At 39.2% G+C, this 57,671-nt stretch carries 50 protein-coding genes (1 of these 50 running past the window's edge); 20 read left to right on the top strand and 30 right to left on the bottom strand.

Features of this window, described 5'->3' with window-relative positions; translation table 11 throughout:
• The 4 genes from ACZZZK_RS00250 to ACZZZK_RS00235 all read right to left on the bottom strand — a co-directional run.
• Positions 1-2,016, bottom strand: partial view of a triple tyrosine motif-containing protein gene (locus ACZZZK_RS00250; protein ID WP_463482303.1) — the 5' portion only. Its footprint begins 897 nt before the window's first position; 2,016 of the gene's 2,913 nt are visible here — the first part of the coding sequence; it begins with the start codon at positions 2,014-2,016; its stop codon lies beyond the left edge, outside the window.
• A gap of 246 nt (positions 2,017-2,262) precedes the next feature.
• Positions 2,263-2,886 (bottom strand): class I SAM-dependent methyltransferase, encoded by a 624-nt coding sequence (locus tag ACZZZK_RS00245; protein WP_463482302.1) that lies wholly within the window; start codon positions 2,884-2,886, stop codon positions 2,263-2,265.
• Positions 2,887-3,063: 177 nt separating this feature from the next.
• The gene (locus tag ACZZZK_RS00240) at positions 3,064-4,146 is read right to left on the bottom strand and encodes an AI-2E family transporter (RefSeq protein ID WP_463482301.1); all 1,083 of its coding nucleotides are present in this window, start codon (positions 4,144-4,146) and stop codon (positions 3,064-3,066) included.
• A gap of 102 nt (positions 4,147-4,248) precedes the next feature.
• Positions 4,249-5,604 (bottom strand): alpha-amylase family glycosyl hydrolase, encoded by a 1,356-nt coding sequence (locus tag ACZZZK_RS00235; RefSeq protein ID WP_463482300.1) that lies wholly within the window; start codon positions 5,602-5,604, stop codon positions 4,249-4,251.
• Between the two features lie 299 nt (positions 5,605-5,903).
• Here ACZZZK_RS00235 and ACZZZK_RS00230 point away from each other — a divergent pair, with 299 nt between their 5' ends.
• Together ACZZZK_RS00230 and ACZZZK_RS00225 are read left to right on the top strand one after the other, a co-directional pair.
• Positions 5,904-6,617, top strand: a complete 714-nt coding sequence (locus ACZZZK_RS00230; protein ID WP_463482299.1) for a DUF3891 family protein — start codon at positions 5,904-5,906, stop codon at positions 6,615-6,617.
• Between the two features lie 109 nt (positions 6,618-6,726).
• Positions 6,727-7,443, top strand: coding sequence for a class I SAM-dependent methyltransferase (locus tag ACZZZK_RS00225; protein WP_463482298.1), 717 nt, complete (start codon positions 6,727-6,729; stop codon positions 7,441-7,443).
• Between the two features lie 155 nt (positions 7,444-7,598).
• Here ACZZZK_RS00225 and ACZZZK_RS00220 read toward each other — a convergent pair whose 3' ends face one another.
• Both ACZZZK_RS00220 and ACZZZK_RS00215 read right to left on the bottom strand, forming a co-directional pair.
• Positions 7,599-8,231 (bottom strand): alpha-ketoglutarate-dependent dioxygenase AlkB, encoded by a 633-nt coding sequence (locus ACZZZK_RS00220; protein ID WP_463482297.1) that lies wholly within the window; start codon positions 8,229-8,231, stop codon positions 7,599-7,601.
• 188 nt (positions 8,232-8,419) lie between these two features.
• Positions 8,420-8,632 (bottom strand): hypothetical protein, encoded by a 213-nt coding sequence (locus ACZZZK_RS00215; protein ID WP_463482296.1) that lies wholly within the window; start codon positions 8,630-8,632, stop codon positions 8,420-8,422.
• 281 nt (positions 8,633-8,913) lie between these two features.
• Between ACZZZK_RS00215 and ACZZZK_RS00210 the strand changes: the two genes are divergently transcribed.
• A complete protein-coding gene (locus ACZZZK_RS00210) occupies positions 8,914-9,516 on the top strand; it encodes a DUF4142 domain-containing protein (RefSeq protein WP_463482295.1) in 603 nt (200 codons plus the stop codon).
• Positions 9,517-9,633: 117 nt separating this feature from the next.
• Here the strand turns inward: ACZZZK_RS00210 and ACZZZK_RS00205 are convergent, their stop codons facing one another.
• Together ACZZZK_RS00205 and ACZZZK_RS00200 are read right to left on the bottom strand one after the other, a co-directional pair.
• Complete coding sequence (locus tag ACZZZK_RS00205; RefSeq protein ID WP_463482294.1) at positions 9,634-9,888, bottom strand: hypothetical protein; 255 nt, start codon at positions 9,886-9,888, stop codon at positions 9,634-9,636.
• A gap of 73 nt (positions 9,889-9,961) precedes the next feature.
• Positions 9,962-10,795, bottom strand: coding sequence for an MBL fold metallo-hydrolase (locus ACZZZK_RS00200; RefSeq protein WP_463482293.1), 834 nt, complete (start codon positions 10,793-10,795; stop codon positions 9,962-9,964).
• Positions 10,796-11,262: 467 nt separating this feature from the next.
• Here ACZZZK_RS00200 and ACZZZK_RS00195 point away from each other — a divergent pair, with 467 nt between their 5' ends.
• Both ACZZZK_RS00195 and ACZZZK_RS00190 read left to right on the top strand, forming a co-directional pair.
• On the top strand, positions 11,263-12,405 hold the full coding sequence (locus ACZZZK_RS00195; RefSeq protein WP_463482292.1) for a zinc-dependent alcohol dehydrogenase: 1,143 nt from the start codon (positions 11,263-11,265) through the stop codon (positions 12,403-12,405).
• Between the two features lie 5 nt (positions 12,406-12,410).
• Complete coding sequence (locus tag ACZZZK_RS00190; protein ID WP_463482291.1) at positions 12,411-12,893, top strand: hypothetical protein; 483 nt, start codon at positions 12,411-12,413, stop codon at positions 12,891-12,893.
• 121 nt (positions 12,894-13,014) lie between these two features.
• On the opposite strand, the gene ACZZZK_RS00185 is transcribed toward ACZZZK_RS00190, so the two are convergent.
• The 3 genes from ACZZZK_RS00185 to ACZZZK_RS00175 all read right to left on the bottom strand — a co-directional run bounded on the left by ACZZZK_RS00185 (position 13,015) and on the right by ACZZZK_RS00175 (position 15,287).
• Positions 13,015-13,974: a TIGR03885 family FMN-dependent LLM class oxidoreductase gene (locus ACZZZK_RS00185; RefSeq protein ID WP_463482290.1), complete on the bottom strand. Its 960-nt coding sequence runs from the start codon at positions 13,972-13,974 to the stop codon at positions 13,015-13,017.
• Between the two features lie 48 nt (positions 13,975-14,022).
• Entirely contained in the window at positions 14,023-14,277 is a 255-nt protein-coding gene (locus ACZZZK_RS00180) for a SemiSWEET family sugar transporter (protein ID WP_265798677.1), read from the bottom strand.
• 266 nt (positions 14,278-14,543) lie between these two features.
• Positions 14,544-15,287, bottom strand: coding sequence for a DUF92 domain-containing protein (locus ACZZZK_RS00175; protein ID WP_463482289.1), 744 nt, complete (start codon positions 15,285-15,287; stop codon positions 14,544-14,546).
• 269 nt (positions 15,288-15,556) lie between these two features.
• Between ACZZZK_RS00175 and ACZZZK_RS00170 the strand changes: the two genes are divergently transcribed.
• On the top strand, positions 15,557-17,737 hold the full coding sequence (locus tag ACZZZK_RS00170; RefSeq protein ID WP_463482288.1) for a hypothetical protein: 2,181 nt from the start codon (positions 15,557-15,559) through the stop codon (positions 17,735-17,737).
• A gap of 52 nt (positions 17,738-17,789) precedes the next feature.
• Here the strand turns inward: ACZZZK_RS00170 and ACZZZK_RS00165 are convergent, their stop codons facing one another.
• The 6 genes from ACZZZK_RS00165 to ACZZZK_RS00140 all read right to left on the bottom strand — a co-directional run bounded on the left by ACZZZK_RS00165 (position 17,790) and on the right by ACZZZK_RS00140 (position 23,243).
• Positions 17,790-18,857 (bottom strand): zinc-dependent alcohol dehydrogenase, encoded by a 1,068-nt coding sequence (locus ACZZZK_RS00165; RefSeq protein WP_463482287.1) that lies wholly within the window; start codon positions 18,855-18,857, stop codon positions 17,790-17,792.
• 30 nt (positions 18,858-18,887) lie between these two features.
• A complete protein-coding gene (locus tag ACZZZK_RS00160) occupies positions 18,888-19,643 on the bottom strand; it encodes an SDR family oxidoreductase (protein ID WP_463482286.1) in 756 nt (251 codons plus the stop codon).
• A 412-nt stretch (positions 19,644-20,055) separates the two neighbouring features.
• Positions 20,056-21,174 (bottom strand): Gfo/Idh/MocA family protein, encoded by a 1,119-nt coding sequence (locus ACZZZK_RS00155; RefSeq protein ID WP_463482285.1) that lies wholly within the window; start codon positions 21,172-21,174, stop codon positions 20,056-20,058.
• A 272-nt stretch (positions 21,175-21,446) separates the two neighbouring features.
• On the bottom strand, positions 21,447-21,872 hold the full coding sequence (locus ACZZZK_RS00150) for a helix-turn-helix domain-containing protein (protein ID WP_463482284.1): 426 nt from the start codon (positions 21,870-21,872) through the stop codon (positions 21,447-21,449).
• Positions 21,873-22,046: 174 nt separating this feature from the next.
• Complete coding sequence (locus ACZZZK_RS00145; RefSeq protein ID WP_056848848.1) at positions 22,047-22,439, bottom strand: response regulator transcription factor; 393 nt, start codon at positions 22,437-22,439, stop codon at positions 22,047-22,049.
• 39 nt (positions 22,440-22,478) lie between these two features.
• Positions 22,479-23,243 (bottom strand): DeoR/GlpR family DNA-binding transcription regulator, encoded by a 765-nt coding sequence (locus tag ACZZZK_RS00140; protein WP_463482283.1) that lies wholly within the window; start codon positions 23,241-23,243, stop codon positions 22,479-22,481.
• Positions 23,244-23,401: 158 nt separating this feature from the next.
• On the opposite strand from ACZZZK_RS00140, the gene ACZZZK_RS00135 reads away from it, so the two are divergent.
• The 5 genes from ACZZZK_RS00135 (at position 23,402) to ACZZZK_RS00115 (ending at position 30,056) form a co-directional block, all read left to right on the top strand.
• Positions 23,402-24,994 carry a glycerol-3-phosphate dehydrogenase/oxidase gene (locus ACZZZK_RS00135; RefSeq protein ID WP_463482282.1) on the top strand — a complete coding sequence of 531 codons (1,593 nt, stop codon included), beginning with the start codon at positions 23,402-23,404 and terminating at the stop codon, positions 24,992-24,994.
• A gap of 22 nt (positions 24,995-25,016) precedes the next feature.
• The gene (gene glpK / locus ACZZZK_RS00130) at positions 25,017-26,507 is read left to right on the top strand and encodes a glycerol kinase GlpK (protein WP_463482281.1); all 1,491 of its coding nucleotides are present in this window, start codon (positions 25,017-25,019) and stop codon (positions 26,505-26,507) included.
• A 38-nt stretch (positions 26,508-26,545) separates the two neighbouring features.
• Positions 26,546-27,277, top strand: coding sequence for an MIP/aquaporin family protein (locus ACZZZK_RS00125; protein ID WP_463482280.1), 732 nt, complete (start codon positions 26,546-26,548; stop codon positions 27,275-27,277).
• A gap of 196 nt (positions 27,278-27,473) precedes the next feature.
• On the top strand, positions 27,474-28,145 hold the full coding sequence (locus ACZZZK_RS00120) for a 3'-5' exonuclease (RefSeq protein ID WP_463482279.1): 672 nt from the start codon (positions 27,474-27,476) through the stop codon (positions 28,143-28,145).
• A 3-nt stretch (positions 28,146-28,148) separates the two neighbouring features.
• Positions 28,149-30,056, top strand: coding sequence for a DUF294 nucleotidyltransferase-like domain-containing protein (locus ACZZZK_RS00115; protein ID WP_463482278.1), 1,908 nt, complete (start codon positions 28,149-28,151; stop codon positions 30,054-30,056).
• Positions 30,057-30,119: 63 nt separating this feature from the next.
• On the opposite strand, the gene rplT is transcribed toward ACZZZK_RS00115, so the two are convergent.
• From rplT to ACZZZK_RS00075, 8 genes are all read right to left on the bottom strand, one after another.
• Positions 30,120-30,464 carry a 50S ribosomal protein L20 gene (gene rplT, locus ACZZZK_RS00110; RefSeq protein ID WP_029285460.1) on the bottom strand — a complete coding sequence of 115 codons (345 nt, stop codon included), beginning with the start codon at positions 30,462-30,464 and terminating at the stop codon, positions 30,120-30,122.
• A 72-nt stretch (positions 30,465-30,536) separates the two neighbouring features.
• Complete coding sequence (gene rpmI, locus ACZZZK_RS00105; RefSeq protein WP_010600880.1) at positions 30,537-30,737, bottom strand: 50S ribosomal protein L35; 201 nt, start codon at positions 30,735-30,737, stop codon at positions 30,537-30,539.
• A gap of 29 nt (positions 30,738-30,766) precedes the next feature.
• Positions 30,767-31,336 (bottom strand): translation initiation factor IF-3, encoded by a 570-nt coding sequence (gene infC, locus ACZZZK_RS00100; protein WP_463482277.1) that lies wholly within the window; start codon positions 31,334-31,336, stop codon positions 30,767-30,769.
• 17 nt (positions 31,337-31,353) lie between these two features.
• The gene (thrS, locus tag ACZZZK_RS00095) at positions 31,354-33,279 is read right to left on the bottom strand and encodes a threonine--tRNA ligase (protein ID WP_463482276.1); all 1,926 of its coding nucleotides are present in this window, start codon (positions 33,277-33,279) and stop codon (positions 31,354-31,356) included.
• Between the two features lie 246 nt (positions 33,280-33,525).
• On the bottom strand, positions 33,526-34,425 hold the full coding sequence (locus ACZZZK_RS00090; protein ID WP_463482275.1) for a hypothetical protein: 900 nt from the start codon (positions 34,423-34,425) through the stop codon (positions 33,526-33,528).
• A gap of 122 nt (positions 34,426-34,547) precedes the next feature.
• Entirely contained in the window at positions 34,548-35,285 is a 738-nt protein-coding gene (locus ACZZZK_RS00085; protein ID WP_056848838.1) for a (Fe-S)-binding protein, read from the bottom strand.
• A gap of 26 nt (positions 35,286-35,311) precedes the next feature.
• Positions 35,312-36,619 (bottom strand): MFS transporter, encoded by a 1,308-nt coding sequence (locus tag ACZZZK_RS00080; protein ID WP_463482274.1) that lies wholly within the window; start codon positions 36,617-36,619, stop codon positions 35,312-35,314.
• Between the two features lie 118 nt (positions 36,620-36,737).
• A complete protein-coding gene (locus ACZZZK_RS00075; RefSeq protein WP_463482273.1) occupies positions 36,738-38,630 on the bottom strand; it encodes a RecQ family ATP-dependent DNA helicase in 1,893 nt (630 codons plus the stop codon).
• A gap of 74 nt (positions 38,631-38,704) precedes the next feature.
• Here ACZZZK_RS00075 and ACZZZK_RS00070 point away from each other — a divergent pair, with 74 nt between their 5' ends.
• Positions 38,705-41,932, top strand: a complete 3,228-nt coding sequence (locus ACZZZK_RS00070; protein WP_463482272.1) for an amidohydrolase family protein — start codon at positions 38,705-38,707, stop codon at positions 41,930-41,932.
• 85 nt (positions 41,933-42,017) lie between these two features.
• Here the strand turns inward: ACZZZK_RS00070 and ACZZZK_RS00065 are convergent, their stop codons facing one another.
• Positions 42,018-44,213 carry a B12-binding domain-containing radical SAM protein gene (locus tag ACZZZK_RS00065; protein WP_463482271.1) on the bottom strand — a complete coding sequence of 732 codons (2,196 nt, stop codon included), beginning with the start codon at positions 44,211-44,213 and terminating at the stop codon, positions 42,018-42,020.
• A gap of 245 nt (positions 44,214-44,458) precedes the next feature.
• On the opposite strand from ACZZZK_RS00065, the gene ACZZZK_RS00060 reads away from it, so the two are divergent.
• Positions 44,459-45,175, top strand: a complete 717-nt coding sequence (locus tag ACZZZK_RS00060; RefSeq protein WP_463482270.1) for a hypothetical protein — start codon at positions 44,459-44,461, stop codon at positions 45,173-45,175.
• 150 nt (positions 45,176-45,325) lie between these two features.
• On the opposite strand, the gene ACZZZK_RS00055 is transcribed toward ACZZZK_RS00060, so the two are convergent.
• Positions 45,326-46,516: a BaiN/RdsA family NAD(P)/FAD-dependent oxidoreductase gene (locus ACZZZK_RS00055; RefSeq protein ID WP_463482269.1), complete on the bottom strand. Its 1,191-nt coding sequence runs from the start codon at positions 46,514-46,516 to the stop codon at positions 45,326-45,328.
• A gap of 263 nt (positions 46,517-46,779) precedes the next feature.
• Between ACZZZK_RS00055 and ACZZZK_RS00050 the strand changes: the two genes are divergently transcribed.
• Together ACZZZK_RS00050 and purE are read left to right on the top strand one after the other, a co-directional pair.
• Positions 46,780-47,919 (top strand): 5-(carboxyamino)imidazole ribonucleotide synthase, encoded by a 1,140-nt coding sequence (locus tag ACZZZK_RS00050; protein ID WP_265798652.1) that lies wholly within the window; start codon positions 46,780-46,782, stop codon positions 47,917-47,919.
• Positions 47,920-47,972: 53 nt separating this feature from the next.
• A complete protein-coding gene (purE, locus tag ACZZZK_RS00045) occupies positions 47,973-48,464 on the top strand; it encodes a 5-(carboxyamino)imidazole ribonucleotide mutase (protein ID WP_463482268.1) in 492 nt (163 codons plus the stop codon).
• A gap of 49 nt (positions 48,465-48,513) precedes the next feature.
• On the opposite strand, the gene ACZZZK_RS00040 is transcribed toward purE, so the two are convergent.
• Entirely contained in the window at positions 48,514-49,077 is a 564-nt protein-coding gene (locus ACZZZK_RS00040) for a YqgE/AlgH family protein (protein ID WP_463482267.1), read from the bottom strand.
• 46 nt (positions 49,078-49,123) lie between these two features.
• Between ACZZZK_RS00040 and pdxH the strand changes: the two genes are divergently transcribed.
• From pdxH to ACZZZK_RS00020, 4 genes are all read left to right on the top strand, one after another.
• Positions 49,124-49,774: a pyridoxamine 5'-phosphate oxidase gene (gene pdxH / locus ACZZZK_RS00035; protein ID WP_463482266.1), complete on the top strand. Its 651-nt coding sequence runs from the start codon at positions 49,124-49,126 to the stop codon at positions 49,772-49,774.
• 316 nt (positions 49,775-50,090) lie between these two features.
• Positions 50,091-50,981, top strand: coding sequence for a 3-hydroxyacyl-CoA dehydrogenase family protein (locus tag ACZZZK_RS00030; RefSeq protein WP_463482265.1), 891 nt, complete (start codon positions 50,091-50,093; stop codon positions 50,979-50,981).
• Positions 50,982-51,018: 37 nt separating this feature from the next.
• Positions 51,019-52,041, top strand: a complete 1,023-nt coding sequence (gene ruvB, locus ACZZZK_RS00025; RefSeq protein ID WP_056848828.1) for a Holliday junction branch migration DNA helicase RuvB — start codon at positions 51,019-51,021, stop codon at positions 52,039-52,041.
• Positions 52,042-52,428: 387 nt separating this feature from the next.
• Positions 52,429-53,937, top strand: a complete 1,509-nt coding sequence (locus ACZZZK_RS00020; RefSeq protein ID WP_265798647.1) for a carbon-nitrogen hydrolase family protein — start codon at positions 52,429-52,431, stop codon at positions 53,935-53,937.
• A 198-nt stretch (positions 53,938-54,135) separates the two neighbouring features.
• Here the strand turns inward: ACZZZK_RS00020 and ACZZZK_RS00015 are convergent, their stop codons facing one another.
• Positions 54,136-54,342, bottom strand: a complete 207-nt coding sequence (locus ACZZZK_RS00015; RefSeq protein WP_056848826.1) for a hypothetical protein — start codon at positions 54,340-54,342, stop codon at positions 54,136-54,138.
• Between the two features lie 137 nt (positions 54,343-54,479).
• Here ACZZZK_RS00015 and queG point away from each other — a divergent pair, with 137 nt between their 5' ends.
• On the top strand, positions 54,480-55,412 hold the full coding sequence (gene queG / locus ACZZZK_RS00010; protein WP_463482264.1) for a tRNA epoxyqueuosine(34) reductase QueG: 933 nt from the start codon (positions 54,480-54,482) through the stop codon (positions 55,410-55,412).
• A 103-nt stretch (positions 55,413-55,515) separates the two neighbouring features.
• On the opposite strand, the gene alaS is transcribed toward queG, so the two are convergent.
• A partial coding sequence (gene alaS, locus ACZZZK_RS00005) for an alanine--tRNA ligase (protein ID WP_463482263.1) occupies positions 55,516-57,671 on the bottom strand: 2,156 nt, incomplete at its 5' end.

Here is a 57,671-nt window from a genome sequence, read left to right as displayed (position 1 = left end):
GTCCTGCCGCTCGGCAATCGCATTGTTCTTTACAAAGTATCCCCCAAAAACCAGGCTATCGCTTTTGCCTTGTAGCTTTACAGCTCCGAGCACAATATTTGGTCTGGTTATATTTCGGATATATTTGCTGTAATTAATATGATAAGCTCCCTTGTTTGCCCCAATAAAAATATTTTTGTCATCCAGGGCATAGATCGATTCAAATCCTCCCACCACTTTCCCATCAAGTTCAGGCATGTAAAAAATGCTGAAATTACTTTTACCAGAAGGTCTGCTAAAATCAATAACCCCAACCCTTTTATTACTTACAAACCAAACATTTCCGTCGTTATCTTCTTTCAGATACTGAATCGGTGTATCATCCAACAACTTTCCAAACAAGCTGACACGGACAAACCGATTTTTGTTTGAATCGAACTCATAAACTCCTTTAGTGGTTGCGACCACTACCCTGTTCTTGATCCGATAAACATAGTTGTAGAGTTTGAAAGGTAGCCCATCTACATCAGTAAACATTTTAATATTTAAAATGCTTTTATGATCAGGTTTCAGCAAAATTCTATAAACGCCATGGTATGGATGCGAGGCCCAAATTAGGTCAGGATTATTATTATCTGCCACGATGAACCTAAGGGTCTCTTTGATACCTTCAACCTTGCCCATATTGCTAAATCTTCCATTGCTGTAGGCAAGCTTCTGAAGTCCGGTATAAGTTCCGGCAATCACATCTGTAACGGGAAAGATGTTTTCGAGAGACTCGAACATCCACGTGCCTGGCAAACTAAACATGGGCACCGCTACATTATTATTGATCAGAAATGTCCCTTCTTCATGGGCCATAAGCAATTGGTTGTTGAATTCATTGAGTCCCCAAACCTGGCCTTTGGTGTTTTTCACTTCCTGAAAGTTAGAAACAGAATAGCTTATATCAGCAGAATTGCCGGTGATTGCGGAACGGTAAAGTCCGTTGGATGTACCGATGTAAATAGATTGATTGTGCTTCCGGAAAGCATAACTGGTGATCTGCTTAGTTCTGTCCGGAAAGATATTTTTGATCGCACTGTTAATGGCTATATATGAAATTCCATCATCAAGGGCGAGCCACACATTCTTATGCTTGTCTAGCAAAATACCCCGGACATTGTTATTCTGTAAACCTTCTCGATAATTGTATTTTTGAACCACCTGACCCACCCTGTTCATGATGTAAATTCCTCCCGAAGTGGTACCTATTGCGTATTGACCTGAACTGATTTGGCTAGCAAAAAAAATCCTGTCATTGAACAGTACTGGATCAAACCCAGTTTTAAATGAGGTTAGCTTTCCTTTTGAAATGATAAACAACCCCCTTTTCAACGTAGATACGAGAATAGAATCCCTTCCGTATGGTATGATGGAGGTAACACTGGCTTGCTTTAGCACAGTGTCTGCACAATATGGAGTCCAGATACCTTTGTCGAACAGGAGCAACCCTTTTTCTCTCACCTGAGCAAAAATCTTTCCGTTCGCCTCTCCCAGGTGAAGCCAGGTGGTAGCGGTTTTGTAATATTTGACCACATCATTCTTGTAGTGCAGCACAGCATTGTTTGAGCGAAAGAAAACTTCATCCTTTACGATTGAAATATCCCAGATGTCCGCTAGTTTCCTCAAGTCCTCTGGTAGTAAATATAAAAGCGAGTGGTAGCGGAGAATTCCTTGCGCATCAGGAAAAAAATAACCAAATTCATCCTGGCCGCCTACATAAATCCTGCTTCTGGAATCAATCCCTAGAGATCGTACAGCGGTAAAATTAGGCAAACGATGCAGATTCCAGTGTCTGCCGTCAAAGGTCAGCAATCCTTCATTGTTTCCAAAGTAAAGAATGCCGCCCCGATCTTGTTTCACATCCCAATTCTGAATTCCTCCCTTATACACTTCATTTGTATAATTGACGATTTTGGGTGTGCCCAGCAATTCCTGCGCCATGGAATTACCGGCAACGAAAAGAGCAAGCAGGAATATCAGCGTTTTTATCATTTGGTTAGGGAATGATTTATGCAATTATAGAAATATATTTCCAAATCTGGCAACTTGGGAGATAGCTCCAGCAAATGATATCGTATAGCAGTTCACCGCTATCTGACAACTAAAAAATCATGGTCTCGGGCGGTTCATTCCATCAACAGGTTATCCTACCGTTAAGTTAGCGATTGATAACTCGCAAAACTAGATTAGCTGCAGCACTACAGCTTTGTTCTCAAATATCGGAGATGAAAAGTGATTCTATTGCTTTTGTACACACCAGGTGGTCATACTGCGAAGGTTTTGAACATTTGTGGTTTTTATGGGCTCATGCAGCTCACCTCTCATCTTTTTGGTTAAACGGATCAGCATTTCCTGATTAACTAAAAATCGCTCAGACTCATCCGGGAGAATATAACGTCCGTTGCCAATAAAGTGGACACTTGATTCAATTCCAATATCAGAGGCGAGCCGGCAGAAAAAATATCCACCTGGTTTTAAAACCCGCCACATCTCGTTAAGCATGGCTTCAAAATGCTCCATGTTTTCTGCGAAATGCAAAACTGCACTGCTAATCACAAGGTCAAAATCTGCATCTGGAAAGGGAAGAGAAGTAATATCGGCCACCTGAAAATGACCAGATAAAGGTTTCGCAGCATAAATGTGGGCTAGTTCCTCAACTTGCTGAATCGCTTCGGGCTGTTGATCAACCCCAAAAATCTCGAAACCACTTCGAAGAAAATACACCAGATTGCGACCCTCACCGCAGCCCGCATCCAGTATTTTTTCACAATGATCGTAAGTCCCTTTCAGGAGTTGATCGAAAAGATAAATGTCGATGTTACCGTAAATTTTTTGAAGATTTTCCTTTCTTGATTTTTTCATTTTCGCAAAGATAACATTTGCATAAACTCTGCTCATCATATAATGAAAATTGCCTTTGGAGCTTAAAGCAATACCAAGAGGAAGATTATCAAAGCGGAAAAATTATTTACAAAACAGATGGATGAATAATTTGGAACGGAACAGCAAGTACAACGAGAGCTTTTTAAATCCTTAAAATCAATTTTTAGCAAACACCTTCTTAAAATAATCCAAAACGGAGGTTTTTGGTTTTCTGGGGTTTTCGGGACCAATGAGAAAACCATAGGGCTGCAAATGCGGATAGTGATCGCAAATGATTTTTGCCATCCCCAATAACGGCACTGCCAAAATCATTCCCGCGACGCCCCACACCAACTCACCTAGCACAATCGCCATAATGGTAAACAGTGGGTTAATGTTAACTTGCTCACCAACAATAACGGGTTCCAGAATATAACTTTGCAAAAATTGCACAAGAAAATAGGTAATTAAAACACCGATAATCATCTTTCCATCTCCACCCTGGGCTACAACGGCGAGCACAGTCAAACCGGTACCGGTCAGATTTCCAATAAATGGAATCACTTCGAGAAGGCCGCAAAGGACAGCAAAAAAAATGGCGCTTTCCACCCCAACAATGCTAAAACCTATTCCATACATGATCCATAATACGCCAATCATGGCAGCAAGACCGCTGAGATATTTCTGTGACACCTTGCCTGCCTGATGAATGACTTCAGTTGTATCCTCATTTTCCTTTTTTGGAACCAGCTTCAGCAAAAACTTTTTGATATGGCCACGCATGGAAAGAAAAAGAAACATATAAACCAGCACAAGAACGGTGTTGATCAGAACGCCCATCAAACCAGAAGCAAAAGATAAGATTAACCCACCTGATTTGCCCTTAGTACCTTGCTCAATGGCCTTTTGCTGCTCCGCTTTTTTGATCCCAATCGTTTCATTGATCCATGACTTTAAAGACTCCAACATCCCAACGATCCGCTTTTCCATCCCGTCGAGATGATCCGCGAGACTTCCCAGCTGGATGGACAACAGCGCAATGATCAGCCCCATGGCAAGAACGAAAAGCAAAATACATGCAAGTGAAGCAAAGGCTCTGGAAGCCCCCTTGCGTTCAAAGAAGTTGGATAGCCTGATGAAAACCATCGATAACACAGCAGCCAGCGTTATCGGAATCAAGAATGGAGCGGCAAAATACAGTCCGCCAAAGGCCAGCACAAAAAGAAACAGCGTATTTACAGAGAGGCTAAGTTTTTCCATATGCCAACAAACAATACGCTGACGCAAAAGTTTAGTGAGATGAATGATATTATAAAAAAGGTGGCTTAAATTTATGTAAGGCAATATTAAACTTGATGATTTCTATTTTTGAAGAATTAAGTATTGAAAAGGTTTCAGCCTGAATACTTGCGCCAGGTTGGTTTTTGAGCCATCTGAAATGTTTGTCCACTTGCCCTTAAGCTTAACTGGAAGACTGTACGTAACAGGTTTATTTCTCAAATTAGCTAACACGAGCACATTTTCTTTATTAAGGGTTTTGGTGAAAACACAAACATCATCGCTACTATATGAAACCATAACACCCTTGCGTACAGCCTTACTCTTGTTTCGGAAAGCCACTATTTTCTTATACTCCGCAAGCACATCTCGGTTGGTTTCTTCGAGAGACCAGTCGATGGATTTTCCCGTAAAAGGAAAGGTAAGCCTGAATGGCGTTCCTATCTCCTGTCCGTTATAAATCATTGGAACGCCTTTCATGTAGGCGGTAACAACGAAGGCGGCAGCAGAACCTTTTTTGCCACCGAAAAGCTCAAGCGGCGTGCCATCTGATCCGTTTACATCGTGATTTGTTAAGTATCGAACCACTGCCTGGCCACTCTTTGCACCTTTATAGTCACTATTATTTAACGTATCAATCGACTTTACAGATTTATTATTGCTAAAGATACTTTTCAGATTCCCGAAATAATTGAAACCAAAAAAGTAGTCAAAACCAGCAGTAAAATATCTGGGACTACTGCCCTCGGCCAACATCAAAAGATTATGGGTTTTAATGGTCTTCAAACTATCATTTACCTGTTTCCAGAAATCAAGTGGAGGACCATCAGCATAATCACAACGAAAGCCGTCGATATTTGCTTTATATACCCAAGACTTCATGGAATGAATCAGTGACAACCTCAGTTCTTGGTTGCGAAAATCTAATTGGGCAACATCCCGCCATGTTTCTGGGTATTTGATTTCACCCAAACTATCACGCAGATAATAACCCGGTTTGTTTATCCAGGGATGGTCCCACGAAGTATGATTAGCCACAATATCAAGCATTACGGCAATATTTCTTTTATGCGCCTCATCCACCAGCTTTCGTAAATCGTTCAGCGTACCAAATTCTTTTCCTACCTCATCATAATTCATCGTTGCGTAAGGAGAATTTGCGCCTTTGAGTTTACCTACTGGATAAATGGGCATTAAGTAGATCACATTAATACCAAGCTCTTTAATCGAGTTCAATCTTTGAGTTACGCCTGCAAAATCACCTGTTTTACTGAAGGCCCGGGTGTTTACCTGATAAAGCATCACATCCCTAGTATCGGGAACGCCCGTAAACGGCTGACCGTATTGAGCAGGATAGCCGTTATTTTGAGCAAGAGCTAACATAGGTAGCATCAAAAACCAGCCTGCTAAAAGAGATAATATTGAAAGGTTGTTTTTCATTTGCAAAACTTCTAGACTTTAAAGGTAGCAAGGAGGGTGACATAAAGTATCTTCCAAAGCGCAAAATTAGTAAGCGTAACCAGAATTTTGCTTTAGATACAAAATGGTGCCGCATCGGTCTTTGGAATTTTAAACTACCAAATACCTTTATCTCAGGAGGTTGTTTATCAGGATAACTTGCAATCGATTTCACAATAGGGATATTAAGTCTTTCTCATACTGCTGGTCAAAACATTGATAAAACCTATTGAATTAAATTCTGTTGATCTTTTGGACCCGAAAGAAAAGGTCAATTAATCATGATTGTACAATATGATGAAAAAGGCTGGCACATCGTTACCCAGCGTTCACACGGATTGCTCGCAGGGCAGATTTGCGCTCGATGGAAAGTTACGGATCAGCCCGAAAAATGGGTTGAGACCTTAATCGCAACAGCTGAACATGATGACGTTTACAATGAATTCGAACGCAGTCCGCTTATTGATGAGAATGGAGCACCGATCAATTTTAAGAGTACCAGATTTGACCTGGACAGTTCGACGAGATTGATGGACATGGCATTGACCAAAAGCCGGGTTATTGCGCTATTAATCGCCAGACACATTTCTTTTACCCACGGGAGCGATCCATTAGCCAAAAGTTTTATAACAAATCTAAAAAAGCACGAACCCCGATGGCTTAAGGATACAGAAGTTACAAAAAAATCAATTGACCTGGCTTACGCTCTTTTGGAATTTTCAGATGCCCTTTCCTTATTGATCTGTCAGTCGCAAATCCCGCCTGAAGGTCGCAAGGTAGAAATCAGTACCGGACCTAACGGACTTCCCTATTTCCTCTTTCAAAAAGAAGAATCACTCATTGTTGAGCCATGGCCTTTTGAAACAGATCAATTTTCAGTCAGCTATGAAACCAGAACAATAACGCAGCTCAGGTTTAAAAGTGATGAGGAGTTTAGGTCAAAACTCAAAACTTCCGCCGTTAAAAATCATAATATGATCATCTCTCGTTCGTAGAGATAAAAAACATCACCAAAAAAGAAATGTACATTTGTTTAGTCGATTTTATAACCTCATGACATCGTTTTAGAAATAGATAATTTCACATAAATTATACTTCATTACTATGAAAATATCAAATTTTGTCTTTCCCGTTTTCTTGGTGTTATTGCTTCAAACGGCCGTTGCACAACAACAACAATCGCCTTACACTTTCAAAAAACCATCTGCAAATGGTACAGGCAAGGTATATATGGGCCGCGAGATTGCCCAGGTAATGAGCTTCGAAGGCGTAGAATGGTTGGAAAGAAACAGCCGGACAGCGGAAGAAAACACTAATCTGGCTTTGGCGTCGATGCCACTAAAGAGCAACACCGTTGTTGCTGATATTGGTGCAGGATCTGGATTTTATACTTTCCGTGTTGCTACGCGTATTCCGAAAGGTAAAGTATATGCAGTCGAAATCCAAAATGATGCAATTGTTCACCTAAAGAAAAAAGCGTTCGACGATGGTGTTAAAAACGTGGAAGTGATCAAAGGCTCAGATACCTCACCCAATTTACCACCCAGTTCAATTGACCTGGCATTTATGGTAGATGTCTATCATGAATTAGAAAACCCTGCAGCATACCTCGCAGCGATAAGCAAAGCGCTTAAACCTAATGGTCAGCTACTGCTATTAGAGTATAAAGCAGAAGACCCACAGGTAGCAATCAAACCAGAGCACAAAATGAGTGTAAAGCAAGTGAAAAAAGAGCTTGGAGCGAGTGGATTTAAGCTGGTTAAAAACGGCAAATTTCTGCCCTTACAGCATTTCCTACTATTTGAAAAAACAGTAAAATAAAATTTCCTTTATCTAGTTTCCGTGTCACGGGTTATAGGAAACTTTTAATCTGTAGCAGCTCAATTAATGCTTTTTGCCGTTATCCTAAAGCTTAAGCATCATGCTCTATAACCGAAAAACATGGCGAAAGGCTTACAGTGAACGCTAAGTTCGACTCACAACCTCATTGAAACACCTAAGTTTTCTGCTAACATTTGGGCAACTTTTCCGTTTGGATCGAGTGGCTGCACCCTGGATGGTTTCACTTTTCGATAAGTGATCGAAACTCTCCTATCTCTATGAACTATATTTCCATCGATCATATCTTTTTTTCTTGGCGGAATTGCATGACTCCATTTTTTGCGGGCATCATCCTGCATCACATATAAAGATCGCCTGGGAATCACCACGTCAATAACTTCAAAAGTGCTGGTATTAGTAAATTTCATCACACATCCACTTCCGAGGTTGATCCCGCAAATTTGATTCTCATAATAAGCCCGGTCTTTATGTGATTTAATGCCTTGACCAGGAAGGTATTCGTTGATTATTACCTGATCAGGCTGATGATCTAAAATATGCTTTTCGACAATTTCCAGCGCCAGTTGATCTATTTCCTGAGGAATAGCGATCGGATAGTTCACCAGATTGTAGGGTACCTCCAGTTCATTTCTAAAGCCATAATATTGAAGCCTTCTTTGATAATCAACTATCCATGACTGACCATCAATTTCATTTAATAATTTTGTTTCTTTTGCTAGATCAATAAAATCTGGATACAAGAACAAACCTGGTATAAGCGTTTCCATTTTTTTAAATTAAAATATAAGATCTAAACGTTGATAATGAGGGAAATAAAAAAATGGATTTCAGTACGTAATGGAGTTAAACTAAAGTAGTGTATTAAGATAAAAGATGGTTAAATCGTTTCATTTACATTCCGAACGTTTCCCTACAAAAACCAACCAATTAACGACTAACTAGACTTCCATTGAAATTAGCGTTGCTCTTGCTCAATCGCTGCGCCGATTTTTTGGACCAAATCTTCAGGAATAAGATCACTGGTTTTCCAGATTGTAAATGGCGGTTCCTCTATCTTTTCGGGAAATATCACACCTGCATGAACCCCATCAAGACTGACATGGTATTCATTATTAAACTGATTTACCTCAACTTTGTAGGTATTGATGTTGAAACTATACGATTGCATAACATAGCTAATATGAAAGACAACATATTTGGCATGAATTGGTTTTGACCACCTCAGGTTAATTACTTCTAAACCAAATCAATCGCGATTTGAATTTTTAGAACCATCATTTGTCGAGCTACTTCATTTGAACGGAATTAGATCTCATTAGTCTCAATCTTTTCTAAACCGAAGTTAAATACCTGCTTAGCTTCAAAATGTACGTGTTTTTCTCTCCTATCACAGGTCGCATCAACAAACAATTAAGGAGCGATGTTTTCAAGAAGATAAAATATAATATTATGATTAAAAGAACATTTAAGTGGAGAAATACAATTACCATTATAGCACTAGCCAACCTTGGCTTGGGCTGCAATATAGCCGACAAACGTTCATCAATGGAAAAAGACAGCGTTGGAAATGATACTGCTGTTAAAGATCACGTTGGAGGGGTTGAAACATTCGAAACAAATATGGAGGAAGATGCAGCAGGATATTTGAAAGCAGCGAGCCAATCTCTAGTTGTTCAAGATAGTTTACTTACTGCGGCTTTGTCTTCCGGAAGCAGTGAAGAAATTAAAACATATGCAAAAAGGGCACGTGAACGCACCAGATTTTATAAAAAAAACTTGGAGGGTTTTTGCAATAAAAATAAAGTGCTTTTAAATGAGGCATTGCGGATCGAACAAGTTGATTCGCTTCGTTGGTTATCTCGGCAGGTAGGTATAGCATTCGACAGGCCATTTTATAAACAATTATCAGTTGAGTTGAATAAAAACATTGAAGCTTATGAGGATGCCTATAACGCAAGACAACAAAGGGTAAAAGCTTTTGTAAAAGACGAGTTACCGAGATTAAAAAAGGAGAAAGAACTGCTAGATGAGCTGGGAAGAAATATTAAGTGAGTTAGCTGATTTTATACAGTGATCCTAATGCTTATCAGCTAATGCCCTTTTATAACTTTTTTTATTGTATTCTAATGGACGCTGCGCAACCATTCAATTGCGCCGCGTCCGTTTCTATTAAGGAGTGGCAGGGCCTTTATGCTCCCAATGGTCTTTAATAACCTCACCATTCGATCCGAATTTAAGCCTTCTGGCGTAGCGCTCGCCTCTGATTTTTCCATTTGCATCCTTCTTGCCAATAAAAATCATAATTGCTCTGCCGTCATCGTCTGTTTTCAGCGAAAGATCATAACGACCAAAGTTTGTTTCAATAAATTCATTTTCCGGATAGGCCTTATTAATTACCTTAATTAACGTATCTGTAAGTTTCATGTCTTTGATGTCGTTTAATATTTCACATTGATTTCCATTTAGTATCTATCATAATTAAATGGTAGACGCTATCTTAGCTAAATCTCCCATGTTTCGGTACCGCTTTTTCGTGAAAGTTTTCGGCTAAATCTTTTAATTGCGATCTCATTTCTTCACCTTCCATCACTTGGCCATGCCCGGTAAGTAGAAACTCCGGATCAAGGCTGGCTAACGTTTTCACCGATTGATGGGCAGCATCCCAATCAGTAGTCAAATACCGTGGCGGGCCGTTAACTTCTTTAATCTGGAAGAGAACTTTATAAAGTGAATCTTGCCTCACGGTTACAACAGCATCGCCGCTTATCAGTACACGATCTATTGGCCTGAAAATGGAAATATGCCCGGGCGAATGTCCTGGCGTATGTATCCAGCTCCAATCTTCAAATCCTGGCAAGGTTTGGTTCTCAGGCAGAACTTTTAGATAAGGGGTGATATTTGTAGCTTTGTGTGGATATAGTGACGAGATTTTTGCCAGAAGCCCACCTTCAACAGTGTCATCTGGTTCAGGATAATCTTGTGTTCCATTTAGAAAAGGAAACTCTGCCTGATGTGCATAGACTGGAACTTGCCATTTTTCTAGAAGTTCAACAAGACCTCCGACATGATCAAAATGACCATGAGTGAGCAAAATAAAGTCAGGTTTTCGTTCTCCAAATCTTTCTGTTGCAACTTTGAGAATCTCTTTTCCCGAAGTTGGCATTCCAGCATCAACTAAAAACCACGATTCACCAGGTTTACCTACCATAGCAATATTCACAATTTGATTGGTGTAGTAGTATACATCACCAGAAATTACTCCATCATCATAGCTGGATGATGAAGTCATTGGGATAAAATGATTATCCTCACTTTGAGATATTTTTTCCATAAGCTTTCGATTCTTCAATTTCACCTTTGCAGAAAGATTTTCAATTATATTTTAAACTTTGAGCAGCTCCTCTCAAACGGTTTACATTAGTCCGCTTCTAAAAAACCAAGAATTTCAAATGATGGTTTTATCATTTTGCGGCAACATCGATTTTTTTATAGCGGCGAAAAGCAATCGTTTAAATCAGATTGGCACGTTTCAACTCGCACCGCTTAAGTATGTGGAAAGCCAGCGATAATGGACGTTTTTCAAAAAAGAATTGATTACCAATAAGCTTGCTGAAGATATATTGAAACAAATATTTACAAAACTTTTGCTTCTCAGGGCATGTTTTTCAACTAACAACAAGAGTTTTTCGCTATGAAAAAAATAAAATTTTTACCATCTATTCCTCTAATTTTTTCATACCGATATCAATTTCAAATAACTAAATCCTTAAACCATTAATTTTTTTTGAAATGCTAGCAATGAATTATAGAGGACCATTTAGGGTCCGGGCTGAGCAACGACCAATGCCAGAAATTCTTCATCCCGAGGATGCAATCGTGAGGGTGACCAGAACGTGTATATGCGGTTCTGATCTTCATCTTTATCATGGTATGGTGCCCGATACAAGAGTTGGATCAACCTTCGGACACGAGTTTATCGGAATTATCGAGGAAGTAGGACCGCTGGTTACAAATGTTAAAGTGGGTGATCAGGTTCTGGTTCCATTTAATATTGCATGTGGAAAGTGTAATTTCTGCAAACAAGGTTTATATGGAAACTGCCATGAATCAAACACCATGGCAACTGCAGTGGGTGGCATTTTTGGATATTCACATACGGCGGGAGGATACAACGGCGGACAGGCTGAATATGTACGAGTGCCTTATGCTAACGTGGGACCAACAGTGATTCCTCCAGATATGGATCCGGATGACGCGGTGTTACTTACCGATGTGGTGCCCACTGGTTATCAGGCGGCAGAAATGGGTGGTATTAAAGAAGGCGATACCGTAGTAGTTTTTGGTGCCGGACCTATTGGAATTATGGCCGCAAGATGTGCCTGGTTTTTTGGTGCTGCAAGGGTCATCATCATCGACCACGTGGACTATCGCTTAGAGTTTGCAAAAAATTATGCGAAGTGTGAAGCGTACAACTTCAAATCTATGGCTGATCCGGTTTTATTCCTTAAGAAAACAACCGATTGGTATGGTGCGGATGTGTGTATCGATTGCGTGGGTTGCGAGGCAGAAGGGAACGCATTGCAAACCTTCACTGGAAAAATTACGCTGATGCAGGCGGGTGCTGCCACAGCACTACAATGGGCCATTAATTCCGTGAAAAAAGGCGGTATTGTGTCAGTGGTGGGTGTTTATGGTCCACCGTTTAATTACGTACCTATTGGAAATGTACTCAACAAGGGAATAACGTTACGTGCCAATCAAGCTTCAGTAAAAAGACTTCTTCCTAAATTAATTGATCATGTGCAATCCGGCAGGCTTAGTCCCAAAGATTTAATTACCCATCGTGTTCCACTCGAAGAAATTGCAGATGCCTATAACATTTTCTCGAAGAAACTTGACGAGTGTATCAAAACGGTATTAATTCCTTCAACAAAAAATTAAGAAAGATGAAAACAAATTCAATAGATTACAAAAGCATTCCAGGTTGGGGAATAGATATAGACCCTGAAAACGAACCCACTTATCCAATGAAAAACTATACGGGCGACGACCATAAACGCAGCGTTTATGAGCGGTCAGAGCCACAACCGGTGAACATTGAATTACTTAAATCGAATGAAAGGCCAGCGTTTAGTATGGTATTTGGCGAGTCGATTCCTCCATCAGGTTTAAGTGGAATGATTAGAAGATATGCATTTAAACATAGTGAAGACCGTTACCGACATTGGATTCCGCTCATTCTAGCCGACCGCGTGAACGCTTGGGAAGGGATTGTTGATGACCTAAAAAAAGGAACAATTCCTAATATTTTTGCGGAGCGAGGTATGAAATCGGAAATGAAATATAACGCTGGCCCTTTCGCCAAAAAAGCGTTGACCACAGTAGCAGTTGGCGTCGCTTTATATCTGCTTTGCAGGAAAAAAAGATAAGGCCTCAATTTGTCACCGTCAGTATATTTATGTGTGAGCTTACTTCTTAGTAAGCTCACCTAACCAAAGGTTAAATCATATCGAACGCATTTTCCTAAACGAATAGCGAGAATGTTTTCATTTAAAAACGAAGATTAGGAAGTACTTCGCCACCGAAATCTTCGATAAATTCTTTTTGATTTCGATTTACATTGTGTAAAATTATGCGATCTATTCCTAAACTTAGGTCTTGTTCAATCCACTTTTTATGTTGATTTAGGCTGGAGGAAATTCTCACATGTTCTTCCATATCCGCCGGCTTTACCAATTGAGCTGCGGCATCGAAATGTGCCACAGTTGGCAATTCACCCAGTACACTTCCCTGAAAAATATTGCTGCGCCACTGGTCATAAGCACCAGCTTCTGCCTCCTCCTTCGCTCGTGAATAAGATAGCTGAACTTTTAAATGAATGGGTTTCCCTGCGCCGCCATTGCTTCTAAACGCCTGCACTACTTTTTCTAGTTCATGATGCGGTTTATGCGTCGTTAATAAGCCGTCTGCCCATTCGCCCGCCCACCTTGCAGTTTCCAGGCTAACTGCCGCACAAAATAACAGTGGTCTTTCTTTTGGCAACGTGTATAGTCTTGCGTTCTCTACATTAACCAGACCTCTATGGTTAACCTCTTCGCCATCTAAAAGCTTTGAAATTACTTGGTAGCATTCCAAAAGTCTGGCATTCCTTAAAGATTTCTCCGGCCATTTATCTCCAGTGATACTTTCATTCAAAGCTTCGCCACTTCCCAGGGCAACCGATAGTCGTCCGGGAAACATTTCATTGAGCGTGGCAATAGCCTGAGCCACTATGGCTGGATGATAACGTTGACCCGGGGCACAAACTACGCTGTAAGGTAAAGTGGTAGATTGAAGTGCTGCCCCAAGCCAGGCAAATGAGAAGCCGCTTTCACCCTGCCGCTCACTCCAGGGATGAAAATGATCTGATGAGGAGATAGCATTAAACCCACAATCTTGCGCTAGTTTGCTAAGTTCGAGTAAAACGCTAGGGGCAAATTGTTCGTGTGAAGCATGATAAGCTATTGTCATTTTAAGAGATTTTAGTAGGGTTTATAATTCAGAATTCATCTACACAACTTAGCGATAACGAAATTTGAGCACAATCATCACAATGTTCAATGCCAGCGCAAAGAAGTTCGTAGAAATTATCGCAATATCTGACTTCACGAATCCGTAATAAATCCAAAGTGCATTTCCGGTCATTAAAACAATAAACATGAATATAGATACCTCTTCTGCCTTTTTCTTTTTCAAGGTTTTAATAATCTGGGGAAGAATAGACGACGATGTACATATACCCGCCACTATTCCAAGAATGTCGATTCCTTCCATATTTCCTAGTTACATTTTATCAGGATTTTGTTTTCCTAACGATTTTGGGTGCCTTCACCTCAAAACCTTAGATACTCAAACAACAAGCTTTTTATTGGCTCTGTTCTGCTAAAATGTAAATCAAGTAAATTCTCTCTCTGGAAGTATTTTTCACAAACCGATTGGGCAGGAATTGATCGGTTGCTATAAACTCATTGGCTTCTTCTTTTAATAAAAGAGGTATGTCGAAGCTTAGAAGGATGATATTTAGATTGAACTTTAAATTTTCATGAAATAGCGAGCAACATCAAAGCGATAATCGCCGCAGCTAGCGTACTACAAAAATTGACTACATTATTTCCTATTAACCCTTTGCGTTCCAACAATGCTCCGAGTATTGAATCTGATAAATTCCCTGCTGTACCCGCCAGAGTAATCCACAAGAGGTTAATATCAAATCCAAAACCAATTGCATATACCAACGCAATCACCAGACTTCCCATTACACCAATCAAAGTACCTTCTAAACTGATCAAACCATCTCTCCCACGTTGATCCGATTTCAGCGTGATTACATTATAAAATCGCTTGCCGTAGATTACTCCAAGTTCTGAGGAAAGTGTATCTGCAGTAGCAGATGCAAAAGCCGCGGCCATTGTAGTCAACATAAGGGCAGCAGATTGAGGATAAACAATTACTATAACACCAGCGATAGTAGAAACACCAGCATTAGCAAAAACCTGAGCGGCTGTTCTGCCATTTTTGTTCTCATCCAGATCAGAAAAATTCCGCTTTTGATCCCTTTTCCACGAAGTAGCAACTGATCCAATAATAAAAAAGGCGGTCATCATCATCACACCAACAAAGCCCGAGGCCATAAAGATTATACAGGCCATTAAGCCTCCGGTAAAGGATGCTGGAATAGTGAGTTTTTTAGCCACAATACTGTAAATCATGCCTGCAATAATGATGATAGGCAAAAGTATATCACTATACTTAAGATTTAACAAACTGATGGTGCTACTAGTCATTTCCAAATTTAGAATTTTTCCGTTGCGCTGACACCAAATACACGCCTTCTATAAAACATTAATAATGAAAATGGGTTGCAGGCTTTCTATTGAAACTCTTGTTTTCTCGTCAATGAATCACCAGGTATTTCACCCTTTTGAATATGTAGCTTTGACTGATGTATTGTGGTCTTGATACCTTCGAACCAGGTATTAACCATCCAAATCAGGTATTTATACGCTAAACATGGTTATCGGCTCAATCGTTTTAAATAGGTAAGAATTTATATATGGAACCAATATCAGCATGGGCGGCTAATGCTCAATCAGAACTGAAAAATTTAAAACCAATTGCAGCGCTTTCTGAAGAAATGGACTTGTCTCTTTATTTAACCAGTGATACTTTATGGCTGGTGAAACGATGGCAAGATGACTCAAGCATAGGATTTAGAACGGCATTTTCTCCGTCAGGTGTTTTAACCTTGGAAAACATGGATCTCAAAGCAAATAAAGCCAGCGTTAAATTGGAGACTAACTCACTAGGTTATCAGGTAGACATCTCCTGGAATCCTGAAAATGGCCAACTGAGATATTCTTTAAATGCTACGCCTAAGATCCCGCTTTTAATTCCTTATTGGCCAAAAGATATCCTAAGTTTTGATAGAAAGGGGAAAATCAAGCAGAAAGGTACAATACATACTCAGCAACGAGGTACACGTTCAGGCATCATGTACTTCAACGATGGGGAGTCTGGATCAGTATTTTACTTTCAAAACCTAACAGCCCTAAATGATTATTGCGAGGGTACACAATCTAGCGCAGGTGAAACGGTTGGTGGCGAATGGCCGGAAATCGGATTCTCCTTACCCGCTTCAAATGCCAGTCTGGAAAAGAACAAATCATATATCCTGAACGATAGCTTCGTTGTATTTTCAAAGGAAGTTCCCACAACACCTGCTGACATAGCTGTTCAATACCTTGATAAGCTTGCTGATGTTTATCTGCAACTTCCCCGGCCTGAAACCACTTATTATAAATGGCTGGATACCGCCGAGAAGGGCCTCCAGGATCTGGTTTATCATAAGGGTTGCTGGACATTTGCGGGCGGCCACTCCTATCTGAACGCCTACGTAGCTGATTACAAATCGCCACCAGAGGTAATGGTTCAGTTAGCCGTGTTAGTGCCAATGCTCGAATATCTGGAATGGAAAGGTGAGGCCGACCATAAATTAGTTGATGAACTGATAGCAGGTTTGCCAGCTTTTTATGAACCAAAAATGAAAACTATTGTGCGTTGGTTGCCGGCTCTGGAGAGCAACCTCGACCACTCAGAGGAACAAAAGAAGCCTCGTGTAATGGATTCCTGGTACTTACATCATCCACTAATGAATTTGGCGAGGTTGAGCGATCGTAATAATAAGACTGCAAAAACCCTTCTCATGGATTCCATTGATTACGCAATCAAGGTGGCACAACATTTTAAGTATGAGTGGCCTGTTTTTTATCAGATGGATACCTTAGAAGTTATTAAAGCCGAAACTGCTGAAGGTGAAGGCGGCGAAAAAGACGTACCAGGAACCTATGCAGATTTGATGCTCAGGTTATGGAAAATGACGGGTGACAAAAAATATTTTGAAGAAGCAAGGCAGGCAGCTGAAAAGCTTAAAAACCTTAGCTTCGAAGTATTTTACCAGGCGAACAATACTGCATTTTCTGCAGGAGCAATGATTAGGCTTTACAAGGAAACGGGTGACAAAACATATCTCGAACTGAGTTACGTTTGCATTGCAGCATTGTTTGATAATATGCAACTATGGGAATGCAATTACGGGCACGCCAAAAACTTCCCTACCTTTTTTGGCATATTTCCATTAAAAGATGCACCATATACAGCAGCCTATGAAGAGCAGGAGGTTTATTCTGCTTTGTGCGATTATCTTGTTCAAATTCAGGATCTGGAAGTGCTTCCTTCCATCAGGCTTCTAATTGCGGAGTTTGTGAAACACATCATTGGCCGCGTGGTATATTATTATCCTACAATGCTTAAAACCGATGCGATAGTCGAAAAATCCAAAACCGGCGAAATCGACCCCTCTTTATGGATTGCGCTTGAAGATCTTCATGATGGCTGGGAACAATCTGGCGAAGTTGGTCAGGAGGTGTATGGTGCTGGTGTTGCTTTTGGCGTTATAGAAAAACAATACCACAAAGTAAAAGATGAATCCTTTATGATATTCTGTGATTATCCAGTAAGCGGTTTTCGAAAACGTGGGAAGTCCGTTAGTTTTGCTACCCAAGGCGACCAGCGATTATCTTGCCGGATAGTTCTTCTACCTCAGGAACCAAAAGATACGTACAACTTTACTGTCTATATCGGGAATGATTCCAACGCAGTTGAACCGATGAAAATAGATAAACAAGCTATCGAATTTAGCGTTTCCGGCAATGAGAAAATAAAAATATCCTGGTGAAAATGCCTTCACCAGGATATTTTTAACGTATTAAGTTGATATTATAATTAATCTATGAAACTGTTAAGGCTACGAACACTGCTCCCGTTTCTTTTTTATTCTGAGCAGTTTCAAACGCCTCGTTTATTTGATCTAATGGATAAGTATGAGTGATCATTTTCTTTGCATTGATTTTCCCCTTAGCAAGCAGTTCCACACAAATCGACATTTCTGGATAAATATCCCAAAAGCCATAACTGGCGCTTGGGATCAAACTGATCTCCGATTTTTGTAAATCCTGCCAATTCAATTCTATAGCAGTATTTCCATTTTCAAAGCCCCCGACAATTATTACCTTTCCTCCAATTCGAGTGATTGATACCGCTACAGGAAGCGTGGTGGTCATCGATTCGCCTCCGGCGCACTCAAAAGTCAAATCTGCTCCTCTTCCATTGTTGAAATGTTTCATGCAAACTTGAGGGTCTTCCGTCTCAAGATTCACTACCCTATCTGCTCCTAAAGATTTAGCCAAAGCCAAAGAACTTTGAACAATATCGAATACAACTACTTCAGCACCCGATAACTTGGCCAGTTGAAGTTGTGCCAACCCTATTGGCCCCGCACCTATTATCGCAACTTTGTTATTTATTCTCAGTCCGCTAAGCTTTTGTGCATGCAGGCTAACAGAAAATGTATCCAACAAAGCAGCTTCTTCGTCGCTCACGTTATCGGGAAGAATATGGAATTTGGTAGAGGGGCCAACAACGTATTCAGCAAAGGATCTGGATATGGTATCCATCCTTACCTTATACAAATTTGGACAAAGGTTATATTGCTGAACCCGGCACCAGTCGCAGGTCCCATCACCTAGCAAGGTTTCTACCACCACCCTATCGCCCGGCTTCACATTTCGAACTACCGGTCCGGTTTCCACAACAACTGCAGACATTTCATGTCCCATAATTTTACATTCGAGATCTGGCTCATGTTTTTTCCAGTGCCGTAAATCTGTTCCACAGATACCCGAAACTTTAATGCGGGCCAAAACCCAGTCATCGGCTGGAATTTTAACCCTGTCTACTTGTTCAATCTTGAACGTTCCGTCCGCCTCTTTTAAGGCTGCTTTCATTTTAATGCTCATTCGATATCATTAAACGTTATATAAAAAACATTAAATAAGCTGCAAATGTGGGCGGATTTTTAGGTTCACAACATCCGAAGCAGGTGGTTGGGCAATACAAAATGCGATAGCCCAAGCAATGTCATCTGCAGGAAGCATTTCATGTTTTTCTATCTGTTCCAATTTCTCTTCTTTGCTAGCCGGCTGCATATCAGTATCAACAGCTCCTGGTTCGATAAGTGAAAGTCTAATCCCCAATGGATTAATTTCTTTTCTTAATGCCTCAGAAAAGCCTTGAATCCCAGCTTTTGTTGCGACATAAACACTGCTTTTCTCTTCCCGCACATCGGCACTCATGGATCCAATATTGATAATTTGTCCTGCTCCGGCGGATTTAAAACGGTTTATTGCCTCCTGGCTACAGGCCATGTAGGCTAGCAAATTCGTATTTAAAATATATTGCCAATCCTCGTAACCACCATCCGTGATACTTCCGTAACCGAGTGCAGCATTGTTGATAAGAATATCCAGTCCGCCAAGTTCAGAATCCACGGCATCAAAAACTTTCCGTATGCCTGCTCCTGATGACAAATCTGCTTCGACAGCAATTGCAATTGGTAATTTTTTACTTTTGATGACTGCTATTGTTTCCTGCAAAGGTTCGTCATTCCTGCCGCAGATTAAACATTTCGCTCCCAAAGAACTCAACAAAATTGCAGATGCTCTTCCGATTCCGGTGCTGCCGCCAGTTATCAATATTTTCTTGCCTAAAAAGGCACTGCTAAAATGAGAATTGAAATCTTCCATAGTATATTATTTGAAGTTAAACCTGTTACCGCTTACATCCCTATTGACACGTCGAGCAAATTCAAACCGATTTGTTTAATTCTGATCTTCCATATAGATGGAACGATGATTATAATTTTATAACCAGCCAGATTATTTTTTTGTTGAACGGTAAATACCCGTTATCAAGGGTCATAAATACTTGATTTTAATTCATTCATTTTACCAAAGAAGATTGTGGAAGAAATATAGATACGCTGGCTCAGGAAATAGCGCAAGAAATACCACCCAGGAAGGTGAAAAACTATAAACTTGAATAGAAGATAAATCCTTAACTGAAAAATTAAAGAGTTCAAAACGTATGATAAGCTAAGTACTATGCTGTAAAGCAATAAGGGTTATCAATAAGAAGCTTGCACTTTACAACCAAACACTAGCCAGGGAGTTTGACTTTTTGTCCGGTCTTCGCAGCTTGATAAATTGCCTCAATAATTTTAAGATCTTTCAAACCCTCCTCACCATCTACAGAGACAACAGGTTGTTTATTTTCGAAAATAATCGCTGCCATTTGATCCATTTGTTCTGTTTGATGGGTGGTAATGGGTTGGTTGAGTTCGCCTTGATGTGTTCTGCCTTTTATCGGACCGTAACCTGTTGATGGCTGCATCTCTGCAAAGCCTTTTTCGCCACTCAAAAAAAATCTATCCAGGTGGTTGATATTATAACTAGACAAGCATGAAGCTATAGCGCCGCTAGGGAAACCCAATTGGAATTGTATGGTTTCATCTACGCCTTCCTTAAATTTCACCGGATCGGTTTTGGTTTCCTGTGCCGTTACCCAAACAGGCTCTTCACCTACCATATATCTTGCGCCATTAAGCGCATAAATTCCAATGTCCATCATTGCTCCGCCACCAGCCAGTGCTCTATTTAATCGCCACTGGTTTGGGTCGCCTGCTTTAAAGCCGCATTGCCCCTGAAAAAACATAATTTTTCCAAAGTCGCCAGCTTTCCTCATTCGAATCACTTCAAGGGTCCGCGGTTCAAAGTGCATTCTATAACCCACCAATAATTTCACATTTGCTTTTTTGCAAGCAGCAACCATTTCTTGCGCCTGTTTGGCATTCACGGCCATTGGTTTTTCGCAAATGGCGTGTTTTCCAGCTTTGGCCACACGGATAAATTGATCGTGATGAAGTGCATTTGGCGTTATGACATAAATCGCATCTATATCAGGATTGTTTTTTACCTCGTCGAAATTCTCATAGTTGTAGCAATTCTGCGCTGGAATGTCGTACTTCAGTTGCCAATCTTTAATTTTGGATGGCGTACCACTAATCACCCCCACCAGTTTTGCCTTAGTACAGGCTTTCACTGCTTCCGCCACACGGGTTCCGTACCCGCCTAAACCCATAATAGCAACTCTGAGCACTTTCCCTTGATAAGACTGATCTTTCTTTTCGGAATAGTTCGCAAATGTTGATAATGAACTCAGCTGCAGCATTAGTGCAGATGCACCCATTTTTTGTAGAAAATCTCTTCTTGTATTCATATTCATTGAGGGTCTAGAAACTGTTCCTATACTAAGTAATGAAATATCTTAATGATTAATACCTTTTGGCAAAGAGCTGATTAACACTCTAAAATCTAACAAAAATTTTTTACGTTTAGTTTTGCGATGAATTTCCTCTGCATACAATAAATAGGGTAAATCAATTGGATGTTACAATTAAAAACTTATGAATTTCGCGAGGGTTTTCGATTTTCTAGTTTCCACGACAATGAAAAAGATAAATTGTTCCCTTCAATACTAATGATTGTTAGCTAGGAAAGAATAGTAGACGACTTAAAATCACGTGAAATTAAGCGATCCTGACTAGTTTCTGTACCCTTTTTCTCATCCGACAGTTGACCAAGAAGTTCATTGTATTTTTCCAATAGCTTAATGTATTTATCCATCCAGAAGTAAACAGACTTACTATCGCCATTGGTGGGATTATTTTGATTTGGATGATGGTAAGTATTGTGAGGTCGATGACTGCTATTCGAAAAAGCTTCCGGTAATTCTTTAGAAAAATCGTGACCTATTACATGGCCAACCTTCAATAGAATTTCTGGATTTAGACTTTTTTGATCGAACCAATTGTAGATGGTTCTTCTACTTACGTTTAACTTTCGGGAAAGCTCACTAATTCCCATGCTATCTCTGCGTACTACACGCTCAAGAACCTGACCAACGTCGACACTCATTGCTGTTAATTTAAATTCTAAAAAATACTTAAACTAGATTAACAATCAGGACGATTCAGAGCAAGCAAATTAATCAAATTTCGGGTAACTCAAAAAAATAAACTTATAAAAGTTGAAAATTAGCGCATAAAAAAAGAGGCAATGCCTCTCTTTATGTTTCAAATGCCCTAATAATTATGCTTTACTAGCGCTTTTCTCCGAACTAATTTTCAATTGTTTATTAATACGCTCTAAAACGTCATCAATATCAAATGGTTTACTGATGTAATCATTTGCAAAAGCAGCAATAGCTTTTTGTTCGCTATTGTTTTGTGCAGACATTACAATTATCGGAATATGTTTCGTAAAAATATCAGTCTTTAAATCTTCGCAAATTTCTGCACCATTTCCATCTGGCAGCATCACGTCTAACAAAAAAAGATCAGGCATAGCATCCTGGATATTCTTTTTTAATTCGGCAAATGTTGATGATAATTGTAATTCAAAACCTTCTTCTTTTAATAAGATTTCAATTACATTTCTTATTTCTTGATCGTCTTCTAAAATGTGTATTCGTTTAGTTTCCATATTCAAATTATATCGTTTTGGTTCGTTCTTAAGTATAAACTATACAATAGTAACAGTAACACCTAAACTTTCTAAATGTTTTACAATTTGCTCAGAAATTCCTTTATCAGTGATAATATGATCAATTTCGTCTAAACCACAAATCTTTCCAAAACCTCTTTTCCCAAATTTAGTTGAATCTGCTAATACAATTGTTTTTTGCGATGCGCTAATCATTTTGCGATTCAGGTGCGCTTCCATAGCATTCGTAGTGGTTAAACCGAAATCTAAATCAATGCCATCTACCCCTAAAAATAACTTGTTAAAATAAAAATCGCCTAAAACCTGCTCAGCGTAAGATCCCATAACAGATGATGAACTTTTCCTTAGCAAACCGCCCAGCTGAATCACCTCAATACTGGGTTCTCTCATTAATTCTAAAGCTACGTTTAGTGCAGAAGTAACAACCGTTAAGTTTGTACCTGAAGGAATATTTTTGGCGAAGTAGAATACCGTAGTGCCAGAGGCGATTACAATAGAATCGTTATCATTCAATAGTGAAACAGCCGCCAACCCAATTTTATTCTTTTCAGTCGACTGTATTTTCTCTTTTTCGTTTACTGGCCGATCTACTGTATATGGATTATTTATTGTCGCCCCCCCGTGGGTTCTAAAAAGTAGCGTTTTATCCTCAAGGAGTTTTAAATCCTTTCTAATTGTTACAGATGATACTTTCAACTCCTTACATAAATCCACCACATTAATATATTGGTCTCTCTGCAGGCGATTCAAAATAAATTGGTGCCTTTCAGCTAAATTCATCATAAAATCTAATCATTTATTTCTGCTGCAAATTAGCAAATAAAATTCTCATATCTGATTCGGTCAGATAATTAATATTTTTTTAACACCGATATTATATTATTTCGATAATGATTACTTATAATTGCGTATTGTTTCGTTTTATTATTTTTTAAAAATAAATGGAAAGACTTCATCATCATCTTTTGCCAAATAATTATACTTGGGATATCATCATTATTGGTGGTGGTGCAACTGGATTAGGCACAGCATTAGATGCGACCACCAGGGGGTTAAAAACTTTATTGGTCGAACAATCAGACTATGCTAAAGGCACATCTAGTCGCAGCACTAAACTCGTACATGGCGGCGTGAGGTATCTGGCCCAGGGTGATATTGGATTAGTGAAACATGCCTTACGCGAACGAGGTTATTTACAAAAAAATGCCAATCATTTGGTTAATAAAGAGGAATTTTTAATTCCTTGTTACGATTGGTTTTCTGTAGCGAAATACTTAACAGGACTAACCCTTTACGATTGGCTTGCTGGAAAGTTCAGTTTTGGAAAATCAAAATTCTTCAGTAAAAGTCAAACTTTAGCTTTGATGCCCGGCATTAAAGAAAAGGGTTTAAAAGGCAGTATCAGATACTATGATGGCAAATTTGATGATGCCCGCCTAGCCATTAACATTGCGCAGACAGCCATTGAAAATGGCGCTACATTATGTAACTATACGAAAGTTACTGCATTATTAAAAAATGCCAACAATGAAGTGAACGGTATTGAAATTAAGGATACAATCACTGGCGAAACATCGAAACAATATGCGAAAGTAATTATAAATGCTACAGGAGTGTTTGTTGATGATATCTTGCAGATGAATAATCCTCAGTCTAAAAAATTGGTGCGCCCCAGTCAAGGTGTTCACGTAGTATTGGATAAAAGCTTTTTGAATAGCGAATCAGCTTTGATGATACCAAAAACATCAGATGGCAGAGTTCTCTTCGCTGTTCCATGGCACCAACATTTATTGGTTGGCACAACCGACACACCCTTAGATGAGCACAGTTTGGAACCAAGGGCATTAAAAGAAGAAGTAGACTTTATAATTGCTACAGCAGCCACCTATTTCAAAAGAAAACCTTTGGAAAAAGACATTTTAAGTGTTTTCTCTGGCTTGCGACCTCTTGCTGCGCCAACAAATAGGGATGGAAATAGCACAAAAGAGATCAGTCGAGATCATAAATTAATGGTATCTGCCAAAGGATTAATTACTATTACCGGCGGCAAGTGGACCACTTACCGCCGCATGGCAGAAGAAACGGTTGATTTAGCCATTACTCATGCTGGCTTAAACGCAAAACCATGCATTACCAAAGAGCTAAAAATTCATGGCAGTACTGAAATAGCTGGGGATCATCATTTGGATATTTATGGTTCCGATCGTCAGAATATCGAAAATTTAGCTCAACAAGAACCGGATTTAAATCAAAAACTTCACCCAAAATTTCCGTACCTATTGGCAGAAGTAGTTTGGTCGGCCAGAAATGAGATGGCAGAAACCGTTGAAGATATTCTAAGTAGAAGATTACGAATACTGTTTATTGATGCGAACGCGGCTAAAGAGATGGCACCAAAAGTAGCCTCACTCCTAGCTAAAGAACTTAAGCAACAAATTAGTTGGGAAAATGATCAAGTAGATAATTTTAATAAATTAGCCGACGGCTATACTTACCACATTGACTCAACGCAAATTGAGAAAGCCTTAACCTAATAAAACCTAACCAAATATAATTATGAGCAAGTTTATCATGTCTCTTGATCAAGGAACCACAAGTTCAAGAGCGATCATTTTTAATCATAATGGCGAAATTGTTGCCATGGCCCAACGCGAATTTACGCAAATATATCCTCAGGCTGGATGGGTAGAACATGATCCATTGGAAATATGGTCGACTCAGCTATCGGTAGCAGCTGAGGTAATCGTAAAAGCCGGACTATCGGCAACCGATATCGATTCAATCGGAATTACCAACCAAAGAGAAACAACTGTCGTTTGGGATCGGGAAACCGGCCAGCCTATATATAATGCTATTGTTTGGCAAGACAGAAGAACTTCCACTTACTGTGATGAAATTAAAGCACAAGGCTTGTCCGAAAAAATACAAGAAAAGACAGGCTTAATTATCGACTCGTACTTTTCAGCTACCAAAGCAAAATGGATTTTAGAGAACGTTAAGGGGGCTAAAGAAAAAGCTGAAGCGGGAAAATTAGCATTCGGTACAATTGATTCCTGGCTTATATGGAAGTTGACAGCAGGCGAAAAACATGTAACTGATGTCACCAATGCTTCCAGAACGATGATTTACAATATCCATACCCTGGCATGGGATGAGGAACTGCTCGACTTATTCGGTATTCCCAAAAGCATGTTGCCAGAAGTAAAATCCTCAAGCGAAGTGTATGGTGAAACGGCCGGAAGAATTCTTGCCGCTAAAATACCCATCGCAGGTATTGCCGGCGATCAGCAGTCGGCCTTATTCGGACAAATGTGTACCGAAATCGGGATGGTAAAAAACACTTATGGCACAGGATGTTTCATGCTCATGAACATTGGTACCGAGGCCAAACTCTCTTCGAATAATCTGTTAACCACCATCGCCTGGAAGATAAATGATCAGGTGCATTATGCGTTAGAAGGCAGTATTTTTATTGGCGGTGCAGTGGTACAGTGGCTCAGAGATGAAATGGGACTAATTTCTAAATCTGCCGATGTAGAGACGCTTGCCCAAAAAGTAAAAGATACCGATGGGGTTTACGTAGTGCCTGCATTTGCGGGTTTAGGGGCGCCACATTGGGATCAACATGCCAGAGGAACAATAACAGGTCTCACCCGAGGCACTAATAAATCGCATATTGCAAGAGCCGCCTTAGAAAGTATTGCTTATCAAACGATGGATGTACTAAAGGCAATGGAGGCTGATGCAGGTGTAAATATCGCCGAACTTCGTGTAGATGGTGGCGCCACAGCGAATAATTTATTGATGCAGTTTCAGGCCGATTTACTAAATTGTAAAGTGATAAGGCCTCAGGTTACAGAGGTTACCGCATTAGGTGCAGCTTATTTAGCTGGTTTAGCTACAGGTTTTTGGGATAGCGTAGATCAGATTCGATCTCAGTGGAAAGTAGATAAAACTTTTGTTGCCGAAGATGGGGTTGACAACGCGGCTCGAATTAAGGGATGGAACAGAGCAATAAAAGCAGCGAAAGCAAGTGCAGTTGACTAACTTTAATTGTATCAAAAATATTTAACCAAATATTCATCATGACAGAATTTGTTGCAGAATTTATTGGCACAGCGTTGCTGATTCTACTTGGAAATGGCGTAGTGGCAAATGTTGTACTCAACGGCACAAAAGGAAATAATAGCGGTTGGATTGTAATTACCACAGCCTGGGCATTGGCTGTATTTGTAGGGGTAGTTATCGCGGCGCCCTTCAGCGGGGCACATCTAAATCCAGCGGTAACCATCGCCTTAGCCATTGCACAAAAATTTAATTGGGTTAAAGTTCCATATTATATTTTAGCCCAGCTTTGTGGTGCTATTGTTGGCTCTTTTTTAGTGTGGGTAATGTATAAAGATCATTTTGATGCTACCGAAGATAAGGGGTTAAAAGCTGCCCCATTTGCAACGGCACCGGCAATAAGGAATCTAAAATCAAACCTATTCTCAGAAATCATAGGAACATTTGTTCTCATTTTCGTGATTTTCTACTTTACAAATGCCGAGATGGGCAGTGATAAAACACCCATTGGCTTAGGTTCGTTAGGTGCAATTCCAGTTGCATTTTTAGTTTGGGTAATTGGCCTTGGACTCGGAGGTACAACGGGTTATGCAATTAACCCCGTTAGAGATTTAGGTCCCCGGATTGTTCATTCGATCATTCCCATGAAAGGAAAAGGCACAAGTGACTGGGCTTACAGCTGGGTTCCAATTGCCGGCCCAATTATTGGAGCAACTTTAGCTGCTTTGCTTTACTTATCTCTAAACTTATAAAATAGGATCTTCACTGTAAAAGCGGTGAAGATTTTTTCTTAATAAGTTGAGGTAACAATAGTTCAATTAAAATTTCCGCTTATAGAAATTAGATTCACTGATTTTATTGCTTTCTGCCTACAACGTGGCTTCAAGACAGGATTTAGGCTTAGGATAAATTCCTATATTTGGTATCGAACTAATCAAGTATAAGCCTGTGCAAAATTATTTTCTCGTTGTTGATACCGAAACTTCAGGCCTGCCCAAAAACTGGAAAGCTTCCTATACTCAGGAGAACAACTGGCCTCATATCATCCAAATCGCCTGGATCATTTACGATGAACATTATATCGAAATTCAGAGGAAAAACCATTACATTAAAAATCCCGACATTGCTTTAGATGTAGCTTCGCAGAAAATCCATCACATTACTCATGATTTTTTAGAGGCTAACGGCGCTTCAGGATTAGAAGTAATGATGGAATTTAAAAAAGATATTGACAAATATAAACCCTTGGTAATTGGTCACTTTATCGAGTTCGATTTCCATATGATTAATGTCGAATTCTCCCGCCTGGGATTAAATGATATCTTCAATGGCATCGACTTTTTTTGTACCATGAGTGCAAGCAGGCCTTATGTTAGAAACCCTTCTGTAGAACTGCTTAAATTGAATGAGTTTTATGAAGAGCTGTTTGCTGAGGCACCTGAGGATTATCATAACGCACTGGCAGATACATTAAATACATCAAAAATATTTTTTCATCTCCTGAAAACCGGAATGGTTGATCATGATGCGATAAGAAAACAATCTGATAATTTGTTAAAAGCAAACGAACAAAAAACTGAAAAATCCCGTAATTTTATAAATCGCCTATTCCCGTTATAATTCATGAAAGAAAAAATTGATTTTCTGGCCGCTACCCTTCCCTACAGTGTGCTGCCCGATCAAGTTTTAGAAGAATTAGCCAATCTGGTTGAAGAAGTCGACTTCCCTGAAAACACCAGGCTATTTGATGAGGGAAATCATAAGGTTAAAGGGGTTCATATCATGGTAGAAGGAAGTTTTGAAACTTTTTTCTTAGATAGTCAGCAAGCAAAACGCAAGGTAGAATTATATGGACCAGGAACTACTTGTGGGGGAATTTCGATCTTGTTCAATAAAAGGAAGCCTATTAAAACAGTTGTGGCGCAGGCGGGTACGAAGGCTCTTTTATTACCAAGAAAAATTTTCAAAGCAATTTGTGCAGAATATGAGGAGTTCTTCGATTTTTTTGCAAATGATTTTGGCAAGAGAATGCTTGATGATGAATACGCTCATTTTTACAAGACGAATGGATCACTTGAAGATAATTATTTAGTTGTTGATCAACTTTATTCTTCGAAAATAAGAAGCATTGGCTACAGGCAAATCATCTATTGTAATAAAAATACCCCAATTTTCGAAGCTGCAATTAAAATGGCGGAGAATAAAACGAGCTGCCTCTTTGTAAGGGATGAGCAGGAGCAATATGTAGGTTTCGTAACCGATATTACACTACGGGATCGGGTAATTGCTGGTTTAATAGATCCGAAGCTGCAGATCAGCAATGTTATGGATGATAAAATCATCAGCATCTCCACCAACGCCTATGTTTATGAAGCCATATTACTCATGTTTAGCAGTAAGTCGCGGTATTTGCTTATAGAAGATGAGGGTAAATTTATCGGTTTTCTGAGCAGAAACAGGCTGTTGAGTGAGCAAACAAAATCTCCTTTAGTATTTATACAATCGGTGAAGAGCGCCACAAGCAATGAAGAGCTGAAAGCAAAATGGCAAAAAGTACCTTCCATTGTAGCGCAACTACTCGACCGTGGGGTGCATGCCGAGATTGTGAATGAAGTGGTTACCACCATTGCCGACACGATTTCGAATAAAATTATAGAAGATGTGATCCGTAAACTTGGTCCACCGCCTGCTAAATTTGTATTTATGGTACTTGGAAGTGAGGGAAGAAAGGAACTTTCGTTAAAAACAGATCAGGACAATGCTATTATTTACGAAGACACTCCTGAAGATCAAAGAGCAATGGTTAGGAGCTATTTCCTCGATTTTGCCACTCAGGTTTCGGATAAATTAAATTATGTAGGTTTTGTGTATTGCGATGGCGATTACATGGCTACAAATCCTAATTGGACGCATTCCTTATCACATTGGAAATACAATTATAAAAACTGGATAGAAGAAGCATTACCGGAAGCAGCGGTAAAGTTCGCGGCTTTTTTCGATTGCAGGGCAATATATGGTGACGCTGAAATTATGGATGATTTACGTCATTTTGTTGACGACGAATTGAAGAAACCTATTGAAAAATTTTATGTTTACCTGGCCAAGAATGCGCTGCTTTACGAACCGCCTCTAACCTATTTCAGAAATATAAAAACACAGAAGATAGAGAGCAGAGAGGTATTCGATATTAAAACGGCGATGACACCGATTGTGGATTTGGTAAGGGTTTATGCGCTTCAAAATAGAATTTTCCAAAAGGAAAACACAGGTGAACGCCTGAGGGCTTTGAAAGACTTAGGCGTTTTTAGCCAAAGCCAATTCAATGAGTTGACACAGTCTTATTATTACTTGATGGGTTTGCGGCTTAAAAACCAGGCGAACCAAATCATCAAAGAAAATAGGTCGCCAAATAACCTGATTGAAATTAATAATTTAACAAAAATTGAAAAAGTTACTTTAATCGAAATATTTAAGACCATCTTAAATTTTCAAAGCGGAATAAAAATGAAGTTTACCAACAGCCTCATTTAAACTAAAAAAGGGAACCAGTTTGGTTCCCTTTTTTTAATATCATTAACGCCTAAGCGAGAATTTCTATTTTACTGCATCAATTACAGCTTTGAAAGCTTCTGGGTGATTCATTGCTAAATCAGCCAATACTTTACGGTTTAAACCGATTTCTTTTGAAGCAAGTTTACCGATTAATTGAGAGTAAGAAATACCGTGCTGACGAGCACCTGCATTAATACGTTGGATCCATAATCCGCGGAATTCTCTTTTCTTAACTTTACGGTCACGGTATGCATATTGCAAACCTTTTTCTACTGTGTTTTTAGCAACCGTAAAAACTTTACTTCTTGCGCCCCAATAGCCTTTGGCCATATTAAGGACTTTTTTCCGTCTTCTTCTCGAAGCTACTGCGTTTACCGAACGTGGCATGTTGTTGTTGTTTTTTGGTAAGCGGCGTTCATTTAAGAATCTTTAATGCCTGATACCTGGTGAATTAATAAATTACTTTCCGATACAAAGCATACGTTTAACGTTACCTGAATCTGCATCTGTTACAATTCCTGCATTTCCAAGAGCACGTTTACGTTTAGTACTCATCTTTGTTAAGATGTGACTTTTGTATGCTTTGTTTCTTTTGATCTTACCTGTTCCAGTAAGCGAAAAACGCTTTTTAGCACTGGAATTGGTTTTCATTTTTGGCATAACCTGTTTTTTAATTTATAAACCTATTTTTATTTTTTTACTATTTTAGGCGCAACTGTAAGGAACATACGTTTACCTTCTAACTTGGGTAATAACTCTACTTTTCCTACATCTTCCAAAGCCTGGGCAAACTTTAACAATAAAATTTCACCCTGTTCTTTGTAAACGATTGCTCTACCTTTAAAATGCACATAAGCCCTAACCTTCTCACCGTTCTCTAAAAAGCTTACTGCATGTTTAAGTTTAAATTGAAAATCGTGGTCGTTCGTATTAGGACCGAAACGAATCTCCTTAATTACAGTTTGTTTAGCATTGGCTTTAATTTCCTTTTGCTTTTTCTTTTGTTCGTAAACGAACTTACTGTAATCAATAATTCTACAAACTGGAGGCACCGCATTTGGAGATATCTCTACCAAATCCAATTCAAGTTCATCAGCAAGTGCCAAAGCTTTTGCCAAAGGATAAATCCCCGGTTCAACATTATCGCCAGCCAAACGCACTTCAGGCGATTTAATGTACTGATTAATGTTATGTTCTGCTTCTTTTTTCTTAAAAGGTGGACGTGGTCCCCTGTTAAATCCTGGTCTTCCTAATGCCAAATGTGTATTATTTTAATTTAAACCGTTATTTCTTTTCTTAACAAATTGTTGAATTCCTCCAACGTCATTTCGCCTAAATCTCCTTCACCATGTTTACGTACTGAAACTTTACCTTCAGCCATCTCTTTATCACCGATAATGAGCATGTATGGGATCTTTTTAACTTCCGCATCGCGGATTTTACGTCCGATTTTCTCGTCTCGAAAGTCAATCAGCCCGCGAATATCGGAATTATTTAGTTCATCTAAAACTTTTTTTGCATATTCTTCATATTTTTCTGAGATAGGAAGAATAATAAACTGCTCCGGACTTAGCCATAAAGGGAAATTGCCAGCGCAATGTTCTATCAAGACTGCAATAAATCTTTCTAATGAACCAAAAGGCGCACGGTGAATCATTACAGGTCTGTGTTTTTGATTATCACTACCTGTATATTCCAACTCGAAACGTTCGGGCAAGTTATAATCAACCTGAATAGTACCCAATTGCCATTTTCTACCTAAAGCATCTTTAACCATAAAATCCAGCTTCGGACCATAAAAGGCCGCTTCACCATATTCTACTACAGTATTTAAACCTTTTTCAGCAGCCGCTTCAATGATTGCAGTTTCAGACAATCTCCAGTTTTCGTCAGAACCAATGTACTTCGCTTTGTTCTCCGGATCTCTTAACGACACCTGAGCAGTATAGTTTTCAAAACCTAATGATTTGAATACATAAAGTACCAAATCGATTACTTTCTTGAACTCTTCTTTCACTTGCTCCGGCATACAGAATAAGTGTGCATCATCTTGAGTAAAGCCACGTACACGGGTTAAACCGTGTAACTCGCCACTTTGTTCGTAGCGGTAAACTGTACCAAATTCTGCAAAACGAACCGGAAGATCTTTGTAAGAACGTGGTTTGGTTTTGTAAATTTCGCAGTGATGCGGGCAGTTCATCGGTTTTAAGAAGAACTCCTCTCCTTCTTGCGGCGTTTTAATTGGCTGGAAAGAATCTTTACCATATTTCTCCCAGTGGCCAGAAGTTACATATAAATTCTTGTGACCGATATGTGGCGTAACTACTTGTTCGTAACCGGCTTTCGCTTGTGCTTTTGTTAAAAAGTTAACCAAACGTTCACGTAAAGCAGTTCCTTTAGGCAACCATAGCGGTAAACCCATCCCCACTTTTTCTGAGAACGCAAATAACTCTAATTCTTTTCCCAGTTTACGGTGATCGCGTTTTTTCGCTTCTTCAATCATCGCCAGGTATTCAGTTAACTCGCTAGCCTTCGGAAACGTTACGCCGTAGATACGTGTTAATTGTTTTTTGGTTTCATCACCACGCCAGTAAGCACCGGCAACATTCATCAATTTAACAGCTTTTACAAAACCAGTATTTGGAATGTGTGGCCCGCGACATAAATCAGTAAACTGACCTTGAGTATAGAAAGTGATTTTTCCATCTTCCAATCCATCAATTAAATCCAGCTTGTACTCGTCGCCCTTTTCTGTAAAATATTTAATTGCATCAGCTTTGCTTACGCTTTCACGTACAAAAGTTTCCTTTTGTTTAGCCAACTCAATCATTTTGGTTTCAATGGCTTTGAAGTCATCAGATGAAAATTCTTTGTCGCCAAAGTCTACATCGTAATAAAAACCCGTTTCAATAGCCGGACCGATACCAAATTTTGTACCTGGATAAAGTGCCTCTAAAGCCTCAGCCATTAAGTGGGCTGATGAATGCCAAAAAGTTGATTTCCCGGCAGTGTCATTCCAGGTCAACAGTTTTACTGAAGAATCAGCATCAATTGGACGTGTTGAATCCCAAACTTCGCCATTAACTTCGGCAGCTAAAACATTGCGGGCTAAGCCCTCAGAAATTGATAATGCAATTTGATGGGCAGATGTGCCCTTTTCGTACTGACGGACAGAACCATCAGGTAAAGTAATGTTAATCATCTACAACTATGATTTGTTCTTAATCGCTTTGCGGGAAAGCTTTAGAACGGTTTAAAAAAAATGTTAGTTCGCAATCACATACAAAGTGATTTTTAATTATCGCGAAGATAATGAATTTTCCCTACTATTTTGAATTAATGGGGATGAAACACTAAATTATGCTTCAAGAAAACAACAGTTAGATGCATAAAAAAAGCCTGCTCATTTGAGTGAGCAAGCTTCAGTAGGAAAAAATATTTTTAACTATTATTGGCCGATTACTACCGTTCTACCTCCTCCGAAGTTTCCACCTGGGCGATTATTTCTGAAACGTTTCATCATGTTTTCCATTTTGACTTTGTACTCGTCTTCTGTAATAAGCTTTGCTTTTTTTGGAGCGGTAACATCTTTGGTGCTCACACCCCGGTATTCAATGCTTTTAGCCATGGTACTGTTACCCTTACTTTCTATAGCTAAAACTGTACCTTCAGTCCACATTTTAGGATTCGGAGAAAAATTGAAACCCAAATCATTAGTATACCAAATATGAGTTTCTTCAGTTATATCTCTATCTTCACCTAAAATCTTCATTGATCTGATAGATTTTACAATCACTTCCTTACAATCAAAACCGATAATTTTTTTGGTTGCATTGGTTTTTTCTATTACGATTTTTGGTGCAACAATAGGTTTGGGTTTTGTGGTATCACCTGGATTTCCACCTCCCATTCTAAATGAACCAATCGGTCCTGAAGTTGAAAGTGTAAGTTTGCTAGGCATGTAATAAGTGGTGTCGTTTAAATCAAACACTTCTGATAGTTTTTGATCTGCAAAAGAATAATAATATTCTCTATTCCCGCCTGCACCACCAAAACGCATCATCATACGGCCCATACCGCCGCCACCGCCACCACCGTTACTGTCTTCGGTTTCTTCTACGGGCATATAACTAGCATTAGTTGCGGTAAACAGCAATTCAAAATTGGCTTTACTTGTCGATGGCATCCGGGCTATCGCTTGTTCGGGTAGTTTGACGCCACTTGCAGCCATCATCGCCGCTGGATCTGTAATGGTTTCAAATTGTATTGCTCCCGAAGTTTTCTTTTGCGCATTTGCTACTGATGCAAAAGATAAAACGCCTAGTAAAGCGAAAATTATTTTTTTCATGGGTTCTGTGTTTTGTGTTTTAGATACGAAAGCTGAGAAAAGGTTTAACAAAGATATTTCAGATTTAATGTGAAACCTGTTAAAAAGTGTTAAATACTTAAAGATCAGTGGTAATATCTTCGTTAATATTCGGTACTTTCTAACCAACCATTACATAAAACATCGGCAATATGCATGGTTTTTATGGGAAGTTTATTTTTATCGATGTAACCTTGAAGGTGTAGGAGGCATGATAAATCGGTAGAAATAATGTAATCAGCTTGTTGTGCTAAAGCATGGTTTACCTTTTGTTCGGCCATGGCTGATGAAATGGCATCAAATTTCACTGCAAAAGTACCACCAAATCCACAACACATATCATTATCAACAAGATCGAGCATCTCTAAACCATGTACTTTAGATAGCAGCTGCCGAGGTTCGTCTTTAATTTTGCATTCACGAAGTGCGCTGCAAGAATCGTGGTAAACCGCTTTACCCTCAAGTTCGGCACCGAAATAGTCTTTTTTAGCTACATTAACCAAAAAATCAGAAAGTTCCCAGATGTTTGACTGTAAGCTTCGACATTTATTGTGAACGATTGTATTGGTAAACAAGTCATTAAAACCGCCTTTAACCATACCCACGCAGGATGCTGATGGTGCAACTACGTAGGTGTTCTCCGTAAAATCGTTCAAAAATTTAGTACCTACTTCTTTTGCTTCATCCCAATAACCAGCGTTATAAGCCGGCTGACCGCAACAAGTTTGTTTTGAATTGTATTCAACTTTGCATCCCGATTTTTCTAATAACCTTAACGTATTAAAAGCGGTTTCAGGATATAATTGGTCTACAAAACAGGGAACAAACAATTCTACTTTCATCAACAAATATTCTTTAGCTTACAAACTTACAATTTTACTGTTTCTTTGCGCTCGATTTTTTTCAAGATTACCAAAAACACCAATCCAATAATAAAAAATGAAGCTAAAGCGATAATGGAGAAGCGAATATTTCCGGTTAAATCCTCGATATAAGCAAAGCTAAAAAGTCCGATTACGATGGCCAGTTTCTCGGTAACATCGTAAAAACTAAAGAATGAAGTGCTATCTGGCGTATTTTCGGGTAAATATTTTGAATAAGTAGAACGGGATAAGGATTGGATTCCGCCCATAATTAGGCCAACAATAGCTGCTAACGAATAAAATTGATATTCATTCGAAATGTTATAACCATAGATACAGCAGCCAATCCAGATGATTACAACCATCATTAACACATTAACATTTCCCCATTTTTTTGCCAAAAATGACATAAGCAATGCCCCTGGAATAGCAACGAGCTGAATAATAAGAATCACAGCAATTAGTTTAGCTGTACCTAATTTCAGTGTTTTTTCAGCGAAACCTGCAGCGGCCAACATAATGGTTTGTACGCCCATTGAGTAAAAGAAAAACGAAAACAGAAAGCCTTTAAGCCTTTTGATTTGCTTCAATTGGGTCCAAACTTTCGCCAATTCACTGAAGCCATCCTTTATAATATTGGTTTTTACTCTGCCTGTTTGAGGCGTGCCGTTGGGAAGAACGGAGAACGGAATCTGTGAAAAAACAATCCACCAAACACCTACTAAAAGAAAGGATAACCTTGGAGGAAATGAAGCATCTACAATCCCAAACCATTCCGGCTTGAGCACAAAAAGAAAACAAACTAATTGGAGCACTACTGAACCTATGTAACCATAAGAAAAGCCTTGAGCGCTTACACGATCCTGATGATCTTCGCTGGCGATTTCAGGTAAGTAGGAATTACTAAACAATACGCCTCCAATATAGCCCATTGCCGCCAGCACAAAGAAAACAATGCTGATTTGCAAGGTATCAAGTTTAAAAAAATATAAAGCCATACAAGCCAAACCGCCCATATAGGTAAAAAATTTCATGAAAGATTTTTTGTTCCCCCTCCTGTCTGCAATAGACGAAAGGATGGGCAACGCCAGCGCCATAATCAGGTAGGCAAATGATAAGGCATAGTTAGATAAAGATGTGTTTACAAATGTTCTGCCTAAAAAAGTTACTTTATCGCCATGCTCTTTTGTGGTGGTAATAATGGTGTAATAGGCAGGGAAAATTGTTGAGGTAATGACTAAATTATAGGCAGAGTTTGCCCAATCAAAGAAAGCCCAGGAACGGATGGTTTTCTTGTTGTTTTTTTCTATCATTTTTCGCTTCGCGGATGATTATACTGATTATTGGATTATACGGATATCAAAACTAATATTAATTCACAAATTGAGTGGCGTTTTCACAAATCTTCAATCGCAATTCTTAAATCTAAAATCAAATGTAATACTTCTTCCCATCAGTTTTTATTTTGCCTGCATCTAATAATTCGCGAATGGCAGCTATCCGTTCATTTTCAGCTCCATTTTTTATATGCTTAACCAAATCATCTAAACTTATTGGCTGTTGTTGAAGCAAAGAAATGATTTCAAACTCTATTTCATCGTTTAGCTGAACTTCGTTTTCTGCCCTTTTTTCTGCCAGGCAAACATCACAAACCCCACATTTTGTCGCCGTATGTTCATCGAAATAATTTAGGAGTTGGATACTTCTGCATTTTTTTGTGCTGGTGTAAGCCACCACAGCACTAACCTGCTTTAGTAGAATTTCTTTTCTCAGTTCAAGGTATTTCACATCCAGGTCAAAGTGATCCATATCTACCCGAGGACGAACGTATTGTAATTGCGGTTGATCAGTTTGCTGTATGTAGGTTAACATTTCAATAGACTGAAGTTTGTTTAATATGGCAATCACATCCTTGAAGGAAATACCGAGTTTCTTGGCTAAATCGGCTTCATTTATTTTAACAAAACCATCGAAGGCACCGCCGTGAGAACGAAGAATTGTTTTAATGACCCCGTCGTATGCTTTATTTTCTATTTGAAACCGATACACATCCTCATGCCCAACAATAAACATCAGCCTCGATGGCAAAAATACACTTTCTGAAAGCGTGATGTAACCATCATGCTCCAGAAACTTTAAAGCGGAAATTGTTTTTAAAACACTAATATTAAATCGCTTACAAAAATCAGCGATATCAAAGGTAAAGGTCAATCCTTCGCCAGCGCCGAAAGCTAGCTGGAAATAATTTCCCAGGTAATGATACACCTTTCTGATCTCATCCGGAGATGGAAAACTATTGATGTAGCGAGATTCAAGACTTAAAACGTCGGATTGATTCGCGAGCAAAACCGCATAGCTTCTTTTTTCATCACGGCCTGCCCTTCCTGCTTCCTGGTAATACGCTTCAAGGCTTTCCGGTAAATCCAGGTGAACTACGAAACGAACATCTGCTTTGTCAATCCCCATCCCGAAGGCATTTGTGGCCACCATAATTCTGGTTTTGTTCAGTTTCCAATCTTCCTGTTTTTGAAAACGCACATCCCGATCTAAGCCTGCATGATAAAAATCGGCTTTAATTTGATTGCGGTTTATGAAGTTAGAAACTTCGGCAGTTTCTCTTCTGTTTCTAACATAAACTAGCCCAGTGCCTTTAACATTCCGGCAAATCTCTATCAGTTTTTTATATTTATCTTCCTGTCCGAAAACAACATAACTTAAATTATCTCGAGCAAAACTTTTAACGAAAACCTGTGGGTTTTTCATCTCCAACTTCTCTACAATATCTTTGCGTACAAATTCTGTAGCCGTTGCAGTGAGTGCCAAAACCGGTACACCCGGAAGAATCTCTCTTAACTTGGAAATTTGTTGATATGGTGGACGAAAATCATAACCCCATTGCGAAATACAATGCGCTTCATCAACAGCGATCAGGTTTACGTTCATGTAAGAAATACGTACACGTACCAACTCGGAAAGCAATCGCTCGGGAGAAAGATAAAGGAATTTAATTTTGCCGTAAATGCAGTTATCCAATAAGATATCAATTTCGCGTTTGCCCATACCAGCATAAATGGCAATAGCCTCAATACCTTTCGATTTTAAGTTTTCTACCTGGTCTTTCATCAACGCAATAAGCGGCGAAACCACAATGCAAATTCCCTCTTTTACCAATGCAGGAATTTGAAAACAGATCGACTTACCACCACCAGTTGGCAGAAGCGCAAGGCTATCTTTGCCCTCTAAAACCGAAGCAATAATTTCTTGCTGTAAAGGCCTGAAAGCTTGATGGCCCCAATATTTTTGTAAAATCTCTATTGCTGTCATAAATCGGCGGTATCAAAACTATAAAAAAGCTGTTGATATTGCTAAATTGCGCCACAATTAATCAAAAATATAGAATGAAACACCTCTACCTTCTATCTGCACTTTCGCTTTTATTTTTAAACATAACCGCCCAGGAAAAAAAATGGGATGTTGAAAAATACCAGGGAACTACGAAAAATTTCACGCTAAATACCGATGAAGGAACCTGGATGAATTTGGACGTAAGCGCCGACGGACAGGAAATTGTTTTTGACTTATTGGGTGATATTTACACCATGCCCGTTTCTGGAGGTCAGGCCAAACTAATTAGTGGTGGCATTGCTTACGACGTACAACCAAGGTTTAGTCCGAATGGAAAATATATTTCTTACACCAGCGATAAAAGTGGCGGTGACAATATTTGGATTATGAATCGTGATGGTTCTGGCAAAAAGCAGGTGACTAAAGAAAGCTTCAGGCTTTTAAATAACGCCACCTGGATGCCAAACAGCGAATATATTGTAGCCCGTAAGCACTTTACAGCAGGCCGCTCATTGGGTGCTGGAGAAATGTGGATGTATAACATTAATGGTGGTGATGGAATTCAATTGACTAAACGCAAGAATGACCAGCAAGATGCAGGCGAGCCAAATGTTTCGCCAGATGGACGATATCTCTATTTCAGCGAAGATGTTAGTCCCGGGCCAAACTTCGAATACAGTAAAGATCCAAACGGAACCATCTATGCCATCCGCCAATTAGATTTAAACACCGGAAAATTAACTACCCTTATCAATCAACAAGGTGGTGCCTGTCGTCCGCAGGTTTCGCCTGATGGCAATTTAATTGCTTTTGTTAAGCGGGTTCGTTTAAAATCAACCCTCTATGTTCAGAATATTAAGACTGGCGAAGAATGGCCTGTTAATGAGGATTTGTCTCACGACCAACAAGAAACCTGGGCTATTTTTGGTGTTTACCCAAACTTCGCCTGGACGCCAGACAACAAAAGTTTAATATTTTATGCGAAGGGCAAAATCAGAAAAACAGAAATCGCTAATTTGATTACATCCACTATTCCATTTCAGGCCAATACGGTTCAAACGGTTCAGCAGGCCTTGCATTTCGAACAGCAAGTGTACAATAATGATTTTTCAGCAAAAATGTTGCGCCAGTTAACAACATCACCAGATGGAAAAACGATAGTATTCAACGCAGCCGGATTTTTATACAAACAAGAGTTACCAACAGGAACACCTGAACGATTAACAAGTGGAATGGATTTCGAATTCGAGCCCAGTTTTAGTCCCGATGGCAAGTTTGTAATTTACACTACCTGGAGTGATGAACTCCGCGGAGCGATTAAAAGAACTGATATTAAATCTGGTAAAACCATCACTTTAAGCGATGAAAAAGGATTTTATTATTCCCCTCAATATTCTACCAAAGGGGATAAAATTGTGTTTAGAAAAGGAAGCGGTAATGATGTTTTAGGCTATAATTATGGTCGTGGAACGGGAATTTTTATTATGCCTGCTGCTGGCGGTACTAAAACTTTGGTTTCAGATAATGGAATAAAACCATCTTTTAACAATCTAGATACTCGAATCTATTTCCAAAGTTATGCGGATGGTAAAAAGTCTTTAAAAAGTATCGATTTAAATGGTGCTAACGAGAGAACACACTTTACATCACAATATGCAAATCAGTTTGCGGTGAGTCCTGATAACAAATGGCTTGCTTTTAATGAGCTTTTTAATGTATACGTCACCCCAATGATTAATGTAGGAACGGCCCAGGATGCATCGGCTGGAAATAAAGCCATTCCTGTGGCAAAAGTTACAACAGATGGTGGTACTTACATGCAATGGAGCGCTGATAGCAAAAATCTTCATTGGACATTAGGCCCGAAATATTTCACTATTGATGTGAAAAATGCTTTCAATTTTGATGGTGCTACCCCGAAAACACAAGCCAGTTCAATTGATATCAACCTCACTTTAAAAAGTGATGCTCCTACCGGAATTGTAGCCCTAAAAGGCGCCCGAATTATTTCAATGAAAGGTGATGAAGTGATTGAAAACGGAACAATCTTAACAGACGGAAATAAAATTACGGCAATAGGAAAAGCTGATGCAGTGGCGATACCTGCAAATGCGAAGGTTATTGATGTAAACGGCAAAACAATTATGCCTGGAATTATTGATGTTCATGCGCATTTACGCACCAGTCCTGATGGGATTTCGCCACAAAATGATTGGAGCTACATGGCTAATTTAGCTTTCGGTGTAACTACTTCTCATGATCCATCAAGCAATACTGAAATGGTTTTTAGCCAGAGTGAAATGTTAAAAGCAGGAAGAATGGTTGGGCCAAGGTTATATTCGACCGGTTCTATTTTATACGGAGCCGATGGCGATTTCAAAGTGGTAATCAATAGTCTTGACGATGCATTGGCTAATTTGAAACGGCTTAAGGCAGTTGGCGCTTTTTCAGTAAAATCTTACAATCAGCCTCGCAGAGAGCAGCGCCAGCAAATTTTGGAAGCTGCCCGACAGCTAAAAATGGAAGTGGTGCCAGAGGGCGGTTCTACATTTTTCCATAATATGAACATGGTTGCCGACGGACATACGGGAATTGAGCACAGTATTCCAGTTTTACCGGTTTATAAAGATGTAACTACCCTTTGGAACAATACCACCGTGGGTTACACGCCAACTTTAATCGTTGCTTACGGCGGTCAGTGGGGAGAAAATTACTGGTACGATAGAACTAATGTTTGGGAGAATGAAAAGTTAATGACTTATACACCTCGTTCGATTATCGATTCGAGGGCAAGACGCAGAACCACCTCAGAATATAGCGATTACAACCATATCGATATTGCAAAAGCCACGAAACAAATTGCAGATGGTGGTACAAAAGTAAATTTGGGTGCTCATGGGCAAATACAGGGTTTAGGTGCACACTGGGAACTCTGGATGTTTGTTCAAGGAGGATTTTCGCCATTGCAAGCCATTAGAAATGCTACTTTAAACGGCGCACATTATTTAGGAATGGACAAAGAAATTGGTTCATTGGAAGTTGGCAAATTAGCAGATTTAGTCATTATGGATGCCAATCCTTTAGACGACATCAGGAACTCCGAAAAGATTAAGTATGTGATGATTAACGGCAGACTGTATGATAGCGCCACGATGAATGAAGTGGGTACGAGAGAAAAACTTCGTAGCAAATTGTGGTTCGAAAGCGCAAAAGGCAATGGATTTGTAATTCCGAATAGCGAATCAGAAACATGGACTTTTACCGTTCCACATTGTGATTAATTTTTTCCCGCAGATTAAGAGGATTTACGCAGATTCTTTTAGTCTGCGGGATATGCGTTATCTGCGGGGAAATTTGGAAGTAAAATCACAAAACCAACAAACCAAATTCTCTTAAAGTATTCACAGGTTTTGAATACCAGAACAATTCAAAGTTTTCCATCTCTATTTCAAAATCTGCTTTAACTTCAGCAAAGGTGTAAACCTTTTCATTTGAGATGTGAATTTTACCTAAAATCGAAACCAACCATTCGCCTTCACTCTTATTGGTTTGAATTGTAAAGCTTTGTTTTTTATCATGAAAAATTAACGATGCCATTTCCCAGCTATTCCCTTTTTTCGATTTGGTAAAATATTCAGCAGCGGGCTTCCCTCCTAACCAAGACACTTTAGCGGTTGGTTTAGTATGAAAATGATCATCATTGCTCAAAGCACCTTCGATAAAATCAGCTGGAATTTTGGTTCTTGGGATCTTAAAATCGAACCAGTCTTGTAAGTCGTAATCGAAACAAATGCCATGCATAAAATTGAATAACGACTTTTTCAACCCATAACTAAACTTGTTATGGTCGATGCCGGTTTTATCGAAGTAGTTAATGTCGTTATTAGCGAAAGTGCCAATTGCTTCTGTTTCCTTTACCACTCCAAACTTTTCGGGGTACATGCCAACGGGACTGTGTGCCGTCATCGCAAACTGATGCCAAAAGCCCGATTGCAATATGCCAGCCTCAAATAGTTGACGAACCATTTCTAAACTATCTACAGTTTCCTGTATCGTTTGTGTGGGATAGCCATACATTAAGTAAGCATGAACCATGACGCCTGCTGCTGTGAAGTTTCGCGTTACCCGGGCAACCTGTTCAACAGTTACACCTTTGTCGATCAGTTTTAGCAGCCTATCGGATGCCACTTCGAGACCGCCTGAAATAGCAATGCAGCCCGATGCTTTTAGCAGCAAGCATAAATCTGCTGTAAAACTTTTTTCAAACCGAATATTTGTCCACCAGGTAACCGCTAATTTCCTTCTGATAATTTCAAGGGCAACTTCACGCATCAAAGCAGGTGGAGCAGCCTCATCAACAAAATGAAACCCATTCTGCCCTGTTTTGGTAGATAAATCTTCAATCCGATCAACAATTTGTTTGGCTTGAACTGGTTCGTAAACCTTTATATAATCCAGTGAGATATCACAAAATGTGCATTTTCCCCAATAGCATCCATGGGCCATGGTCAGTTTATTCCACCTGCCGTCACTCCACATTCGGTGCATTGGGTTTACGATTTCTATCACCGAAATATATTGATCAAGCAACAATCCGCTGTAATCGGGCGTACCAACATCAGTTTGTTTGTAGTCTTTTCTAAAGGAATCATTTTTGTAAACCACCTCGTCATTTTCCAACAAAAATGTACGCTTATACGTTTGCATTTCCTTCGGCAAGGTTCCACTAATGTTTTGAATGAGCAAATCGATGGGCAATTCCCCATCATCCAAAGTGATGAAATCGAAAAATTCGAAAACACGTTCATCAGAAAGCGAGCGCAACTCCGTGTTTGGGAAGCCACCACCCATAGAAATTTTAATTTCAGGATAATTTGCTTTTACCCACTGCGCACACCGAAAAGCGCTATATAAATTACCTGGGAAAGGAACAGAAATCAAAAACAATCTCGGGTCAATTGCTGCGATCTTCTCTTCTAAAATTTTAATAAGAATTTGATCGATGTAAGTTGGTTCATTTTGTAACGCCGTATATAATTCATCGAAAGAATTGGCGCTTCTGCCTAAACGTTCTGCGTAGCGACTGAAACCGAAATTTTCATCTACACATTCTACAATATAATCAGAAATATCTTCGAGGTATAATGTTGCCAGGTGCTTCGCCTTATCCTGCGTTCCCATTGCTCCGAACGCCCAATCGAGTTCTTCTAATTGCGTAAAGCGAGCTGCCTGAGGAAGAAAATCATCTCCACAAATTTGCAATGCCAACGTTGGATTTTTACCTTGAAGGAAGGCAATCACAGAATCGATGGTTTTCAGGTATTCATCCTTCAACGCAAAAATGCGTTTGGCATTATCACTTTTCAATTTCGAACTAGAAACTTCAAACAAATCAGCTAATCCATTTTTTGAAAACAGTTCTAATATTACTTCAATCCCCAAGTCTGCTTGTGTTGAAGAGATATTTTTAGTGTTTAAAAATCCTTTTATATACGCTGTTGCCGGATACGGGGTATTCAGTTGAGTAAATGGCGGCGTAATGGCAAAGATTTCGGTTTTCAAAAGATTTGTTTTTCTGCAAAAGTAAAGGAATTTTAGAACTTAGGGATTTATTATAAGTCAAATTTGCATGGTTTGTATCCACACAGAACATTCCATAATTTTTATGTCTGGTTGTTTAAATACAGATTGAGGAGAAGCTATTGAAATGCTAAAAAAATTCAGCACGATGATTTGGTTGAGATAGCCACTAAACTAAAACCCAAATCCAAGCGTTTTAAATGGATATCAATACCTTTTCTATCTGAATGAAATATTTTTATTTACTTACTTTTCTTCTAGCAGCACATCTTTGTTTCGCTCAAAAAACATTCATTTTCCCTAGAGTGAAGCCGCAAGGCGTTTCTGTTGAGCAGCTTACTCCTACAAACTGGACAGTAATTGAAACAGCAAACGGAGATTTGAATCATGATGGGGTTGAGGATATGGCTGTCGTTTTTCAATTTGATAAAAAGATTGATGAGACGAGAACCTACGGGGATAATAATTCGGAAATTATAAAGGAAACGCAGAAACCACGAATTTTAGCGATTTTTTTTAAAGATCATTCTACAGGAAATTTCCGCTTATCTACCCAGAATAACGATTTTATTCTGAGATCTGAAGAAGGCGGTAAACTCGGCGATCCGCTCAACCAAATCGGAATCAAAGACCAGCAGCTTTATTTACGCTTTCAGGGAGGTGCAGAGTGGCGCTGGGAACTGGGCTATACTTTTAAATTTGAAAATAAAGACTGGTTTTTAACCAGTGCGATAAACCTCTATTTTAACCAGAATACCGGCGAAATGACCGAACGTGTTTACGATTTTAAAACGCGTGAATTATTTACTACGGTTGGGAATTTACACAGAAGAGATATCGCGAACCGAAAAACGAGTGAGGTTCTATATTTTTCTCAGTTGAGAACATTTAAAACATTCAAAAAGCCTTGGGCCTGGGAAATAATGCCCAATGTTTATCTATAGGTTTTGCCACGGAAAAACTTTTTGCCACGGAAACACAGAATACACGGAGATTTGGCATTTAATTAAGCGGTCGTCATTGCGAGGCACGAAGCAATCTTAATGCGATATGCTTATAGAGTGATACTTCGCAATGTCGAGCTGCTGAATAAATTAAATATTCTGCGCTATTACGAAGCCACTTGCCCAGGCCCATTGGAAGTTATAACCACCCAGCCAACCCGTAACATCCATGCATTCCCCGCCGAAAAATAAGCCAGGAATATTTTTACATTCCAAAGTTTTGGATGAAATTTCATTGGTATCAATTCCGCCACGCATCACTTCGGCTTTATCATAACCTTTATCACCAGCTGGTTTCATTTTAAAGTGATGGATCGTTTGTTCAACTAATTGGATTTCCGAATTTGTTAGGGACGCAACCGGTTTAGTTAGCGGCAAAAATTTCCCTAAAGCATCAGTAAATTTCTTCGTATAGAAACGGTTTAATAAAGTGGATAAAAGTGTTTTCCCATTTGTTTGGCGTTCCTCAGATAATATTGACACAATATTTTGACCGGGCAGCAGATTAAGATTTACGCTTTCTCCTCTTCTCCAGAAGGACGAAATCTGTAAAATTGCAGGGCCACTCAAACCCCAATGCGTAAACAATATATTTTCTTCGAAAGAAATTTCTTCATTACTTACTTCGCAAAAAACTGAATTGCCAGAAAGCTGTGCAAACCATTCTTCATCTTTTCCTGTGATGGTTAAAGGAACCAGCGCTGGTGCGGTTTCTACAATTTTCAAATCATGCTTCCGGGCAAAACGTAATGCAAAATCTGTTGCACCCATTTTTTGGATGGGTAAACCGCCTGTAGCCACAATTAGTTTTGCGGCCGTTAGCGTGACATTTTTTCCATTCTTATCGTAAGTAACCCGAAAACCATCTGGTAATATCTCAATCTCTTTAACGTCGGCATTGCAGCGAATTTCCTGACCAAAATCTGCACAGATTGATGTGAAAACCTGTACCACATCTTTTGCATTTTTTTCATCGGGGAACAATTGTCCCAATGTTTTTTCCCTACCATGAATCCCATAAGTTTCGAAAAAACTTACGGTGTCATCGACCGTCCATTGCGTAAAAGCCGATTTAATAAAGTGGGGGTTTGCAGAAATAAATTGTTCTGCTGAAGCAAACTGGTTGGTATAATTGCAACGACCGCCACCAGAAATCAAAATCTTGGCACCTGGTTTTTCATTCTTTTCCAGTACAATTACTTTCTTCCCCAGATAGCCCGCTTGTACCGCACACATTAACCCGCAAGCACCTGCGCCAATAATTATTGCATCAGCATTCATTTCGCAAAGTTATAAGTTTTACCTTCTAAGTGGCTAGCAGAATCCTTTTTATAATAGCCGCGATTGTAGTGGAAATACTTTTTGAAGCAGCGTCTTCGGCATGTTAAAACTGACAATAACAAAAAGATTGGAACGTAAAGCGGGACTGCATTTTAATTTTCGCACTGTTTTTGCGCTACAAAACCTTTGCGATTTAGTGCTATAAAAGGCCTGTTGAAGTTTATTTTTTGCTATTTTTGCGATTCAAAAAATCTACTTTATTAATGGCAAAACAGATTAGCGAATTAAAGTTAGGTATTCTTGGTGGCGGTCAGTTGGGCAGAATGCTCATTCAGCAAGCCATTAACTATAACGTTACCTCTTTAGTTTTAGACCCTGACCCCGATGCTCCTTGCAAACACATTGCAAATTATTTTGAAAACGGTTCTATTACCGATTTTGACACCGTTTATAACTTTGGAAAGAAAGCCGATATTATTACCATAGAAATTGAAAAGGTAAATATTGATGCTTTAGAACAGCTGGAAAAAGAAGGCAAACAAGTTTTTCCACAGTCAAGGGTAATTCGTTTAATTCAGGACAAAGGCGTCCAAAAGCAGTTTTTTAAAGAGAACGATATTCCTACCTCTCCTTTTCACATCGCAAATACCAAAGAGGATATGTTAAATAGTGCGATCCCCTATCCTTATATTTTAAAGTTGCGTAAAGATGGCTACGATGGCAAAGGGGTAATGAAAATTAATGGTGCTGCCGATTTAGATAAGGCGTTTGATGCACCATGTATTGTAGAAAAACTGGTTGATTTTGAAAAGGAAGTTGCCGTGATTGTTGCCCGAAATTCGAATGGCGACATGAAAACCTTCCCAATGGTGGAGATGGAATTTAATCCTGAAGCCAATTTAGTTGAGTTTCTTATTTCGCCCTCAACTTTTGCAGAAAGCCTGCAACAAAAAGCTGAAAACATTGCAAAAAGTATCGCTTCTGCAATGAATATTACTGGTATTTTGGCAGTAGAAATGTTTGTTTGTAGTGATGGTGAACTTCTGGTAAACGAAGTGGCGCCACGTCCACACAATAGCGGGCACCAAACAATTGAAGGCAATTACGTTTCTCAATTTGAACAACATTTGCGCTCAATCTATAATTTGCCGCTTGGCGATACCACAAGCATTACCAATGCAGTGATGATTAATTTGCTTGGTGAAAAAGGCTCGGAAGGTGTAGCTAAATATGAAAATCTGGAGAAGATTTTGGCCATTGATGGCGTTTTCGTCCATCTTTACGGTAAAAAATATACCAAACCGTTTCGTAAAATGGGCCATGTAACTATTGTTGATATCGATAGAGATAAAGCTATCGAAAAAGCTAGATATGTACAGAAAACGTTGAAGGTGATTGCGTAGAAGATTAAAGAGTAAGTAACAAAGACTAAGATTTTAAAGTTAAAACACAAAAAATGAGTGCGAGAGTTGGAATAATTATGGGCAGCAAATCTGATTTGCCTGTTATGCAAGATGCTGCTGATATATTAAAAGAATTCGGAATTGAATATGAAATTACCGTAGTTTCTGCACATAGAACTCCTGAACGCATGTTCGATTATGCTAAAGAGGCACAGGCACGGGGTTTAAAAGTGATTATTGCTGGTGCTGGCGGCGCCGCACATTTACCTGGAATGGTAGCTTCTATAACAACTTTACCTGTGATTGGTGTGCCGGTAAAATCATCCAATTCTATTGATGGATGGGATAGTATTTTATCCATCCTACAAATGCCAAACGGTATTCCCGTGGCTACGGTTGCATTAAATGCGGCTAAAAATGCAGGTTTATTGGCTGCTCAAATTTTAGCTACAGCCGATGAGTCGCTGACTGTAAAAATGCAGGATTATAAAGATGAGCTTAGAAGAAAAGTAGAAGAAAGTGCTGCTGAAATGAGCGGACTATAAATATTAGGTTGAGCTTGTCGAGGCTTAATATCCCACGACAAGCTCAATATTAATTTAAGCTGGGATCTATTGGAAAATTGCTTACGTGGGCATATTTCGGACCCAGGTTTACAATTACATCTCTCCAAAGTTTTTCTTCATCATTGCCGAAAATAATTTCCGGTTGTGAGATGTCGCTCACCATCCAGGCATTTTGCTCCAGTTCTCTTGCTAATTGTCCGTTATCCCAACCTGAGTAACCCATAAAAAACTTAATCTCGCTTTCGTCAATCGCATTGTTGTTGATTAAAATTTTTAGTGTTTCAAAATTGCCTCCCCAATAAATACCATTGCCAATTTCTTCACCACTTTGCAACTTACCATAAGCCCGGTGAATGAAGTGCAAAGTATCTGCGGCAACTGGCCCACCAAAATAGATGTGGTTATTGGCCTCCCATAAATCTTGAATCACATCTTTAACCAGCAAGTTTCCCATCTGATTTAAAATATAGCCGACTGTTCCATCTTCTCCGTGCTCGGTTAATAACACCACCGAACGTTTAAAATTGGGATCAGCCATAAAGGGTTCAGAAATTAATAATCTTCCGGTTTTCGGTTTTATATTGTTCAGCATCACGATAATCATTTGAAGCACCATAAAAGATGCCTATTTTTGTTCTATGCAAGTTACAAACGAATTTCTACAAAACCTGCGCCAAGATTATAAAAGCGCCACGTTAGATGAAGCTGACGTAGATAACAATCCTATTACGCAATTTCAAAAGTGGTTTGAAAATGCTGTTGAAGCACAAGTTTATGAACCAAATGTGATGACATTGGCCACAGCTGACAAAGCCGGCCGACCAGATGCCAGGATTGTGTTACTAAAAGGCGTTGACGAAAATGGTTTCAGATTTTTCACTAACTATTTAAGCGCCAAGGGTAAGGAATTAAAACGTAACCCTTACGCGGCATTGGTTTTCTTTTGGCCAGATTTAGAACGCCAGGTTAGAATTGAAGGCACGGTAGAAAAACTAGATAAAGAAACCTCTGAAGAATATTTTGTAACCAGGCCAGTAGCCAGTCAAATTGGTGCGGTAGCCTCTCCGCAAAGCCAGGTTATTCCCGACAGGAAATTTTTAGAAGAAAAGTTTGAAGAGCTGAAAGAAAAAAGCGAGGGTAAAAGTATCGCCAAGCCGGCACACTGGGGTGGTTATATTGTAAAGCCAACTCGGATAGAATTTTGGCAAGGTCGCCGAAGCAGGTTGCACGATAGAATTAATTTTGAACTTGTTAAGGGTAGCTGGGTGAAAAGCAGGTTAGCGCCATAAAGTGTTTTCGAATAAATAGAGATCTGCTATCCAGCCAGATCTCTATTTTAACTAATCATTAACTAACCTAAATGATACTAGGAAGTGCTTTTATAAAGACGTCATGACTGAAAACTTGACGATTATTTTCTATCATTATCAAGCAATCGAAAGGCTTATTTGTTTTGTTAGTCAATCAGATTTTTGTCAGAAATGAGGTGCAAATCTGTATCGCAAAACATAAGTGTTCTGTAACCAGCACAATACTTTCAGCAATAGTAATATCTTTGGAAACTTCGAAAATAAAACATTACAGAAACCCCTAACCAAAATTTTAATGATTAAAAATATTTCAGTTATAGGATCGGGAACTATGGGCAATGGAATTGCACATGTGTTTGCTCAATTTAATTACTCGGTTAGTTTGGTAGATATTAATCAGACAGCCCTCGATCAAGCCATACAAACCATTACTAAAAACTTAGACCGACAGGTTGCAAAAGGACTAATTACTGAAGATCAAAAAACACTAACACTAAAGAACATTTCTACGTTCACGTCGATAAAAGAAGGCGTTAAACATGCTGATTTAATAGTGGAGGCAGCTACGGAAAATATAGAATTAAAGCTTCAAATTTTTAAAGATCTGGATGATGCAGCACCAGAAAATGCTATCCTGGCTTCCAACACATCATCTATTTCAATTACTAAAATCGCTGCAGCCACCAATCGTGGAGATAAAGTAATTGGTATGCATTTTATGAACCCAGTGCCGGTGATGAAATTGGTTGAGGTGATTCGGGGATATCAAACCAGCGATGAAACTACACAAACGATTATGTCGCTTTCTAAAAGCCTTGAAAAAACGCCTGTTGAAGTGAATGATTATCCGGGTTTTGTAGCCAATAGAATTTTGATGCCGATGATTAACGAAGCCATATACACCTTATACGAAGGCGTCGCTGGTGTTTACGAAATCGATACTGTAATGAAATTAGGAATGGCTCACCCTATGGGTCCATTGCAACTGGCAGATTTTATAGGTTTAGACGTATGTTTAGCAATATTAAAAGTTCTTCATGATGGATTTGGAAATCCTAAATATGCACCATGTCCGTTATTAGTTAATATGGTTGCTGCCGGAAAAAAAGGTGCAAAATCGGGTGAAGGTTTTTATAAATATACAGCTGGATCAAAAGAATTGGTGGTTACTGATAAATTCAAATAATCCTAATTTTTTTAGCATTTAATTTTATATTTGCTGTATGAACGAAAATCTTGATCCAGATGCAAGCAGCTTAAGTCCTACGGACAAAGATATTGAACGGGTATTAAGACCACAGGCTTTTGAAGATTTTACCGGGCAAGAGAAAGTGATGGAAAACCTTCGGATTTTTGTTCAGGCTGCAAAACTTCGTGGCGAAGCCCTTGATCACGTTTTATTACACGGGCCTCCGGGATTAGGGAAAACCACACTATCTTATATCATTGCCAATGAGATGGGTGCCGGCATTAAGGTAACTTCTGGTCCTGTATTGGATAAACCGGGCGATTTGGCGGGTTTGCTAACCGGTTTAGATACAGGCGATATCCTTTTCATTGATGAAATCCATCGACTATCACCTTTGGTTGAAGAATACCTCTATTCTGCCATGGAGGATTTTAAAATCGACATTATGCTCGAAACCGGGCCTAATGCCCGTTCTGTGCAGATTTCACTCAATCCGTTTACGCTTGTTGGCGCAACAACCCGTTCAGGTTTGTTAACTGCACCACTACGGGCTCGTTTCGGTATCAATTGTCGTCTGGCTTATTATGATGCCAAGCTTTTAACTACAATCGTTCTTCGTTCTTCTGATATTCTTAATACACCAATTGACGACGAAGGCGCTTATGAAATTGCCCGTCGTAGTCGTGGAACGCCCCGTATTGCAAACGCACTTTTGCGTAGAACAAGAGATTTTGCACAAATAAAAGGAAATGGAAATATCGATCCTGAAATAGCAAACTATGCCTTAAATGCTCTAAATGTTGATGAACATGGTTTAGATGAAATGGATAATAAAATCCTGTCTACTATTATTGATAAATTTAAAGGAGGCCCAGTGGGTTTAAAAACTATAGCGACTGCAGTTGGAGAAGATGAAGGCACAATTGAAGAGGTTTACGAACCTTTTTTAATTCAGGAAGGTTACATTATGCGTACCTCTCGGGGAAGAGAAGTGACCGAAGCTGCTTACAAACATTTGAAAAAGAATTATCCTGGGCAAACTGGAAAGTTGTTTTAAGGTAGGTTTATTACCTTGCCGTTTTAATATCTGTTTTAAAACAGTTTAGCATATTACTGCGCTTATTTCAGTAGAGGTTGACTGTGATAAAGATTGCCACGTCCCGATGAAAAATCGGAACTCGCAATGACGACAGGAGAGCAAGAATAGTTCTCCTATTGCCATACCAAATGGAGTATTAATGATAGGGCATTCTCCAATATTTTATTGACAGCTGATGAAATCCTTCTAGTTATTAATAATAAATAATGATCGCCTAATGTCGATTAACAGTAGCATTTATCAATACAGAAGGTTGTGAAGTTTTTAATGTTCTCTTAAAAAACCTCAAATATATTTGAACATTTATCTCATCTTTCTGTTCCTTATCTATAAAACCAACAAATTATGAATATCGAATTACGTAAGCTCACGCTTGAAGATTATGCCGATTTAAAAGAATCAATGTTACAAGCCTACGATAGCATGGGTGGTTCAATCTGGCCAAAATCAAGCATTGCTAAATTATTAAGTATCTTCCCCGAAGGACAGCTTTGTATTGCTGTCGATGATAAAGTAGTAGCTTGTTCACTTTCAATTATTGTAGAATACGACGAATATGGCGATAGACATACTTACAAACTAATTACCGGCGATTACTCTTTCAGCACTCACGATGCTAATGGTGATACACTATATGGCATTGAAATATTTGTTCACCCTGAATTTAGAGGCTTAAGGTTAGGACGCAGACTTTATGAAGCTCGAAAAGAGCTTTGCGAAAGTTTAAATTTAAAAAGCATTATCGCTGGCGGAAGAATTCCTGGTTACCATACCTATTCAGAAACTTTAACGCCAAGGCAATACATCGATAAAGTAAAGGCTAAGGAAATCTATGATCCTACCTTAACCTTTCAAATCTCTAATGATTTTCACGTTCGAAAAGTATTGAAAAATTATCTTCCTGGCGATAAGGAATCTAAAGAATATGCAACGTTAATTGAGTGGAACAACATTTATTATCAGGGAATCGATGCTTCCGCCCGTTCAGCAATGACCATTCGCTTAGGTTTGGTGCAATGGGAAATGCGTTTGTTTCCAGATATGGACGTGTTCTATGAGCAAGTGGAATTTTTTGTCGATGCGTTAAGTGGTTACAAATCCGATTTCATTATGTTCCCGGAGCTGTTTAATACTCCATTGTTGCAGCCCTACAACCATCTTCCAGAAATTGAAGCCATGCGTAAACTGGCAGAGAAAACTCAGGAGATTGTGGACAGAATGCATGAGTATGCTCTAAGCTACAATGTGAATATTATTACCGGAAGCATGCCCTTACTTGATGGAGGAAAACTTTATAATGCAACCTATTTATGCCACAGAACAGGAAAAATCGATGAGTACAGAAAGATTCACATCACCCCCAACGAACAAAAATATTATGGAATGATTGGTGGCGACAAGGTGCAGGTGTTTGATACTGACTGTGGTAAAATCGGCATTTTAATTTGTTATGATGTAGAATTTCCTGAGTTAAGCCGCATTTATGCAGATCAGGGGATGCAGATTTTGTTTGTACCTTTCTTAACCGATACACAAAATGGCTATACACGAGTACGCCATTGTGCGCAGGCAAGAGCAATAGAAAATGAATGTTATGTGGCCATTGCGGGCTGCGTAGGCAATTTACCGAAGGTGAACAATATGGATATCCAATTTGCTCAATCTGCTGTATTCACTCCTTCTGATTTTGCTTTTCCCACCAATGCAGTTAAGGCCGAGGCCACTCCAAACACAGAAATGGTGTTGGTGGTGGATGTAGATTTGCATCTTCTCGACGAATTGCACCATTATGGAACAGTTAAAGTTTTAAAAGACAGACGAAATGACTTGTATCAGGTAAAACTGCTTAAATAGTTTTTGAAGCGCAAGTTTCTGCAGCTCATAAAATTTGTTCCCGCCTTTTGCTAAATCCCGATCCTTAGGTGCTCACTGATCGTTTGATGAATCGGGATATCGCTTTCCGTCGGGGCTAATTACCTAAACCAGAAGTTATTTAAACAAAAAAACGCCGGTCGCATCAACAACCGGCGTTCAATTATAATCTAAAGCTAATTACTTTTTCATTGCAAACCATACTATCAATCCGATAATAACTGCTATTGGGATGATCCATTTTAAAACAGAACCTGCCCCATTTTCATCACGCTCTGTAACTGCAGGTTGTGCTGGTCCTGGATCTTCTTTATGGTTTTCGTAATCTTGTTCTATCGGTTTAGGAGCTTCTCCCGATTCCGTATGTTTTGGATCTATGTTTTCCATTTATGTTGTGAGTTAAGTTCCTTTTAATCCAATTCATCGAATTTTGAAGAACTGCAAATTAATTAATTTAGTTTTCTGTAGATAGAACAAGTGATTGTTAAAAAGGTTTTGCTTCCTAAGCCTTATCTTTGTATATCGTGTTTAGTAATACTGCAAAATATAGCCAACAAATTAAAGATGAAGCCCTTCGTTTGGGTTTTTTGTCTTGCGGCATTTCAAAAGCAGAATTTTTAGAAGAAGAAGCACCCAGACTTGAAAAATGGTTAGCTCAAAACCATCACGGCGAAATGAAATACATGGAAAACTATTTCGATAAACGTCTTGATCCCCGCCTCCTGGTTGATGATGCAAAGTCAGTAATCTCTTTATCGTTAAATTATTATACTGATGAAAAACAGGTAGATCCGGAGGCGCCAAAAATTTCAAAATATGCCTTTGGGCAAGATTACCATCATGTAATAAAAGATAAATTGAAATCACTTTTACAATTTATTCACGAGCATATTGGAGAGGTTTCTGGAAGAGCTTTCGTAGATTCGGCTCCGGTTTTAGACCGGGCATGGGCAAAAAAATCAGGTATTGGATGGATTGGTAAAAACTCAAATTTAATCAGCAAAAAAGAGGGGTCTTTTTTCTTTTTGGCAGAGTTGATCGTCGATTTAGAGTTGGACTATGATCATGCTTTCCAAACCGATCATTGTGGCACCTGCACCCGTTGCTTAGATGCTTGCCCTACTGATGCGATTATTGCTCCACAAGTGGTAGACGGAACTAAATGTATTTCCTACCTCACTATAGAGTTGAAAAATGAAATCCCTACTGAGTTTAAGGATAAAATGAGCAATTGGGCATTTGGATGTGATATTTGCCAGGACGTGTGCCCCTGGAACCGGTTTTCGAAAGTACACAACGAACCTGCTTTAGAACCTGAAAACGGATTGTTGGATTTAACAAAGGAAGATCTTATCGAAATAACCGACGAAGTTTTTAAAAAGGTTTTTAAAGGGTCGGCTATTAAACGCACCAAACTTGTTGGCCTGAAAAGGAATATAGATTTTTTACAATCTTAGGCTTCCCCATTAAAAATTGGGCTTTCAAAAAAATGGAGAAATCTTTAGAACTTGTAGCCAAATTCTAAGATTTCTCCGCTCTATTAACAAATATCAAAACGATCTATCCTGCGATAAATCCTTCAGCTTTTTCTAAAACCGCTGTTAAACCAGCAGAATTTTTACCTCCGGCAGTTGCATAAAATGGCTGGCCACCGCCTCCACCTTGAATTTCTTTACCCAGCTCCCGCACAATATTTGAGGCATTCATTCCTTTTTTCACCAAATCATCTGATAGCATTACCGTTATTCCAGGTTTTCCCTCAATTTCTGTAGTAAAAACCAGGAAAAGATTATCAATCATATCTTTCAATGAAAAAGCAAGGTTTTTAATGGCATCGGCGCTTTGTAGGTCGATGTGTTTCGCAATTAAGTTAACGCCATTTATTCCACGAACGTGATGAACAATTTCGTGTTTCAAAGCGCCCACACGTTCTAAAGTAGATTTTTCGATCTCTTTTTTAAGCTTTGCATTTTCGTCAAGCAAGGCTTGAACCGATGCAGATAAGTCTTTAGATCCGTTTAGCAATGCTTTCAAATGGCCAAGTTCTTTACGTTGATCAAGGAAATACTGTTCTGCTTTATCTGCAGTAATTGCCTCAATTCTGCGTACTCCAGCTGCAACAGCACTTTCAGAAATGATTTTGAAAGAACCGATTTGACCTGTTGCCTTTACGTGTGTGCCACCGCAAAGCTCTTTCGAGAAATGGTCATCAAAGGTAATCATACGGACGAAATCGCCGTATTTTTCGCCGAACAACGCAGTTACCCCGCTTTCAATCGCATCTTGATAAGGCGCATTTCTTTGCTCTTTTAATTTAATGTTCTGTCTGATCTTCTGATTTACAATTACCTCAATCTGAGCCAATTCTTCTTCTGTTACTTTAGCGAAATGAGAAAAATCGAAACGTAGATAATCGGGATTTACCAATGAACCTTTTTGATTAACATGTTTACCCAATACTTGCTTTAAAGCAGCATGCAACAAATGTGTAGCCGAGTGATTATCCTCCGTCAGAATGCGTTTATCTTCATCTACAACTGCCCAAAATTTACCTTCCAGGTTGTCAGGAAGCAAATCTGTAAAGTGTACCGTTAAACCATTTTCTTTTTTAGTATCCGTAATATCAACCCAAAACTGGCGACTATGATCTTCTAAACGACCAGTATCTCCCACCTGACCACCACTTTCGGCATAGAAAGGTGTCTGGCGCAGAACAATTTGATATTGCTCTTTTCCTTTAGCTTTAACTTTACGGTATTTTAAAATCTCGGTTTCAATTTCTAAATCATCATAACCCACAAACTCGCTTTGATCGTCAGCGTTTACGATAATCCAATCGCCGGTATCAATTGCAGTAGCAGCACGACTATCATCTTTTTGTTTTTGAAGCGCTTGCTCATATCCAGCTAAATCAACACTCCAACCTTTTTCCCTCGCCATTAACTCTGTTAAATCAATAGGAAAGCCGAAAGTATCAGATAATTCGAAAGCGAAATTTCCTTCCACTAAATTATCGGCAGCCTGATATCTTTCGAAACGTTGAATACCTGTAGATAAAGTTCTTAAAAACGAAACCTCTTCTTCCAGCACAACTTTCTGAACGAAATCCTGTTGTGAAATCAATTCATCGAAAACACCTTTAAACTGTTCGGCTAATAATGGAACCAGCTGATTTAAAAATGGCTCTTTGAAGTTTAAGAAAGTATAGGCATAACGGACAGCACGACGTAAAATTCTGCGAATAACATAACCTGCTTTGTTGTTTGATGGCAATTGTCCATCTGCAATTACAAACGAGATGGCACGAATATGATCGGCCATTACACGCATGGCAATGTCAGTTTTTTCGTCAGCACCATATTTAATTCCCGATTTTTCAGCAATAAACTGAATCATCGGTTGAAAAACATCGGTATCGTAGTTAGATGTTTTCTCCTGTAAAACACGTACCAAACGCTCGAAACCCATTCCCGTATCAACGTGTTTGGCTGGCAAACTTTGCAACGAACCATCTTTTAAACGGTTAAATTGCATGAATACATTATTCCAGATTTCGATAACCTGCGGATGATCAGCATTTACCAATGTGGCACCATCAACCAAAGCTTTTTCTTCATCGGTACGGCAGTCTACGTGGATTTCAGAGCAAGGACCACAAGGACCGGTATCGCCCATTTCCCAGAAATTATCTTTTTTATTTCCTGGTAAAATATGGC

The sequence above is a fragment of the Pedobacter sp. AC163 genome (assembly GCF_979258665.1).
Note: the sequence above shows the minus strand (reverse complement) of the source record. Positions and strands in the feature narration are given on the sequence as shown.

What these genes read in the sequence shown, in the direction of transcription:
- ACZZZK_RS00245 (WP_463482302.1), bottom strand. Translation starts at nt 2,886, where the DNA reads ATGAAAAAATCAAGAAAGGAAAATCTTCAAAAAATTTACGGTAACATC.
- ACZZZK_RS00240 (WP_463482301.1), bottom strand. Translation starts at nt 4,146, where the DNA reads ATGGAAAAACTTAGCCTCTCTGTAAATACGCTGTTTCTTTTTGTGCTG.
- ACZZZK_RS00235 (WP_463482300.1), bottom strand. Translation starts at nt 5,604, where the DNA reads ATGAAAAACAACCTTTCAATATTATCTCTTTTAGCAGGCTGGTTTTTG.
- ACZZZK_RS00230 (WP_463482299.1), top strand. Translation starts at nt 5,904, where the DNA reads ATGATTGTACAATATGATGAAAAAGGCTGGCACATCGTTACCCAGCGT.
- ACZZZK_RS00225 (WP_463482298.1), top strand. Translation starts at nt 6,727, where the DNA reads ATGAAAATATCAAATTTTGTCTTTCCCGTTTTCTTGGTGTTATTGCTT.
- ACZZZK_RS00220 (WP_463482297.1), bottom strand. Translation starts at nt 8,231, where the DNA reads ATGGAAACGCTTATACCAGGTTTGTTCTTGTATCCAGATTTTATTGAT.
- ACZZZK_RS00215 (WP_463482296.1), bottom strand. Translation starts at nt 8,632, where the DNA reads ATGCAATCGTATAGTTTCAACATCAATACCTACAAAGTTGAGGTAAAT.
- ACZZZK_RS00210 (WP_463482295.1), top strand. Translation starts at nt 8,914, where the DNA reads ATGATTAAAAGAACATTTAAGTGGAGAAATACAATTACCATTATAGCA.
- ACZZZK_RS00205 (WP_463482294.1), bottom strand. Translation starts at nt 9,888, where the DNA reads ATGAAACTTACAGATACGTTAATTAAGGTAATTAATAAGGCCTATCCG.
- ACZZZK_RS00200 (WP_463482293.1), bottom strand. Translation starts at nt 10,795, where the DNA reads ATGGAAAAAATATCTCAAAGTGAGGATAATCATTTTATCCCAATGACT.
- ACZZZK_RS00195 (WP_463482292.1), top strand. Translation starts at nt 11,263, where the DNA reads ATGAATTATAGAGGACCATTTAGGGTCCGGGCTGAGCAACGACCAATG.
- ACZZZK_RS00190 (WP_463482291.1), top strand. Translation starts at nt 12,411, where the DNA reads ATGAAAACAAATTCAATAGATTACAAAAGCATTCCAGGTTGGGGAATA.
- ACZZZK_RS00185 (WP_463482290.1), bottom strand. Translation starts at nt 13,974, where the DNA reads ATGACAATAGCTTATCATGCTTCACACGAACAATTTGCCCCTAGCGTT.
- ACZZZK_RS00180 (WP_265798677.1), bottom strand. Translation starts at nt 14,277, where the DNA reads ATGGAAGGAATCGACATTCTTGGAATAGTGGCGGGTATATGTACATCG.
- ACZZZK_RS00175 (WP_463482289.1), bottom strand. Translation starts at nt 15,287, where the DNA reads ATGACTAGTAGCACCATCAGTTTGTTAAATCTTAAGTATAGTGATATA.
- ACZZZK_RS00170 (WP_463482288.1), top strand. Translation starts at nt 15,557, where the DNA reads ATGGAACCAATATCAGCATGGGCGGCTAATGCTCAATCAGAACTGAAA.
- ACZZZK_RS00165 (WP_463482287.1), bottom strand. Translation starts at nt 18,857, where the DNA reads ATGAGCATTAAAATGAAAGCAGCCTTAAAAGAGGCGGACGGAACGTTC.
- ACZZZK_RS00160 (WP_463482286.1), bottom strand. Translation starts at nt 19,643, where the DNA reads ATGGAAGATTTCAATTCTCATTTTAGCAGTGCCTTTTTAGGCAAGAAA.
- ACZZZK_RS00155 (WP_463482285.1), bottom strand. Translation starts at nt 21,174, where the DNA reads ATGAATACAAGAAGAGATTTTCTACAAAAAATGGGTGCATCTGCACTA.
- ACZZZK_RS00150 (WP_463482284.1), bottom strand. Translation starts at nt 21,872, where the DNA reads ATGAGTGTCGACGTTGGTCAGGTTCTTGAGCGTGTAGTACGCAGAGAT.
- ACZZZK_RS00145 (WP_056848848.1), bottom strand. Translation starts at nt 22,439, where the DNA reads ATGGAAACTAAACGAATACACATTTTAGAAGACGATCAAGAAATAAGA.
- ACZZZK_RS00140 (WP_463482283.1), bottom strand. Translation starts at nt 23,243, where the DNA reads ATGATGAATTTAGCTGAAAGGCACCAATTTATTTTGAATCGCCTGCAG.
- ACZZZK_RS00135 (WP_463482282.1), top strand. Translation starts at nt 23,402, where the DNA reads ATGGAAAGACTTCATCATCATCTTTTGCCAAATAATTATACTTGGGAT.
- glpK (WP_463482281.1), top strand. Translation starts at nt 25,017, where the DNA reads ATGAGCAAGTTTATCATGTCTCTTGATCAAGGAACCACAAGTTCAAGA.
- ACZZZK_RS00125 (WP_463482280.1), top strand. Translation starts at nt 26,546, where the DNA reads ATGACAGAATTTGTTGCAGAATTTATTGGCACAGCGTTGCTGATTCTA.
- ACZZZK_RS00115 (WP_463482278.1), top strand. Translation starts at nt 28,149, where the DNA reads ATGAAAGAAAAAATTGATTTTCTGGCCGCTACCCTTCCCTACAGTGTG.
- rplT (WP_029285460.1), bottom strand. Translation starts at nt 30,464, where the DNA reads ATGCCACGTTCGGTAAACGCAGTAGCTTCGAGAAGAAGACGGAAAAAA.
- rpmI (WP_010600880.1), bottom strand. Translation starts at nt 30,737, where the DNA reads ATGCCAAAAATGAAAACCAATTCCAGTGCTAAAAAGCGTTTTTCGCTT.
- thrS (WP_463482276.1), bottom strand. Translation starts at nt 33,279, where the DNA reads ATGATTAACATTACTTTACCTGATGGTTCTGTCCGTCAGTACGAAAAG.
- ACZZZK_RS00090 (WP_463482275.1), bottom strand. Translation starts at nt 34,425, where the DNA reads ATGAAAAAAATAATTTTCGCTTTACTAGGCGTTTTATCTTTTGCATCA.
- ACZZZK_RS00085 (WP_056848838.1), bottom strand. Translation starts at nt 35,285, where the DNA reads ATGAAAGTAGAATTGTTTGTTCCCTGTTTTGTAGACCAATTATATCCT.
- ACZZZK_RS00080 (WP_463482274.1), bottom strand. Translation starts at nt 36,619, where the DNA reads ATGATAGAAAAAAACAACAAGAAAACCATCCGTTCCTGGGCTTTCTTT.
- ACZZZK_RS00075 (WP_463482273.1), bottom strand. Translation starts at nt 38,630, where the DNA reads ATGACAGCAATAGAGATTTTACAAAAATATTGGGGCCATCAAGCTTTC.
- ACZZZK_RS00070 (WP_463482272.1), top strand. Translation starts at nt 38,705, where the DNA reads ATGAAACACCTCTACCTTCTATCTGCACTTTCGCTTTTATTTTTAAAC.
- ACZZZK_RS00060 (WP_463482270.1), top strand. Translation starts at nt 44,459, where the DNA reads ATGAAATATTTTTATTTACTTACTTTTCTTCTAGCAGCACATCTTTGT.
- ACZZZK_RS00055 (WP_463482269.1), bottom strand. Translation starts at nt 46,516, where the DNA reads ATGAATGCTGATGCAATAATTATTGGCGCAGGTGCTTGCGGGTTAATG.
- ACZZZK_RS00050 (WP_265798652.1), top strand. Translation starts at nt 46,780, where the DNA reads ATGGCAAAACAGATTAGCGAATTAAAGTTAGGTATTCTTGGTGGCGGT.
- purE (WP_463482268.1), top strand. Translation starts at nt 47,973, where the DNA reads ATGAGTGCGAGAGTTGGAATAATTATGGGCAGCAAATCTGATTTGCCT.
- ACZZZK_RS00040 (WP_463482267.1), bottom strand. Translation starts at nt 49,077, where the DNA reads ATGCTGAACAATATAAAACCGAAAACCGGAAGATTATTAATTTCTGAA.
- pdxH (WP_463482266.1), top strand. Translation starts at nt 49,124, where the DNA reads ATGCAAGTTACAAACGAATTTCTACAAAACCTGCGCCAAGATTATAAA.
- ACZZZK_RS00030 (WP_463482265.1), top strand. Translation starts at nt 50,091, where the DNA reads ATGATTAAAAATATTTCAGTTATAGGATCGGGAACTATGGGCAATGGA.
- ruvB (WP_056848828.1), top strand. Translation starts at nt 51,019, where the DNA reads ATGAACGAAAATCTTGATCCAGATGCAAGCAGCTTAAGTCCTACGGAC.
- ACZZZK_RS00020 (WP_265798647.1), top strand. Translation starts at nt 52,429, where the DNA reads ATGAATATCGAATTACGTAAGCTCACGCTTGAAGATTATGCCGATTTA.
- ACZZZK_RS00015 (WP_056848826.1), bottom strand. Translation starts at nt 54,342, where the DNA reads ATGGAAAACATAGATCCAAAACATACGGAATCGGGAGAAGCTCCTAAA.